Below are 57671 nucleotides of genomic sequence, written 5' to 3'. Positions count from 1 at the left end.
CTTGTGCTTGTCCGGCTCGCTGCCCTCGATGCCGCAGACAAAGGTCATCTCACGGTTGGAGTCTTCCAGGCCACACATGGGTGACGGAGAGTGCCCAAGACCGGTGGTTTCCAATGCCCGCATCAGAGGCGAGGCGCTGTTTTCAAGCAGAACGGCAGACAACAGCTGCCCCTCCAGATTCTCCTGCAGATCAAAACTGTGGCCCAGAAGCCAGCCCACCACGATGTGGGTCTTGTTGTCGGTACCCTCACCTTCGTTGACCGCGTAGCCCTGCTCGACCCGCACCGGTGCGAACATCCGCTTCTCGTCGCGAACCGGGAGATCAATGTCCAGCCGGTCGAACCGTTTCAGCGCCAGTTGTTCAAACTTTTCATGGTGCTCATGAGCCGGAATATCCCCATAGGTAGCAAATATCGCATTGCTGGGATGGTAGTGGTGGCTGTAGAACTGCTGCAGGTCGTCATAGCTCAGGTCGACAATATGATCAGGCTCACCGCCACTGTTGTAGTGATAGGTCGTGGTCGGGAAAAGATGGCTGCTCAGGTTCTGCCATAGCTGGGAAGTGGGCGAACTCATGGCGCCTTTCATTTCGTTGTAGACAACGCCCCGATAAACCAGATCGGTCGAGGGATCTTCCGGCTTGTCGAACTCCAGGCGGTGGCCTTCCTGGGCGAAATCCAGCGGATCCAGCTTGGAGAAGAACACGCAGTCCAGATACACCGACAACAGGTTGTCGAAATCTTTTCGGTTCATGCTGGCGAAGGGATAGGCCGTCCAGTCGCTGCTGGTAAAGGCGTTCATGAAAGTGTTCAGTGACCGCCGGATCATCATGAAGAACGGGTCACGGACCGGATAACGCTCACTGCCGCATAATGCAGTGTGTTCGAGAATATGGGCCACGCCGGTGGAATCCATCGGAAAGGTCCGAAGGGCAACGAAAAATACATTCTCGTCGTTATCTGCAGCCAGATGCAGGTGCCGGGCGCCGGTCTTCTTGTGGCGATACTCCTCAACCTCGAGATTGAGGGTGTCGATCCGGTGACTGCGAAGCTTCTCAAAGGCCGGATGGGTTGCGTTGTCGATCACTGCAGCCATTCAAACTATCCTGTCTTTAAACAATTGGAGAATTGTAGGGTAACACGTAGTATCGATTATCATGCATCACTCCCGTAGCCATAAGGTACTCCACCCGTCCATGACAACACCCGCACCTCAATCAAAGGCTGTTGACGCCCCGGAAGTAGCCGCCTATTGGGCAGAACGTCGCCATTATCTCGACCGGATCCGTAAAGTCCCGGAAATCAGACAGCGTTTCTGGCGGGAAGTTGCCATTTACCTGCTTCGCCGATTGCTCTGGTCCTTTGGATTCTTCCCGCTCTTTATCGCCTTCTGGGTCCCCTTTGTAATGGCCAGCTTCAACCCGGTTGTACTGGCTTCGGACTTGATTCCTCTGTTGCAGGATTTCGTCAATGCCAACCCGGAAGTGCAAGCCACCACCATGAGTACGTTAGTGATTGCCTGGGCCTCTATCGGTTTTTTCTTTCTGGTCTTCGATTTCGTGCTCACCCCTTTTAAATCGCCCTATGAATACGAAGCCGATGTGTACATGAGATCATGGGAGCAACTCAACCATGACCAGCTTCCGGATAAAGTGTGATTTGGCCTGCATTCTCGGTAACTCCCTGACACTTTCTGTTACATAGCGTTGCACTCACTGGGTAAGATGAAGCGGTAGACAGAATTCCAAGAATGCAGGATCAAGAGGTTCCGTCATGGTCGATTTCAGACCGCTTCTATTCGTCAATGCCCTGGCGCTTATGCTGCTGGTTACCGCCGGGTTCGCATCGGTCAGGGATGACCTGGAAATAACGGAAACCTTCGAAGCACCCGCCATTGAACAGGTTGTTGCCTCCGGCCCTGATGAACCCGAAACCAGCGCGGCCCCCGAACCTGCTCCCACGCCATCCGCCAAAGCCGAATCGCCCGATCCGGATTCCCGCTCGCCCGCGGTTGATACCACTCCGTTTACCGTGCCACCCATGCCTAAGAACCCAAAGGTACTGGCGGTGGCTGAACCGCCAGCCGCAATGGCAACCCGAACAGTCACTGCGCCGACAACTCAGGAAGAACCCGCAAAACAACCGAAGTCGCAGCAGCCAACTCAGGCTCTTCTGGTGCTTCGCTCAAACGTTGTCGGCGATCAGGTCACCATCAACGGCAAGGAATATGGTGCTACCCGGCTCGATCTCGAGCTGGATCCGGGCCGATACGATGTCACCATCAGCAAGCCCGGTTTCAAACCCTGGAACCGCACCGTTGCCCTGGAGGCCGGTAACGAGATGACGCTGGTGGGCAGGCTGGCCGCCATCACCACGGTGAACTTCCATGACGGCAACTGGATCGGTGGCGTGAAGACCGGTGATGGCACCTATCAGGATGCCGATGGCCTGCGCTACGAGGGTCACTTCGTGGACGGCAAATTCCATGGCCAGGGCACCGCCTGGTATCCCGATGGCAGCCGTTATGAGGGTGACTGGTCTGCCGGTAAACGCGAGGGCGAAGCTGAATGGCGCAGCGCTGACGGCTCCCGCTACTCCGGAGAATTCCGGGCCGACCAGTTCAATGGCAAGGGCACCCTGACACTGGCAAACGGAGACATACTGACCGGGCACTGGCAGGACGGACAGCTGAATGGCCACGGCTCCCTGACCACCGCGGACGGAATGCTCTATGTCGGCGGCTTCCGGAACGACGAATTCCATGGCAGCGGCACACTGACCTACCCCGACGGTCGCCACTATGAAGGCGAATTTTCCAACGGCGCGTTCCACGGCACCGGGGCCGAGGTCTTTGCCAGTGGCAAGAAATATGAAGGCCAGTACATCGAAGGGAAGTTCCATGGCAAGGGGTTGCTCAAGAACCCCAATGGCAGTTCGATCGAAGCCACTTTCCGTCACGGCGAGCCTTACGGACAGGTTCGCCTGACCACGGCGGCAGGGGAAATTTTCACTGCCCGAACCACTGAACCCGGTGTCTGTTATCGGGACAAGAGCTACCGGGCCACAGAATGCCCGAAACTGGAAGGCTGGTAATCACAACGGCCCGATAACAAACGCGTTTGCAGTAAACGATTGAGGTAGTGACATGGCGATCAAAAACGCTCTGCTGGTAGATGACTCCAAGGTGGCACGATTTGCCCTGAGCAAACTGCTGGAGAGTCGGGACATGGAAGTCAACATGGCTGGCTCGGCCGAAGAGGCCCTGGACTTCCTCAACAGCCATGGCCGCCCGGATGTCATCTTCATGGACCACCTGATGCCGGGCATGAATGGCGTCGAGGCCACCAAGGCCATCAAGGGCAATCCCGAGACGGCAGGCATCCCCATCATCATGTGCACATCCAAGAAATCGTCATCGTTCATGGAGGAGGCGAGGAACTTTGGCGTTTACAACATCCTGACCAAACCGCCGCAAACCGACGGACTCAAGGAGGTTCTGGACCAGCTGGCCAGTGATGTCACCGGCGGTACCTTGCCGGAACCGCCCGCTGAATCTGCGCCCTCCTCCACGAACGAGGAAGAACTGCTCAACGTTCCCGCAGATGCCTCGGTGGAACTGTCGCCCAAGACGGGCGATTCAGCCGCTCGTGGCAACCCACATGCGAATGTGGTTCCTTTGACCAGCGAACTCATTGAACAGATTGCTCGCTCCGCGGTCAAAACCCATATCAACAACCGCCTGCACGAACTGCTCAGCTCCCTCTTCGACGAACAGTTCGACCACCTGAAACGGGCTCTGGACGAATCCCGCAGCAAACAGGACGCGGTTATCGAGGAACGCCTGAACGCCATTACCGATATGGTCGACGAGCGCACCAGGAATCTTCGCGACGAAGTTGCCGCCGAGGTCAACCTGAACCTCGGCAGCGAGCTTGCCGTGCTCAGGAAGGAGCTTAAGAAGAATTCCGGATTCACCAGCGAACACATGGCTGAGCTCAAGGATCACATCACCAGTGTTCAGACGATTGATACGGAATTCTGGCAGACCCTGCAATCCGAGGCCATTCAGCAGGCCCACGAGATTTCCCGGGAAACGGCAGAGGACATTGCCCAACGGACAATCGACCTGTTTGTTGCCCAGCAGCGTTCAGCGGCGTCAAGGATCTACACCATTGGTCTTGCCGTAAGCCTCGGCATCTTCAGCGTCGGGATTGCCTGGCTGTCGGGCCTGTTCGGCTGAGCAACGCCCTGATTCTGTGCCAGTCTGCCGGGGTGTCGACATCGTCGTGGACCCCCGGAATATCTACCCGGGTTGCCCGCACCTCGGCCAGCAAACGCCCGGCGCCCCGGTCTCCCTCCAGCTCCAATACCAACGGCCAGAGCCATCGTGGCAGGTAGGCCGGCACACCCGGCCGACCACCGTAATCCGCCGCAATGGGTTGTTCCGGAACGCATCGAGCCGCTTTGCCAAAGGCCTCAAGCGCGTTCAGATCCAGTAAAGGCTGGTCGGCCACCAGTACAAAAACGCCTTTCACCGCTGGCCCAAGGCTTCGAAGTCCCGCAGACAACGACGCCGACATTCCCTCATGCCAGTCCCCTGCCCTCAGCCATGCCGACGGCTGACGCCGGCAGCGAAACCGGATCAAGGGGTACCAGGCCCCGCACACTACCCGGACATCCGGACTCAGAACACGACCTTGACCAATGGCAGCGTCCAGAAGCGTGTGGTTGCGGGAATCCGTCTCCGCCCGGTTGCCAGACACCACGGGCAACAGGGCTTTAGGCCGGCCAAGGCGACTGGAAGCACCGGCAGCCAGTATCAGTACCGGGAATTGCTGATCGTTGCGCTTGTCGAAGTTTAAGATGATGAGCTATATCCGAAAAGAAATGGAGCGCTGGCCAGCCGCCAGACTGCTGTATTCGATGATTTTTGCTAGAATTCGGCCATCAATCAACCATACCCGCCTGGAAATTTGATGAACCATCTGTTTGTAGACAACCTGACCGTTATCGATTTCGCCTACCTGGACCCGACCCGGGGGCTGGTGGGTGAAAGCTGGATTGCGGATGTGGTGCTCGGCGGGGAGCTGGACGAACAGGGAATGGTGTTCGACTTCAGCAACGTGAAACGCACCATCAAACGGGTGATTGATGAGCGTGTTGACCATCGACTGGTGATCCCCCGTGGCTACCAGGGACTGTCCTGGAACGAGGAACAACCAGACACCTTTACCTGGGCGCTGACGGACGGCAGCCAGATCATTCACCGCTCGCCGGACGAGGCCATCGTCTGGTTGTCCGCCGACCGGGTTGTGCCTTCGGCCGTTGCCTCGCTGCTGGAACAGGAAATCAAGGCGGTACTTCCGGCCAACGTGATTTCCGTGGAGATCAATCTCCGGGAGGAAGAAATCGACGGCGCCTACTATCACTATGTGCACGGCCTTAAGAAGCATCTGGGCAACTGCCAGCGCATTGCCCACGGCCATCGATCACCGATTCGTATTAATCGGAACGGGCACCGCGATTACGACCTGGAACGCCGCTGGGCGAATCTCTGGCGGGATATTTACGTGGGGTCCGAGGAAGATGTGGTGCGGCGCCATGTGGGCGACGATGGCGTTCGGTACGTGACCTTCGAATACGAGGCCAATCAGGGCGAATTTGCACTGACCCTGCCAGAGGAGCGCGTATACATGCTGGATACCGACACCACGGTTGAGCTGATTGCGGCCCACATGGCCGACAAGCTCAAGGTGGAGTTTGCGACAGACACTATCCGGGTGAAGGCTTATGAAGGTGTTGGCAAAGGAGCCATTGCCGAGCGCTGATTGAATGTGGGGTCAGATAAGATTTTATCTGACCCCACATTCTTCAGACACAAAAAAACCGCCCGAAGGCGGTTTTTTTGATGGCTTCCCGGTGGACTAAACCGTCAAGCCGTATTGGCGTCCCCTAGGGGGTTCGAACCCCTGTTGCCGCCGTGAAAGGGCGGAGTCCTAGGCCACTAGACGAAGGGGACTAGAAATTGGTGGAGCCAGGCGGGATCGAACCGCCGACCTCAACACTGCCAGTGTTGCGCTCTCCCAGCTGAGCTATGGCCCCTCAACGGCTGCGTATATTAAGGATCCGCCCTGTGGGCGTCAACCTCTGAAACACACTTTTTTTCAGTTTTCTGAACATCCTTGTTCAAGCCGTTTATTAATTCACCAAAGCGGTTAATGAATACCCAGAGCCGCGTATTCCTTTTCCACCTTCTTGGTTTCCTTCTTGGAGAAACCTCCCATCACTTCCAGCGCATGCCGAAGCCGTGAACGGGTCATGTCCGGGCCAAGCAGTGCCATCGAGTCCATGACAGACCAGGAATTCGGCGTGCCGGCAACCGCGACAAAGATGGAGAACATAAAGTCTCCCATCTTCAGGTCCATGGCTTTGGCCAGGGCCTTGATGTCCGCGAAAATAGTCTCCTTGCTCCAATGGCGCTGGGCTTCAAGCTTCCACAGCGTAAACTGCAGAACCCGCTTTATCTGGGCCTCATCGAGCTTGTTGTGGGCAAAGTCCTCCGGCTTCAGGTTGAGCATGCCAGAGAACATGAACTGCGCCATGGGCGCCACATCCGAGAACACCTCTGCCCTGCCCTTGATGTGAGGCACCAGAGCACGCAGGGCGTCTTCGTTGAACCACCACTGACGCATACGCTCCATGAACTGCTCTTCAGTCAGCTCTTCACGCAGCCACTGGCCGTTGAGCCAGCGAAGCTTCTCCACATCAAATACCGGGCCACCGAGAGACACACGCTGAATGTCAAAGTTCTCGATCATCTCATCCAGGGTGAACTTTTCCCGCTCGTCGGGCATGGACCAGCCCATGCGCCCGAGGTAGTTGGTAACGGCCTCCGGCAGAAAGCCCATGCGCTCATAGAAATTGATGCTGGTCGGGTTCTTGCGCTTGGACAGCTTGCTCTTGTCAGGGTTGCGCAACAGCGGAAGATGACAGAGCACCGGCATATCCCAGCCAAAGTACTGGTAAAGCAGTTTGTGCTTCGGCGCCGAGTTTATCCACTCCTCGCCCCGCAGAACGTGGGTGATTTCCATCAGGTGATCATCAACCACGTTGGCCAGATGATAGGTAGGCATGCCGTCGGACTTGAGCAGAATCTGGCAATCCACCTGGGCCCAGTCGATCTCAATGGTACCCCGGAGCAAGTCGTCGATCTCGCAAACCCCCTCGTCTGGCACTTTCATACGAATCACGTACGGCTCGCCCGCATCGAGACGACGCTTCACTTCCTCATCGGACAACTCCAGGTTGCCCTTGATGCCCGGGTTCAGGCCCTGGGCCTTGCGTTCTTCCCGAATGGCTTCCAGCTCTTCCGGAGTACGAAAGCAGTAAAAGGCGTGCCCGGCCGTCACCAGGTCCTCGGCATACTGGCGGTAGGAGTGCTTGCGCTCGGACTGGCGATAGGGACCGTGGGGGCCACCTACATCGGGCCCTTCATCCCAGTTCAGACCGAGCCAGCGTAACGCCTTGAGAATGTCCTGCTCGGATTCCGCGGTGCTGCGGGCCTGATCAGTGTCCTCAATCCGCAGAATGAACTGACCGCCATGCTGACGGGCAAAACACAGGTTAAACAGGGCCACGTAGGCGGTACCAACGTGAGGATCTCCAGTGGGTGACGGAGCAATTCGGGTACGTACAGTCATGAAACCTTCCTGAAAAATCGGTGGCCGTTTGATAAAGCGGGCATTATACCGGCCATCGCCAGGTTTCGCATGATCAGGAGATTAACGAGCACACCACAAAGCGCCCGTGGAAAGTTTCTTTTGCCGACACCCCGCCAATTTGTTATATTATAACATTACACATTGCATCGCAGGATCTCATTTATCATGCGCGTTCCCGGAAAAGCACTCTCTTTGGCTCTCGGTGCCGGCACCCTTTTGATCAGCGGCGCTTTGCAGGCCGAGACCCGTATTGTTACCTCCATCAAACCGGTTGAGCTGATTGTCAACGCGCTCACCACGGACGACATGCAGGCAACGAGCCTCGTCCCACCCGGCTCCAGCCCCCACAACTACACCATGAAGCCATCCCAGCGTCGGGCCCTTGAGAACGCCGACGTCATTTTCTGGGTAGGGCCCGACATGGAAACCTTCCTCAACCGTCTTCTGGCGGGGCAGGAATTCAGTGGCCGAACGGTCGCTCTTATGGATGCTGAGCACGAACCCGGAGAACAGCCGCACGATGAACACGCGGACGACCATCATGGGCATGCTCCTGAGGAAGAGGAGCACCACAACGAAGGAGACGGACACGGCCATGATCACGGTGACGGCGAGGACCCGCACATCTGGCTGGATCCCGAGTTGGCCATCCAGATGGCCGAGACCATCCGCGATGCCCTCTCGGAACTGGACGGCGTTGACGCTGCCGCATTGAACGATAATTTCGAACAGTTCAAAGTGAGCGTTCGAGAAACAGATGCCAACATTCGCGACCGTCTTGCGCCGGCACACGAAATTAGCCTGTTTGCCTATCACAACGCCTTTACCCGGTTTGCCGAACACTATGACCTGAAACTCGAGGGCGTTCTTACGCTGAACCCGGAACTGTCGCCGGGAGCGCGCCATATCGCAGAGGTTCAGGGGAAGTTGCGCAATGCCAACCACCCCTGCCTGCTGACCGAACCACAGTTCAACCGCCAGTGGTGGCGCTCGATCACAGAGAACCTGGACGTTACCTTCAGCACCTGGGATCCCCTAGCCACAGATATCGAAACAACGCCGGACGGTTACAACAACTTCCAGCAGAGCATTGCGGACGCGGTACTCAAGTGCCTACCAGAGGATACTGAGCATTAACGGAATGGTTAGGATGGCCAGCAAGGTCTGGCCACTGATGATGCCCGCCATCAAGGGGGCATCACCACCAAGCTGCCGGGCCAGAATATAAGCAGAGGTGGCGGTAGGAAGCGCCGCCAGCAGAACCGCCACCTGCACCATCATTCCCTCAAGGCCCAGCAACAGTGCCAGCCCAGCGGTCATCATCGGAAACCCAACCAGCTTTAGCGCGGACGAAACAATAAACGGCAGGGAAGCGCCTCTGAGGGCTTTCAGCTGAAGCCCCGCACCGACCGTCATCAGCCCCATCGGCAACGCCAGATTGCTGAGAGGCTCGAGAATACCGCCGATCAGCGGATGAAACCCGATCTCGAAGAAACTCCAGACTACCCCAATCACCGAGCCAACGATCAGGGGATTGGTCACAACCGCCTTGAACACCGGTACTAACCGCACCGGCCCTTCCGTGGCCACCAGAGAAAACATCAGTATGCAAAGCAGGTTCAGCAACGGGACCATGATGGCCACTGCAATCGCCGTCAGCGACAGGCCCTGATCCCCCAACAGCATGCCGCCAGCGGCGAGCCCCACATAAGAGTTGAAACGAATAGCTCCCTGGTAAACCGAGGAGAATACCGGACCAGGCCAATGCCAGAACCATTGTGCAAACGCCAGGACCAGCGTCATCGCGATCAGCATGGCGCCGATCAACAAGGCAATATCGCCATAGGCGGACGCTGGCAACCGAGCCTGCCCGAGCTTGAACACGAGCATGGCCGGAAACAGCACGTAGTAGGTAAACCGCTCCGCGCGGGGCCAGAAATCGCCCCCCGGAAAGTCAATACGGCGAAACACATGCCCGAGCATGATCAGGACAAATACCGGTAACAGAGCCTGTACCGCCATTAACCCCTCACAACTCGCGTCTTAAACTGAAGTAAAGCTTGGGAGAAACAGATTAGTGGCATTGCGGCACCATACCTCGATATGTTTTGACTCGCAGCATATCAAGGTTTCTAACTAACTAAAGCCTCAGGCCCAATTCCACGGTTCGATGGAGACAGACAATTGTATCGAGAAATGAGCTGCTCCAAGCAAATCAGATTCTTTGGGAGCAGCTCGATACTGCGGTCAATTTTGATTCAACCTCTTAGCTTGATCCATCAACGGAAAGCCACCCTGCTCATTAGACCGAGTTGCCAGATTTCCTCCTTCGAGTGGCCCCCAGCCCCAAGAGCCCTAGACCAAGTAGAGCAATAGAACCTGGCTCCGGCACACTGACAGGGTCGCCTGGATTGTTTTCGGATCGCCCAAATCGAAGATCATCAAACCCGAGAATATCACTGGTCGCGTTAAAGGTGACACTCGAAATCAGTTGCCCGAAATCAATAAAGCCAACAAAGGCTCCACCGCCACCGATCGCAGTCGGGAAGTTGATAGTTTGAGTTGCGGAAGACCCATCAACATACTCAATAGTTTGCTGAGGCACTAGGTCGGTCTGCAAGCCATTAACATAAAAACCAAATGCATCGACAGGATCTGCGAAGCTGAAAGTAACCGAACCACCAAAGACCTCACGATGGAAGGCTCCCCCAACTGTCGTATTAAAGCCACAAAGAGCCCCGCAGGAGGATCCGTTTCGTGTGGTTCCTCCTGTAATCGTAAGATTGGCTGGCACCGGCGATTCGAAATCGAAGACGTTCAAATTACCAGCCACAGAGAGAAAATCACTTGCCGCCGCCTGGGAATTCACCATGTCGGCAAGCGAAGCGACGCTGTCATCTGTACCAAGGTAAGTGACGGGGACCGCATTGGCGGATAGACCCACCATGGATAGTGACAAAGTTGCGATTAGCTTTAGTTTCATTTTCATGTTGTCTCTCCATTAAAATCGAGCCGTTTTAAAGGCCAAACACACTGTCACCATATTCCCTGGCGGTGCTGTGAAGACCTTAACCACTAGTGAGCAATACTCGAACCGGCTAGCGCTTTTATTTGTTCTTTTATGCGGTTAACCCTTAACTCTCAAATCGAGAACCAAGAAAGTGTTTATTTTTTCGACACCGTAAAGGCGGTGATGTAAACGTCCATGTAAACATCAACCTTCTGGAAAGATGCAAAGAAGAAACCACACCCACCCTAATAATCGAGCCGATGACTGGCAAGCTAACGCCGCGACATGCCGACACTATCGAGTGCTGGGAAGACTCGGTACAATCTTCATTCAGCCAATCCCTAAACAGAGCGCAACGTGAATCAGTCAACCGTTTCCAAACAACCGGGAGAGAATCCAAAAGCGACCGGACATGCTCGCGCGCATCCCTCTCGCCGCTTCTGCGTGGCCCCGATGATGGACTGGACTACGAGTCACTACCGTTATCTGGCGCGCCAGCTTAGCCGGCAGACCCTGCTCTACACCGAGATGATCACTACCGGCGCGCTGATTTATGGCGATACGACACGCTTTCTGCGCCACGACGAGGCCGAGTACCCGCTGGCCCTTCAGCTTGGTGGTAGTGATGCCGGCGAACTTGCCCACTGCGCCAGGCTGGCGCAGCAATACGGCTTCGATGAGGTTAACCTGAACGTCGGTTGCCCCAGCGATCGGGTTCAGAACAACATGATTGGCGCCTGCCTGATGGGCCATCCGGATAAGGTGGCGGATGGCGTGCGCGCCATGATTGAGGCAACCGACCTGCCGGTCACCGTGAAGCACCGGATCGGTATTGATGGGCGGGAGTCCTGGGATGATCTCTGCGAATTCGTGGAAAAGGTTTCCGAGGCCGGCTGCCGGACGTTTATCGTTCACGCCAGGATCGCGATTCTTGAAGGCCTGAGTCCCAAGGAAAACCGGGAAGTTCCACCGCTCAAATACGACTGGGTATACCGGCTGAAAGCGAAGTACCCGCACCTTGAAATTATCATCAACGGCGGCATCAAGACCTTCGAAGAGTGCCACGAGCATCTCCGGCATACCGACGGCGTGATGCTTGGTCGGGAGGCGTACCACAATCCCTGGCTGCTGGCGGGGGTTGATCCGGAGTTTTTCGGGCATGCGGCGCCGGTGGAAACCCGGCATCAGGCACTTCGGGCCATGCTTCCGTTTATCCGGAGCGAACTTGAGCGCGGCGTATTCCTGACCCACATGTCCAGGCACCTTCTCGGCCTGTTCCACGGCCAACCTGGCGGTCGGCAGTTCCGTCGCTATATCAGTGAGAACGCCCATAAATCCGGTGCTGGCCTGGAAGTGATCGAAACAGCTCTGGAAAAGGTGCATGAACCGGCGGCGCCGGAGATTGCCGAAGCTTAATCGCCGGCAATTGCTACCATACCTTTTGTTGTCTTGTTCCTGTCAGAGCGGCCCGTTATTGTAGGCATATAGCCAGAGCCCGGGATTCGGGCGCACCAATAACAGATCAACCGGGACGACAGGACGAATGACCAGCAAGCTCGACCAACTGAAGACCATGACCACGGTAGTGGCGGATACCGGCGATATCGAAGCCATTGCGAAGTGGCGGCCGGAAGATGCCACCACCAATCCATCCCTGCTGCTCAAAGCTGCCGCTTCCGACGCTTACCGGCCGATGCTGGACAAGGCTGTGACAGAGGCCCGGCGGCATGGCGGCTCAGACGCCGAGCAGCTGACCATGGCCACTGATATGCTGGCCGTACTTGCCGGGCGAGAAATCCTCAACCTGATTCCCGGTGTGGTTTCGACGGAGGTGGATGCCCGGTTGTCCTTTGATACCGCAGGTACGCTCGAGCGCGCCCGCCGTCTGGTTGAGCTGTATGACAAGCAGGGCGTCGACACCAGTCGCGTGCTGATCAAGATTGCTTCCACCTGGGAAGGCATCCGTGCCGCCGAGCAACTGGAGAAAGAAGGGATTCGCTGCAACCTGACGCTGCTGTTCTCCTTCATTCAGGCTGCGGCCTGCGCCCAGGCCGGGGCATTCCTGATCTCGCCCTTTGTCGGTCGGATTCTGGACTGGCACCTGGCCAGCACAGGCCGTGACAGCTACCCGGCCGCAGAAGATCCGGGGGTGCTTTCCGTCTCTCGCATCTACAATTACTACAAGGCCAACGGCTTTAACACGGTGGTGATGGGCGCCAGTTTCAGAAATACCGGCGAAATCGAAATGCTTTCAGGTTGCGACCGCCTGACCATAAGCCCTGCCCTCCTGCAGGAGTTGCAGGACGACCAGGGCGATCTGCCGCGGCGACTGGTCGCCGACACAGCCAGCTCACCGGATCAGTTTGGCACCATCGACGAGAAACTGTTCCGCTGGGAATCCAATGAAGACGCCATGGCTACCGAGAAGCTGGCCGATGGCATTCGTCGGTTCACAGCCGACCAGATAGAACTGGAAAATCGGGTCCGGCAGCTGGCCAACGCCGCCTGACACCGCGCCTCAAACCAAACACAGGAGTAGGACTGTCCGATCATGATCGAGCGCCTGAAAAAACTGTTTGCGGCACCGGAAGCTGAAAGTGAGAAGCCCGATAACCATCAACTCGCTGTGGCTGCAACAGCACTAATGGTTCAGCTTTCCCGGGTCGACCAGGATGAGGACGAGCGGGAGCTGCAGGCCATCGTTGATGGCGCGGTCAAAGCACACCAGGTTACCCGGGCGGAAGCAGAAGAGATTCTTGAAGACGCCCTGAGCCATGCAGATGACGCCACGTCGCTGTATGAGTTTACCGGCCAGATCAACGAGCATCTGGACCAGGAGGGCAAACAGGCCCTGCTTGAGAGTATTTGGCGCGTGGCGTTCGCGGACGGCCGCATCGACAAATACGAAGAACACCTTATTCGCCGCATGGCAGACCTGCTGCATCTTAATCACCGGGAATACATGCAGGCGCGGCACCGGGCGCAAGACGCCGGTTCTTGAAAAGGAGACAGCATGCTAGCCATTCTTCATCCGAATACCGCTCTGGACAGCGAAGAATACCGACAGACCATGCACTACCTCGAGAATCTTCCGAACGTCTCGGTTCGGGTTCATGAGGTTCAGGGTGCCACCCAGAGGCTGACCGAGATCTACCTTCTCGGGGACACCAAACCCCTGAACAAAGAAGAGATCGAGGCCCTGCCTGCGGTTGAACGGGCCATTCGCATCTCGGACGACTACCGTATTCTGGGCCGCCACCGGGATGACCGCCGGCAAAGCGGCTTCACCTACAACGGTGTCGAGTTTAATCAGTCCAATCTGAACATTTTTGCCGGCCTATGCGCCGTCGATGTGCCCGAGCATGTCGACATGATGATGCAGGCCCTTGAGGACAACGGCGAAGTCTGCACCCGAATGGGCGCCTACAAGCCACGCACCAACCCCTACTCATTTCAGGGCCACGGTAAGGGCTGCCTTCCCTGGGTGTTCGAGAAGGCTGGCAAGCGTGGCATCAAGGTGATCGCCATGGAGATCACCCATGAGAGCCACATTGAGGAAATCGACACCTGCCTCGAAAAACTTGGCCGTCCCACCGGCGTGATGCTGCAGGTGGGCACTCGAAACACCCAGAACTTCGAGCTTCTGAAAGCCATTGGCCGCCAGAACACCTATCCGGTGCTGCTCAAGCGTGGTTTCGGAATTACCCTGAATGAATCCCTCAACGCCGCCGAATACCTGGCCAGCGAAGGCAATGCCAACGTGATCTTCTGCCTGAGGGGCATGAAAACCGAGGCTGGCCAACCCCACCGGAACATGGTGGATTTCGCCCACGTGCCTGCGGTCAAACGCCTCACTCGTATGCCAGTGTGCGTCGACCCGTCCCACTCGGTGGGAAGTCGTGAACAGTCTCCGGACGGCATTCTTGATGTCATGCACGCCACTGCCCAGGGCGTGGTAGCAGGCGCCAACATGGTGCTGGTGGACTTCCACCCCAAACCGGAAAAAGCCCTTGTGGATGGCCCCCAGGCCCTGCTCATGAACGAGCTACCGGCGTACCTGGAGGACATTCGCCTTTGCCATGACACCTGGAAGAAGCGCCAGGCCATTTACCAACGCTTGAAGGATGATGCAGCGGAATGATTGTCTACGGACACAGAGGCGCGAAGGGAGAGGCCCCGGAAAACACCCTTCCGGGATTCATGCATGCCTACAGGCATGGTATCCGGAATTTTGAACTGGATCTGGTGCTGTCCAAAGATGGCAAGCCGGTACTGGTGCATGATCTTTCGGTAGACCGCACCACCAGCCAGAAAGGCAGCATCAGCCAATACACCGCTGCCGAACTGGCGGCTATGGACGCCCGGCGCAACACCAGCTCCTGGCCCACTCCCACCGGCATTCCGACACTTGAAGACCTGCTTGATCAGTTCGACGACATCGAGCATTTGCAGCTGGAAGTCAAAAAAGACAGTCGCCAGCGGCTCAATATCCTGTGTAACCGGCTGACCGAGGTCATTCAGCGCCGGAACCTCTATCAGACTGCGGCAATCACCTCTTCAGACATCTGGTTTCTGAAGCAGATACGGCGGCGCAACAGGAACATCCGCCTTGGCCTGGTAGCCGAACGAAAATTCCCACGGCCTCTCAGTATGGCAAGCCGTTTGGGCTGCGAGTATCTCTGCATAAACTGGAAGTTGTGTTCAAAAGCGCTGGTGGAGCAGGGGCATCGACGTGGCATGCACGTGTCCACGTGGACTGTGAACCGCATTCACGACATGCTGCAGCTGGAAGAGATGGGGGTGGACAGCATCATTACTGACTACCCCACAAGTACCCGTATCTTTTTCGACAACAGGGCGAGGTCCGCCCTGTCCTTGCCCCAGAGCCGAGAATCGACCTCTCTCAACAGTGAAGCAGTGTCTACTGGCTGAAATCGCGGGCTTGGGGTCAGATGAAAACATTCATCTGACCCCGTTTTCGTAGATGGCTCAGAAGATCCGGTTCAGACCGTTCAGTGCCGCGACCCGGTACGCCTCAGCCATGGTCGGATAGTTGAACGTGGTGTTGATGAAGTAGTTCAGAGAGTTAGCCTCCCCTTCCTGATTCATGATCGCCTGGCCGATGTGGACGATTTCTGCTGCCTGGTCACCGAAACAGTGGATGCCCAGAATCTGGCGGGTCTCCCGGTGGAACAGGATTTTCAGCATACCTACTGCCTCTCCAGTGATCTGTGCGCGTGCCAGATCCTTGAAGAAGGCCTGCCCAACCTCATAGGGCACCTTGGCTTCTGTCAGTTCGCGCTCGGTTTTGCCAACGGAACTGATTTCCGGAATGGTGTAGATACCGGTCGGCACGTCGGACACAAAGCGGAAGTATGCATCGTCCACAATGTCCGAAGATGCCGAACGGCCCTGGTCATAAGCGGCGCTTGCCAGACTCGGCCAGCCGATCACATCGCCCGCCGCATAGATGTTTTCCACCTCGGTGCGGTAGTGCTCGTCAACGGCCAGTTGCCCACGGCCATTGGGTTCCAGACCGATATTTTCGAGGCCAAGCTTTTCGGTGTTCCCACTGCGACCATTGCACCACAGGAATGCATCCGCACGGATTTTCTTGCCCGACTGTAGCGACAGCACCACACCGTGGTCATCACCCACAACCGACTCGTACTGCTCGTTGTGGCGAACCAGAACGCCGTTATTCCGTAGGTGATAGCTGAGAGCGTCGGAGATCTCGTCATCAAGGAACGACAACAGCCGGCTACCCGGGTTGATCAGGTCGACTTTTACACCCAGGCCCGCAAAGATCGAGGCATACTCTGAACCTATGACGCCAGCGCCATAAATAATCAGTGTGCGGGGCGTGTGAGACAGGTTCAGAATGGTGTCGGAGTTATAGATCCGATGATGGCGGAAATCCACATCGGGCGGCAGATAGGGTCGGGAGCCGGTGGCGATGATTGCCTGCTTGAAGTGCAGAGTCTCGGAGGACTTGCTGCCACGGACTTCAATACGGTTCTGGTCGACGAAAAAGGCTCGACCGTTGATCAGATCAACCCGATTGCGGGAGTAGAACTGAGTCCGGAGCTTGACCTGCTTGCCAATTACCTTTTGGGCATTCTGAAGCACCCGAGGGAAAGAGAACCAGCGGGGTTCACCGATATCCCGGAACATCTGGTTGGTGTTGAAGGTGATGATCTGTTTGACGGAGTGACGCAGCGCCTTGGACGGTATGGTGCCCCAGTGTGTGCAGTTCCCGCCAACGGTAGGCTTGTCTTCGATGATCGCGACACGTTTGCCGTGTTTCGTCGCATTCATCGCCGCGCCTTCGCCGGACGGACCGGCGCCGATAACGACGACGTCGTAATGATGTTCTGCCATGCGCGCAGTGACTCCTTATCTACGTCGTGAAAAGATGGTTGTAATTATCAAAAACAGATCAGTGCTTGCTGGTCTTGCTGGCGTCGTATGCCAGAGCCTCGGGCTCTTTACTTTCGTTGGCCAACCGCTCGTTTTCTTCTTCGCACTTCTGGGTATTGCCACCGCAGATATCACAGGACTGGCTGATACCAAGAGCGCCAATTCCGCCGCAGGTCCCACTGATGGGCTTGCGCCCCAGGATTACGCCGATGGACATGGCTGCAACCAGCAACACCACGATCAAAAGAACCAAAAGAAAGGTACCCATGTTGCCCTCCCCTCATTGAGTCACGTAGGACGAAAAGGCCGGCGTCTGGTGCGTTTCGAAACCTTCATCCGTCCTGACAATAAAATAGGCCGGGATATTCTCCCTCACCGCGAGCGCATTGGCCCGCTCGTAGCCCATCACGTTAAAGCCGGTCGCCAGAGCATCCGCTGTCATACAGTCATCCGTAATGACAGTGACCGATGCCAGTTTGTGAGCAATCGGCTCACCAGTCGCAGGATCTATTGTATGAGAATAGCGACGCCCTTCCGATTCGTAATAATTACGATAATCACCCGATGTTGCCATAGCGCGTGATTCCAGCGCCACCACCCGGTTTACCTCGCGCCCCTCAGACACCGGCTGTTCGATGGCCAGACGCCAGGTGCTGCCATCGGGTTTGCGACCATTAACCCGAACCTCTCCGCCGATCTCTACCAGATACGCCTCTACGCCTTCGCTTTCAAGGAAGCGTGCCACCACGTCCACCCCATAACCCTTGGCGATGGCCGACAGGTCCACATATTGCGGTGGTGTCGCACGCACGGCAGGCGGATCTGCCCGCAGTTCAAGATTATCGAAACCGGTGGCGGCTAGAGCCTTCGCAAGCGATTCTTCCGAAGGCACCTGTTCCGGCCGAGCCTTGGGCCCGAATCCCCATAGATTCACGACCGGCCCAATCGTTACATCAAAGGCGCCATCGGTCATCGTGGAGATCTCTTCGGCCTTCTGGAGAACCTCGAACAACCCGGCTGAAACAGGAGTCCACTCGGATTGATCGGACTGCTGATTGAAACGGGACAGCTCCGAATCGTCCCGCCAGGTCGACATTGACGCGTCAACGTCTTCCAGCACCTCGTCAATGCCACTCGCCAGAGTTTCAAGCCTCTGCTGATCCTCGGTCAATACGACATTAATGTGGTAACTGGTGCCGAAGACAGGGCCGGATATTTCCCAGATTTTTTCTTCTGGCTGAAACGAACAACCCGCCAGAACGGCAAAGGCCAGCGCTATAAAAGCGCTGGCCAGGGCCACCCTGGCGGGTCGTAGCATGCTGAATGTCATCAGGACTGCTTAGCCTCCAAAGTCATCCAGCATGATGTTCTCATCCTCAACGCCCAGATCCTTTAGCATCTTTATGCAGGAGGCGTTCATGATTGGGGGCCCACACATGTAGTACTCACAGTCTTCCGGAGCCGGGTGGTCCTTCAGATAGTTTTCATACAACACGTTATGGATAAACCCGGTCGGGCCTTCCCAGTTGTCCTCGGGTAGTGCGTCGGATAGCGCAACGTGCCACTCGAAGTTTTCATTCTCTTCCTGCAGCCCGTCGAAATCTTCTACGTAGAACATCTCGCGAACGCTTCGGGCACCGTACCAGAAGCTGATCTTGCGCTTGGAGTTCAGACGCTTGAGCTGATCAAAGATGTGGGAACGCATGGGCGCCATACCCGCACCGCCACCGATGAATACCATTTCAGCGTCAGTCTTCTTGGCGAAGAACTCACCGAACGGTCCCATCACGGTCACCTTGTCTCCCGGCTTCATGTTGAACACATAGCTCGACATGATGCCCGGGTTGTGGTCCGTGCCAGGAGGCGGCGTAGCGATACGAATGTTGAACTTGAGAACACCCTTTTCTTCCGGGTAGTTCGCCATGGAATAGGCCCGGATGGTCTCTTCCTTGTTGACCGCCTTGTAGCGCCAGATGTTGTGCTTGTCCCAGTCCTCGTGGAACTCTTCCTCGATATCGAAATCCTTGAAGTCGATTTCGTAGGGAGGGCACTCAAGCTGAACATAGCCGCCGGCCCGGAAGTCCACTTCCTCACCTTCAGGCAGCTTGAGTACGAGTTCTTTGATGAAGGTGGCCACGTTGTGGTTAGAGATAACCTCGCATTCCCACTTCTTGACGCCGAAGAATTCCTCCGGCACTTCCACCTTCATATCCTGTTTGACAGGAACCTGACAGGACAGGCGCCAGCCTTCTTTCTCTTCACGGTTGGTGAAGTGGGTCTTCTCTGTTGGCAGCATGGCACCGCCGCCTTCCAGAACCTTGCACTTGCACTGGGCGCAGGTACCGCCGCCACCGCAGGCAGAGGACAGGAAAATACCACTGTTTGCCAGAGTACCGAGCAGCTTGCCGCCGGCTTCGGTCTTCAGCGTGTGTTCTGGATCATCGTTGATCTCAATGGTCACATCACCGGTGCTTACCAGCCTGGACCGGGCCGCAAGAATCACTGCGACCAGGGCCAGAACGATAACGGTGAACATGACCACACCGAGAATAATTTCTGTATTCATGGTCTCGCCTTTTCGTTAAACCGAATCACCGGGTGAATTACAGTGAGATACCGGAGAAGGACATAAAGCCCAGGGACATCAGACCAACGGTAATGAAGGTGATACCCAGACCACGCAGGCCTTCCGGAACGTCACTGTACTTCAGCTTCTCGCGAATACCCGCCAGGGCAATAATTGCCAGCGCCCAGCCAAGGCCGGCGCCGAAGCCATACACCACACTCTCGCCAAAGGTGTAGTCACGCTCCACCATGAACAGCGAGGCACCCAGAATGGCGCAGTTCACCGTGATCAGTGGCAGGAACACACCCAGGGCGGCATAGAGCGCCGGGATATACTTGTCCAGTACCATTTCCATGATCTGAACAATGGCCGCGATTACCCCGATATACGTCAACAATCCGAGAAAGCTCAGGTCTACGTTAGGCAGGCCTGCCCAGTCCAGGGCGCCTTCGCGCAGGATGCTGTTGTACAGGAGGTTATTCACCGGAACGGTTACGGTCAGCACCACAACAACGGCAATGCCAAGCCCCGTCGCAGCCTCGATCTTCTTGGAGATGGCCAGGAAGGTACACATCCCCAAGAAGAACGCCAGAGCCATGTTTTCAACGAAAACGGCCTTAAGAATCAGACTGATATAGTGTTCCATCAGAAGGCCTCCTTGGCGACATGACGTGACATTTTGTAGTCAGGCTCTTCAACCTGCTCCGGCTTCCAGGTCCGCAGACCCCAGATGGCCAGGCCGATAATAAAGAACGCGCTCGGCGGCAGCAGCAACAACCCGTTCGGGATGTACCAGCCGCCTTCGTTGACCACCGGCATCAGGGACACGCCGAACAGGGAGCCGGCACCCAGCAGTTCACGGAAGAAAGCAACAAAGACCAGGAGCACGGAGTAACCCAGACCGTTACCAACGCCGTCCAGGAAGCTCAGCCAGGGGCCGTTCTTCATGGCGAAGCCTTCCGCGCGGCCCATGACGATACAGTTGGTGATAATCAGGCCAACAAACACCGACAGCTGCTTGGAAATCTCGTAGGCATAAGCCTTGAGTAACTGATCAACCACGATTACCAGTGAGGCGATAATGGTCATTTGCACGATGATCCGGATACTGCCCGGAATCTGGGTACGTACCAGCGACACCGCAAGGTTGGAAAATGCGGTAACGGCAATAACCGCTGCACACATAACAAGAGTAACGTTCATGCTGGTGGTTACCGCCAGCGCTGAACAGATGCCCAGGATCTGCAGGGCAATCGGGTTATTGCTGAAGATCGGTTCGAAGAGAACCTGTTTGGCTGATGCATCTGCCATGATCAGACCTCCCCTTCACGAAGTTTTTGCAGGAACGGCGCGTACCCGCGGTCGCCCATCCAGTAGTTAACCAGTTGCTCAACGCCGCGGCTTGTCAGCGTAGCACCAGACAGAGCATCAACCTTGTGCTCCTTGTCCTGTGCATCGGCGCCAACACCGCCCTTGACCAGTCGCACCTGGGGCTCGGAACGGTCTTCGTTGTAGACCTCCTTGCCCACCCACTGGCGCTTCCAGCGCGGGTTGTCCACTTCACCACCAAGCCCCGGGGTTTCTGCATGTGCATAGAAACCCAGACCTTCGATGGTGTTCAGATCGCCCTCGAGAGAAATGAACCCGTAGAGCGTGGACCAGAGACCGTAACCGTGGATCGGAAGAACCACGCGGTTGATCTGGCCGTTCTCGCTCATGGTGTAGACCTTGGCAACATTCGGACGGCGCTTGATACCGGCCTTGTCTTCAGAAGACGGAATGTTGGTGGACATCTCGGGGTCCGAAGCAGCCTTGTACATGTCGTACTTCATCGGGTCCTGGACACCCACGTCGGAAGGCTCGACGAATTCACCCGTGTCCAGGTCAACCAGCCGGACATCAAAGCGTGCGAACGCCTCTTCGATCTCCTCTGCGCTGGAGCCAGACTCCAGCATGCCGGCCGAAGACAGAATATTGGTCTTGATATCCAGGTTCTGGTTCTGGATCTGGGCCGGTCGAAGCAGTACCGCTGCAGTGGACACCACCACAGAGAAGGCAATACTCAGAACCAGCGCAACAACCAGAGTGCGGGAGACGGTTTCTTTAGCTTTAGCCACGAGCGAGCCTCCGTTTGATGTTGGCCTGGACCACGTAATGGTCCATCAGCGGCGCAAACAGGTTGGCGAACAGAATCGCCAGCATGATGCCCTCGGGGAAGGCCGGGTTGATGACACGGATCAGGATTGTCATGACACCCACCAGAATGCCGAAACACCAGCGACCGGTGTTGGTCATCGCCGCGGACACCGGGTCGGTTGCCATGAACATCATACCGAAGGCAAAACCGCCCATAACCAGATGCCAATGCGCAGGAATTGCGAACATCGGGTTGGTCTCGGATCCGACGATATTAAGCAGCAGGGACATGCCGATCATACCGATCAATACGCCGCCGACAATCCGGTAGCTGGCAATCTTCATGACCAGCAGTATCAAGCCGCCTATCAGCACCGCCAGGGTTGACGTTTCACCCATGGAGCCCTGAATGGTTCCCACGAAAGCACTCATCCAGCCAATCTGGGCTTCCAGTGCTTCCAGACCGCCACTTGCGGCCCAGCTCAGCGCAGTAGCGCCACTGAAACCATCAACCGCGGTCCACACTGTGTCACCAGAAATCTGTGCCGGATAGGCAAAGTACAGGAACGCGCGACCAGTGAGGGCCGGGTTCAGGAAGTTCTTGCCGGTACCACCAAACACTTCCTTACCGATCACGACACCAAAGGTGATGCCCAGAGCCACTTGCCAGAGCGGGATAGTGGGCGGGCAGATCAGCGCAAAAAGAACCGATGTGACAAAGAAGCCTTCGTTCACTTCGTGACGACGCACGGTGGCAAACAGCACTTCCCAGAAACCACCGACCACGAAGGTCACAAAGTAGATGGGAACGAAGTACGCCATGCCGTAAACGAAGTTATCCCATACGCCCGCACCGGCCCCGGTGATGGCGAGTGCCTGAATGAAGGCAGTCCGCAGGCCGCCGTCAGCAACCATGGCGTCCGGATTGGACGCAAGGAAGCTGTTGGCCTGGAAGCCGATGTTCCACATACCGAAGAACATCGCCGGGAAAGTACACAACCACACGGTAATCATGATGCGTTTGAGGTCGACGCCGTCGCGCACGTGAGCGGTGGTGGAAGTTACTTTACCGGGCGTGTAGAAAATGGTGTCTACGGCTTCGTACAACGCATACCAGCGCTCGTACTTGCCACCCTTTTCAAAGTGATGCTCGATTCCATCGAGAAACTGTCTGATAGCCATCGTATTAGCCCTCGATCTCGATTCGGGTCAGGTTCTCGCGGAGAATCGGACCATATTCATATTTGCCCGGGCACACGAACGTGCACAGCGCCAGATCTTCTTCATCCAGCTCCAGCGCGCCAAGCTTCTGTGCCATCTCTGTATCGCCGACAATCAGCGAACGCAGCAGCTGCGTCGGAAGAATATCCAGAGGCATGATCTGCTCGTAAGCGCCAACCGGAACCATCGCCCGCTCACTGCCGTTAGTAGTGGTGGTGAAGTTGAAAAGCTTGCCACTGGTCAGCTTGGACAGATAAATGTTCAGCACCGAGAACCGGTTCGGGCCCGGAGACAGCCATCCCATGAACTCACGCTTGTTGCCCTCTTCAAGTACCGATACCTGATTGGCAAAGCGGCCAATGTAGGCGCATGGGCCATCGCCGCGGCGACCACCGAACACAGACCCCGAAATCGGCCGGATCTCGCAATCTGTGGCAACTTCGCCCTCCAGAAGTTCCTCGAGGCTGGCACCCAGACGGGTACGAACAAGGCGCGGCTTCAGCGCCTTGGGGCCACCAATCGCGACAATACGCTCCACCGGGACTTCTCCGGATTCAAACAGTTTGGCGATGTCGATGACGTCCTGATAATTGATGGTCCAGACCGTTTTGCTGCCGGATACCGGATCCAGGTGATGGATATGGGTACCAACATTGCCCGCCGGATGCTTGCCATCAAACTGGTGAACCTCAACAGCGTCGGATTTGGGAACCGCCACGTTGGATCCGGGCTTGCCGGTAACAAAGACTTTGCCCGTGGTCAGCTTGGTGAGGAGCGTCAGGCCTTTCTCAAACGCCTGGCTGTTCTCGCCAATGATCACCGTCGGGTCCGCTGCCAGCGGGTTGGTGTCCATAACCGACACGAAAATGGAGTGAGGGGCGGAGTCGATCTCCGGAACCTTGCTGTAGGGGCGCGTCTTGAACGCCGTCCACAAACCGGATTCCACAAGATTATCAACTACCTGCTGGCGTTCCAGGCCGGCAAGATCCGATTCGCTGTAGCGGGCAAATGTCTCAGCCTCGTCGCCATCGATTTCGATAACGATCGACTGGAATACCCGACGCTCACCACGGTTAATCTCTTTCACCACGCCGGCGGCGGGTGACGTATAACGAACGCCTTCGGTCTTCTTGTCCGTGAACAGCAGCGTACCGCGCTTGACACGGTCCCCCTCTTTCACAGCCATCGTCGGCTTCATGCCGATATAGTCAAAACCGATCAACGCCACGTGGCGAACGGGTTTGCCGTCTGTAATGGTCTGTTCGGGAGCGCCGCTGATGGGAAGATCCAGGCCTTTTTTGATCTTGATCATTAGCCTCATCCAATCATCAGAAACTTATCAATGGATTCGTAACGCCCGGCATCTGCGGCCCAGAAAAACAATGAGAAACGAAGTGCCAGACGTACCCAAAATCGCGCCAATTATAGAGATTAAGGAATCCTATTTCCACCAGAAACCGGAACCGGTTAAGCGCCGGCAACCGAAAAGAGCCGAACAGCTGACCATAAAAACAAAAACCCCGACAGCAATTGCTCTCGGGGTCTTTGAACCTTCACTTCACCAGATCGGCGCGATTCGCTCAGTCTCTCGCACGTTTGGGGAAGATCGGGTAATTTACACCTGCCATTTGGTTGACCACGCGGATCACCTGAGCGCTGTAGCCGAATTCGTTGTCGTACCACACGTACAGGATCAGACGCTTGCCGCTGGCAATGGTTGCCTGAGCATCAACGATGCCGGCGTGACGGGAACCGACGAAGTCCGTGGAAACCACTTCCGGGGAATTCACGAAGTCGATCTGCTTCTGCAGCTCTGAGTGCAGCGCCATATCCCGGAGATAGTCGTTCACACCTTCCACCTCAACGTCTTTCTTGAGGTTGAGATTCAAAATCGCCATGGAGACGTTCGGCGTAGGGACCCGAATCGCATTGCCGGTAAGCTTGCCTTTCAGAACCGGCAGTGCCTTGGCAACGGCCTTAGCTGCACCTGTCTCGGTAATTACCATGTTCAAGGCGGCGCTGCGTCCGCGACGGCTACCCTTGTGGTAGTTATCGATCAGGTTCTGGTCGTTAGTGTAGGAATGCACGGTCTCAACGTGACCGTCTTCAATGCCGTACTCATCCTCGATCGCCTTCAGCACCGGCGTGATGGCATTGGTGGTACAGGAGGCTGCTGACAAAATCTTGTCTTCATCAGTGATCCAGTCGTTATTGATACCATAAACGATGTTCTTGATATCACCCTTGCCCGGAGCGGTCAGGATAACGCGGCTGACGCCCTTCGATTTCAGGTGCAGGCCAAGACCAGCTTCATCACGCCACTTACCGGTGTTGTCGATCACGATGGCGTTGTTGATGCCGTAGTCGGTGTAATCGACTTTGTCCGGACCATCGGAATAGATCACCTTGATGTAGTTGCCGTTGGCAATCAGGGCTGATTCCTTCTCGTCCACGGTTATAGTGCCATCGAACGGGCCGTGCACCGAGTCACGGCGCAGCAAACTGGCACGCTTCTCAAGATCGTTTTCCGCGCCACCCTGGCGGACGACAATCGCGCGCAGGCGCAGGTTATTACCGCCACCGGCCTTCTCGATCAGGATACGCGCCAGCAGACGACCGATACGGCCAAAACCGTAAAGCACCACGTCTTTGGTGTCATTATTGGCATCTTCCTCGGACTGGGCAGCGTACTGCCCCACAACCGGGCCAATTTCACGCTTCAGGAATTCGGTCAGGTCACCGCCTTCGTCTTTGAACTTGACTGCCAGCTTGCCGATATCCACGTGGGCGCGACCAAGATCAAGCTTATCCATGGCCTGCAGAATCGGCAGGGTGTCATGAACAGAAAGCTCGCTGTCTTCAACCTGGCGCACAAAACGGTGGGCGCGGATGATGTCAATAACCGACTGGTTGATGATGGCGCGGCCGTAGACAGAAGTAACCACATTGTTCTTGCGGTAGAGGCGGCCGATCAGCGGAATCATGGCTTCCGCGGTGGATTCTCTTTCTGTCCAGTTGGACAGGTGCTGATTGATCTGTTCGTGACTCACGCTTTGACCTCTGCAGTTGGCACTTGGAAATTTGGGCGCACATTATCCAACTTAATCCGGCGGACCGCAAATACGACAACCCATGACCTTCGTATAGGAGCCGCCTGTCTATAAAGCAAGCGCTGCACCATGAATTGGCGCCATGACAGTGCCGACCGCGAGCGTTAGAATACGCGCCACATCGCCTCTCGGACATCCACAGCAGGAGAACCAGACCGCCCATGAGCCAAGGTGCCAGCACCCGCCCGTCACCCCGCCCCATGATTGCCCCGGCATTCCCGACACGACCGGCCGATCACAGGACATGGGGTCAATTGCACGGCAGCAGTGACGCGCTGGCCATCTGTGAAAGTGCCCGGGCCCACAGGGGCCTGACTCTGGTCATAACCCGCAGCACCGCCGATGCTATTCGGCTTGAGCAGGCCATGCGTTTCTTCCTCGGACTACCTCCGGAAGAGGATGGCCCTGCGATCAGCGAAGACGGACTGGAACTGCTTTCTTTGCCAGACTGGGAAACTCTGCCCTACGATCTGTTTTCGCCCCATCAGGACATCATCTCCCGGCGAATCCGGACGTTGCACCGCTTGCCCTCAACCAGCCATGGAGTATTGGTGGTTCCGGCGCGAACCCTGATGCACAGGCTGCCGCCGGTTAATTACCTTCAGGGCAACACTCTGCTTCTTGAAGTGGGACAGTCCCTGGACATCGAGAACTGGCGAATGCAGCTGGAAGCGGCGGGGTACCGGCATGCCGAGAACGTTTACGAGCACGGCGAATACGCTGTCCGCGGCGCAATACTGGATATCTTCCCAATGGGCGCCAGCCAGCCCTATCGAATTGACCTTTTCGATGACGAGATCGAGACGCTTCGCACCTTCGATCCCGAAACCCAGCGTTCGATCGACCGGATTGACCGCATTGAGCTTCTGCCCGCGTTCGAATTTCCCTGGCATAAGGAGGCACGGTCAGGGTTCCGAAGCCGCTGGTTCGAACAGTTCCCGAATGCCGACAAGGACATACCCATATACCAGGATGTAACGCACGGCATCACTCCGCCGGGCATCGAGTACTACCTCCCCCTATTCTTCGACCAGACAGCAACGCTGTTTGACTACCTGCCCGGGGCAACCCATGTCTTCACCGCTGACGGACTGAATGATGCGGTCGGCCATTTTGACAGCGAAACCCGCAACCGATATGAAGACCGGCGCCACGATCGACTACGACCGATTCTGCCCCCCACCCGTCTGTTTTTGCAGCAGGAAGAGCTGTTCAGGCACCTGAAAGCCTTCCCCAGGGTGACCATTTCATCAGAGACCACAGAGACTTCCGGATCGGTCAACTGCCCGACAGAATCCCTGCCGGATATTGCCATGGACGGTCGGGCCGCAGATCCAGCCGGTCGACTAAAACGATTTCTCGGCGAGTTCGACGGCCACGTGCTGATCTGCGCCGAATCTTCCGGTCGGCGAGAAGCCCTGATGGAGAATCTTGGCGAGCAGGGCCTTGAGCTGAAAACCCTTCCCGGCTGGCAGGCCTTTCTTGAAGACAAAGGGAGCCCACTGACTATTACCATTGCTCCGATGGAGCAAGGCCTGGTGCTCCCCGAGCATTCCGTTGCCCTGATTACCGAAACAGCCCTGTTCGGAGAGCGGGTACTGCAGCGACGTCGCCGTGAAAAGCCCACAGAGACCGATGATGCCGGTTTCCGGGATCTGTCGGAATTGCGGATTGGCGCCCCGGTGGTTCATATTGACCACGGCGTCGGCCGCTACCAGGGCCTGGAGACGATTACTGTTGAAGGCGAAGCCAGCGAATTTCTGATGCTTGAGTACGCCGGTGGCTCCAAGCTCTATGTGCCAGTCTCCAGCCTGCATCTGATTTCACGTTATGCCGGCAATGACACCGAGCACGCGCCACTGCACAAACTCGGAACGGACCGCTGGAGCACGGCCAAGCAGAAAGCCCTGGAGAAAATCCGTGATACCGCCGCCGAGCTGCTAGACGTCTACGCCCGCCGGGAAGCGCGCAAGGGATTCAGCTTCGAGGATCCGAAGGAGGCCTATCGCGCCTTTGCCGCCGGCTTCCCGTTCGAGGAAACGCCGGACCAGCAGGTCGCCATCCAGTCGGTATTCGAAGACATGACCAGTGAACGACCGATGGACCGCCTGGTGTGTGGCGATGTGGGTTTTGGAAAAACCGAGGTTGCCATGCGCGCAGCGTTCCTCGCCACATGGTCTGGCAAACAGGTGTCGGTTCTCGTTCCCACTACCCTGCTTGCCCAGCAACATTACGAATCCTTCCGGGACCGTTTCTCGGACACCCCGGTACAGGTCGAGCTTCTCAGCAGGTTCCGAACCGCCGGCCAGACCAGCAAGGCGTTGGAGGCCGTGGAGAACGGCAGAGCCGACATCGTCATCGGCACCCACAAACTGCTGCAGGGCGACATCAAGTTCAAGAATCTTGGCCTGGTCATCATCGATGAAGAGCACCGCTTTGGCGTACAGCAAAAGGAAAGACTGAAAGCACTGCGAGCAGAGGTCGACATGCTCAACCTGACCGCGACTCCGATTCCGCGGACGCTGAACATGGCCATGGGGCATCTGAGAGACCTCTCAATCATCGCAACACCGCCGGCGCGACGACTTTCGGTGAAAACCTTCGTGCGCCAGAAAGACAACGCCATGGTCAAGGAAGCCATTTTGCGGGAAATTCTCCGTGGCGGTCAGGTCTATTTTCTCCATAACGATGTGGCGACCATCGAGAAAACCGCCGAGGATCTCCGCTCGTTGATTCCCGAAGCCCGGGTGGGTGTAGCCCACGGCCAGATGCGGGAACGGGATCTAGAAAAGATCATGTCGGACTTCTATCACAAGCGTTTCAACGTGCTGGTGTGCTCGACCATCATTGAAACCGGCATCGACGTTCCCAGCGCCAACACCATCATCATCGAGCGGGCCGACAAGTTCGGCCTGGCTCAGCTGCATCAACTCCGGGGGCGCGTGGGCCGGTCTCACCACCAGGCCTACGCCTACCTGCTCACACCACCGCCGAAATCCATTACGGCGGATGCCAAAAAGCGTTTGGATGCTATTTCGGAGGCGCAGGACCTGGGCGCCGGCTTTATGCTGGCTACCCACGACCTGGAAATCCGGGGCGCGGGAGAGTTGCTGGGCGAAGAACAGAGTGGGCAAATCGAAAGCATCGGATTTACCCTTTATATGCAGCTGTTGGATGAAGCCGTCAAAGCCATTCGGGAAGGCCGAACACCCAATGCTGACCTGCCACTGAGCCACGGCACGGAAATGAATCTAAGGATCCCGGCACTGATTCCCGAGGATTACCTGCCCGATGTCCATAACCGCCTGATGCTTTACAAGCGGATCGCCAGCGTGGACAGCCCGGGCGCATTAAAAGAACTTCAGGTTGAGATGATTGATCGGTTCGGATTATTGCCGGATCCGGCCAAGAATCTGATCCGCCAGACGGAGCTTCGACTCCGTGCGGAAGCCCTGGGCATCGTTAAAGTGGATGCCGGCAAGGAATGGGCGAGGCTTGAGTTTGGCAGCTCGACACCGGTGGACCCTCTCGTCTTGGTTAAGAAAGTGCAATCCTCACCGGACCAGTACCGGCTCGAAGGTGCCAACAGCTTCCGTTTTCGGCTGAAGGATGCCACAACCGGTGGTAAACTCGACGGCATTTCCCGGATGCTTGGCGAGCTTGAGCCTGCAAAAAGTGACGCGTCCGGCTCATGAACGGCCGACCAACATGTGGAGTACGACCCTTGCAAATTGATGGAATTCGCTGGTGCCGATACCCGACCCGGGCCATCCTGGCAGCCCTCCTGCTGAGCTTTGCAGTCACAGGCGCTGCCCAGCAGCCTGACCGGGCAACGCTGCCCCTTGAGCCTGGCACGCCCGTTCCCGATGACTACTACCGTGCCGAGTTCGTGATTCTTGAGCGGATAATCGAGCCCGAGGCCGTGAATGAGCGGATGTCTGGCCGCACGGTAGAAGAGCCAACGCAAACGGAGGAAATTCTCTGGTCAGCGCTTGAGGATGGCACCAAGCAAACCACGCTGGAACTGGCGCCACAGAAAGACCTTCATCTAGCCAATGCGGCGGCTCGACTTGAACGCAGCGGCCGGTACCGGGTGCTCGTGGCAGAGGGTTGGTACGAGGCGTTTCCGCCGGATTACAAAGGCTCGGCCTTACGGGTAGAAACGGGCGACTGGATTGAAGACGCCCGCACCAGAGAGATTGAGGGCCACATCACCATTGACCGGCAACGCTATCTGCACGTCAATGTTCACCTCAACCACTGGCAGTTAGCAGAAGAGACTGCAGAGCTGTCTGCGGGTACTGTGACTGGCCCGCCCCAGGAAACGCCCTCGCCGGCAGATGGGTCTGGCACTGAGGATACAATCGCCGGGTCAGCGACAACCGGCGAATCTGCAACTCAGCAAATTCCTGCTCTGGCTGAGCCAGCTCGGCTTGAACTGGTGACGTGGATTCGGGAAACCCGCCGGATGCGCAGCGAGGAAATCCACTTTCTGGACTCCCCTACCATCGGCGTGCTGGTTTTCTTCAAGAAGATTGAGGCAGCGGAGTAAGCACTCCAAGGCCGGCCATAGAGACTTCGAGAATCCGTTTGACCCCGGACATTCCCTGCTCTATGGCCGCTTCAATCTCTTCCATCGTGATGATGTGGTCGGATTTACCGGCCGCCCAGTTCACCACCAATCCGAGACAGACGTAGCGCATCCCCAGTTCCGCCGCCAGCGCGGCTTCCGGCATACCGGTCATGCCCACCAGGTCGCATCCGTCCCGCTCCATACGGACGATCTCCGCCGCCGTTTCCAGCCTCGGTCCCTGGGTGGCGCCATACACACCAAAACCGGAAAACGGCACGCCTTCTGCACCGGCGGCATCAATCAGGATCTGGCGTGCACTCTCATCATAGGGCCAGGTGAAATCAATATGGGTCACCGAGTCCAGATCGCCTTCAAAGAAGGTGCTGGCACGCCCCCAGGTATAGTCAATAATCTGATCGGGTACGACCACGTGCGCCGGCCCCATATCCGGATGGATCCCGCCCACGGCGTTAACACCGATAACCGTCCTCACTCCGGCGTCATACAAGGCTCGCAGATTGGCCCGATAGTTTACCTGATGGGGCGGAATGCGGTGCGGGTTACCATGGCGTGACAGGAAGATAACCGGCTGATCACCCAAGCGCCCCTCAACAAGGGGCGCCGATGGAATTCCCCACGGCGTTCTGACCTTGTTCTCACCGGTGATTTCCAGTCCTGACAGCGTGGTCAGGCCGGTACCGCCAATAATGCCTACAGGGTGCATTCTCTCCGGTGATGTCATTCTGAATCTCCTGAGTCTTCCACATCTCCGGTTGTCTGGCGATTCTGAGACTTCTCTGCACTTTTTCCGGAGGAGGCTTCCCCACTCTGATCTGCCGAGCCATCGGATTGCGATCCGGACAATCGAACCCCCTCGGGCAGGTGCAGAGTCCGGGTCGGGAAGGCCACCTCGGCTCCGTAACCTTCAATGATATCGCTGATTTTCAGCAGCACATCCTGTTTGATCTCATGGAACGGGACCCACTGGGTTGTCTTGGTAAAGGTATAAACCATGATATCCAGTGACGACGCATTGAACGCCAGGAAATTCACAATAAGGGTTTGATCGCTGTCGATGTCCTCATGATGCTGCAGCATGGCCTTGATGTCGTCGACAATAGCTGCCATCTGACCGACATCGGCATACCGGATGCCTATCGTTTCGTAGATACGACGATTGCTCATGCGAGAGGGGTTCTCCACCGCGATGGTAGTGAACGTAGCATTCGGGACGTAAAGCGGACGCTTGTCAAAGGTACGGATAGTGGTCAGACGCCAGCCGATATGCTCAACCGTGCCCTCAATATTGCGATCCGGTGAACGCACCCAGTCCCCTACTTTAAACGGACGGTCGAGGTGAATAATGAATCCGCCGAAGAAATTGGCCAACAGGTCCTTGGCGGCGAAGCCGACTGCAATACCACCCACGCCACCGAATGCCAGCACCCCGGAAATGCTGTACCCGAGCGACTGCATGGCAATCAGCACCGCCGTAATGATAACCACCGCCCGGGACAACTTACTCACCGCGTTAACGGTGGTGTAGTCCATGGGCTCTTTCATTTTCAGGGGCGATACCAGAATCCCCTCGGCCTCCTTGATCAGGCGCAGAACCGACCACACCAGAACAAATATGAAACCGATCTGCAGCACAGACTCATTGGCCTTGAAGATCTCTGCTTCCGAGTATTTGTGAGCCACTTCCGCAGCCCAATAGACACCCTGAAGCCAGACAAAAGCCACAACCGGTTTGCGTGCTGCATGCAATAACGCGTCATCAAACAGGTTTTTGGTCTGGCTGAATTTTCGCTCGAGCGCACCGATGATGTGACTGACGATATAGGCCACCGTCGCGGTTCCGAAAACCAGCGCAAACACGACAATTCCAACGCGCCAGGCTTCAGACAACAGCCCGAAATTCTCGATCCAGCCATTCACCATGGCCATAACATCCCCGATCATCGGATCCCTCTGGTCTCGAAAGGTTTATCGAATGGAAACAGCCGTTCCCGGCGCGACGCGATCAAACAGATCAACTATGTCTTTATTGCGCATCCGCACACAGCCGTGGGACAGCGGCACTCCCATAGGCTCGCTGTCCGGTGTGCCGTGAATGTATATGAAGCGGCGGAAAGTATCGACACCCGGGCCCCTGTTTTTGCCCCACTCGCGGCCGCATAACCAGAGAATTCGACTCAGTATCCAGTCACGACCAGAGTGTTGCCGGGCAAGTTCGGAGCTATAGGTTTCGCCTGTCGGGCGCCGGGCACGAAACACAGTTCCCACCGGAAGCCCGGCGCCAATACTCGCGCGAATATAGTGCTCGCCTCGTGGGGTGCAGCCACTGCCATCTTGCTCACCCGGCCCGTTGAGCCCACTGGAAACCGGATAGCAGGCAACAAGCTCCCCGCCTTCGGTTTCAAGTCGCAGGCGCTGGAGGGTCAGATCAATGTCAATGCGGAGTGATGCAGGGTGCGTCAAAACCGGCCAGGCTCCCTTGGAGGTAAAGGGGAAGCCTAACCGAGAGAGAGGAACTCAGGCAACCGAGACCTTGCTTCCTGCCGGTGGAATCAGCATGGCGTCTTCGGCTTGCATGCCGGCGGCGAGGAAGGGCACCAGACGAGCAGCGATTTCCTGGACCGTGGTTTCCACACCCAGTTTGTTCTGAAGAATATCCCTCAGCGCATCGCTGCTGGACATGGTAAAGGCCGTTGCCCCAAGCATGAACTGGATGCGCCAGTAGCGATCCACCGACGACAGCTGTGGGGTCGCTTCCTTGAGCAGACGCATAAAACGACTGAAAGGCTCGCTGTATTCCTGCTCCAGGAACTTGCGCAAATGGCCCTGGGACTGGGTGTATGCAAGCCCGAGCAGGCGCATGAAGATGGAGATACCCTTTTCGTTGCGCTGGGGCATGCGCACCGCGCTTTCCGTAAGCGCCCAGAGTGTTTGATTCAAAGTGGGCGGTTTACCGTTACAACGTTCCTCAAGCTCATCAAAGGCGCTCTCCAGCGTTGCAGAAAACGGCGTCAGAAAGCGCGCGAATACAGCATGAATCAGGGCGTTCTTTGAACCAAAGTGGTAATTGACAGCGGCCAGATTTACTTTAGCCTTACTGGTAATCATTCGGAGCGAGGTTTCCGAAAAACCCCGGTCGGCGAACAGCTCTTCGGCTGCATCGAGAATCCGGTCAACGGTATCAGACTGCGCCATTTTATTATCAGTGCCTCTAGCAAACGTCTGTTTGAAACATACGTTTGAAGCACATCCTTGTCAAGTTCTGGGTTCAGGCTCTGCAGCGACTTCCTCCCAGCCCTGGTCAATCGCTTCCTGGTTACCCTCGAAAAACGCCTTCTGGACGCGGCTATACGCCTTCTCTGCCTCCAGCAGATAGATCAGGTAAAGACGCACATGCTCCCGGCGAGTTAACTGCCGGGACAGCATGCGGTTCTCAGACAATCTTATAAGGTGACTGAACCGGGTGTTTTTCAGCGCCGGGTTAAAATCAGCCATTCGCGCACACTGCCAGATAAGACCATCCGAGCCTTCCAGATGGGCGACGTGTTGTCGTGCCTCACGAAGCATCCGCTGCCGGGTCATGATCAGATCAAGGTAGGAGGGTTTGCTGGTGTAGATTCTTCGTACCGCCGGCACCCCGAGCAACAGAATGATCACAAAGGCGCCAAACCCCCCGCCTGCAATCCAGGCCGGGACAAACCCGGTCAGACCGCTCAGAAAAATGGCTGCCGCAATCAAGGCACTGAACAACCAGAGATCCCGACTCCGACGCGCCTCGGCCATAGTATAGTTGTCCGGCCAACCGTTCATCGCAAGCAAGTCAAAATCCATCAGCAGCACCCGGTCGCACTGTCGCAGCATCAACCGGAGCTTGCGTTGCCGGGATTCCGCTAACACCTTCCCAGGGCTGCCGCTGCCTGTATCCCGGGACACCTCGCCGCCGGATGATTGATCGGGCTCAGTGCCGGTTTCCACCCTCTGATCGGATGGCTCCCCTTCCGTGGCCTGACTGGCCGTTACCGGTGCCGACGCCTGGCCACCCGCAGCAATGTGCGCCGGCACAGGGTCTGCCGCCCGGCCTGGCCGCAACACCGGTGCCTGCGTCGGCTCATTCGCCTGGGTAGCAGCCTTACTCTGATTTTCAGCCATGGCAGATTGTCCGGATTGCAGGGTTTTACAGAGTATCGACCATTGCATCGGATACTTGAATTCCCTTTTCTCAACCTTGGCATCGGCCAGTCCCCTCGCTATCCTTGGCGCACCTGCCAGAAAGGCATCCGCACAACACATCTAACGAGGTCAGGATTATGTTCACAGGCATTGTCCAGGGCATTGCAACCATCGAAGACGTCACTGCTGAGCCCGGACTGAGCACTTTTGCCATCCGGCTCCCGACAGACAAAGCAGACGGAGTGTCAATTGGCGCATCGGTTGCAATCAACGGCACCTGCCTGACCGTTACACGCCAGGAAGGCAGCGTGCTTTATTTTGATGCCATGCAGGAAACCCTGAGACTGACCACACTTGGGGACTTGAAATCCGGAGATCACGTCAATTTCGAGCGTGCCGCCCGGATCGGAGATGAAATTGGCGGCCATCTGCTGTCAGGGCACGTTCATACAGCCGCCAGGATTGTCGAAATTCTGCGGCCGGAGAACAATGTCACCCTGTGGTTTGAAGTGCCCGACGAATGGACACGCTACGTCTTTCCCAAAGGCTACATCGCCATCAATGGCGCCAGCCTGACCATTGGCGAAGTTCGGGGCAACCGGTTCAACATCCATCTGATTCCGGAGACTCTCAGGGCCACGACGTTTGGCACGTGTACAGAAGGTCAACGGGTAAACATTGAAATAGACAGCCAGACCCAGACCATCGTGGACACGCTGGCCCGCCTGGGATACGACCGCCCGACTCCAACGTTGTAACCTACACGACTCTTCAGCGATTGCCGGCCCGGAACACCACGAACTTGGGGCTGGCATCCAGCTGTTCCACCGTAGAAAAATACCGGCGCAGGCTTCGGTGATAGCCCAGGTGGCGGTTTCCTACCATGAGCACGCAACCTTCGGGCTTCAAGTGTCGCGAGGCCTGCTCAAACAACCGCAGGGCAATATGATCACCGACTACACCACCCTCGTGAAACGGCGGATTCAGAAGGATCAGATCGAAGGCCCCCATATCGGAATCAACCCCGTCGCAGTGAGAGAAAACCGCGTTGGCGTTCGGGAACGCTTGTTCGACATTAAGCCGGGCACTGAGCACAGCCTGACTTGAAACATCGCTGAAACCCAGCTGGAGCCCCCCTCGCTCCGCCAGCGCCGTCAGACCCAGCACGCCGTTGCCACAGGCCAGGTCCAGCACGGAGTAGCCGGCCTCGGCAGAGGATACCGCGTTGGTCACATGGGGTAAGAGCAGGCGACTACCCATATCCAGCTTTTCCCTGGCGAACACTGCGGGCAATGCCTCGACTTCCACAGCGCCGTTCCGGCCGGTCACTGCATAACCCTTCCAGGTATTGGACCATCCCGCCAGATTCGCAGCACCTTTGCGGCAACGAATCACACGCGCCTTTTTTCGCGCCGGCAGAACCTGCTCCGTCTGCACCGCTTCCGCAAACACTTCGACGCTTTTCGCCGGCAGATGCTTTAGCATTCCGCCCGCAAGCAACACACCGGAATCAGCCATCACGCCATTCAGCCAGCGCAGCAACCAGGCCAGATAGTCAGCCTGGCGAGGTATTCTCAATACCACCAGGTCGAACGGGCCCGGCGGCGGATCGATCCAGCTATGGACCGGTCCCGATAGAGCAAAAGCCGGATTCAACAAGGCATTGTTAGCCAGCGCGCCAGGCAACGCAGCGCTGTCGGCAACGATGGTTGGCGACAGCCCCGAAAGCCCTAACGCCAGGGCTCCGAACTGGTCATCCACCACCAGGATCCGGGGCTCATCAATGCCAGCTGCGGCACCAAGAGCCTCTTCCAGCAGAAGTTCGTCTGCTGCATCCCACGCCCTCAGTGTCGGATCACCGGTACCCGGGCGGCTCAGTGTCAGCGTGCCTTGGGAAAAAACGAGTTCGGCAGTTGTCATTTCGGGCATCCTGGAGGCTTTTTGTCACAAAAGCGCCATTCTAGGCTGTTTATTCTAGAAATTAACCCTAACGTGGATGGTGTTCACACTGAACATCCCTTTTCCGGTTGGCTCCGTTGTTCTGGACGCGAACCTCTTGCCCCTCACCCCAGGGGCTTTTTTTTGCGTTCAGGAATGGCGAAACGCGCGATAGACGGTAAATCGTCGATCCTCGCGCAGGCGCTCGACCGGGCCGATGCAGCGCTTCATCAATGGCTCATATGGCAGGAAGCTGTTCGCCACCAGACGCACCTCACCACCCGGCGCCAGATGACGCACCACCTCTCGAAGAAAGCGTTCGGTCATCGACAGATCGGTTCTGACACCACTGTGAAAGGGAGGATTGCTTAAAATAACCGGCCAGGTGCCCTCGACCTCCGACAGGCCATCCGAGGCCAGAATGCGCCCGGAAACACCGTTGCGCTCATAAGTGGCCCGGGCACAGATAACCGCCTGGGACTGAACGTCGATCCCGTCGACCGTTCTACGGGGCTGGTTCTGCTGCTCGTGCCAGCGGTGCAGCCAGGTTCCAAGGACGCCGGCGCCGCAAGCGAAATCGAGGACAGAGCCGGATCGCAATGGATTCTCGTCCAGTGTTTCCAGCAGCAGGCGGGTGCCCTCGTCCAGTTCGCCGAGACTGAAAATACCCGGCAGCCCGGCGACATCCAGGTGCACCGACTTGCAGTCAATGCCTGTCCAGGTGATCCACTGCTGAAGCGAGAATTCGGGCAGCGGTTCGATATGCTCGGCACACCAGACCTGGCAGTGCCTTGCACTGTCGGTCTTGGTCGCCTGCGGCGCCACGGCTTTAAGCTGTTTGACGGCTCCGGCAATACCTTCTTTCTTCTCGCCAACAAGCACCACCTGAGCACCCGGCACCGCCAACCATCGCGCCAACGCAAGACGCAGATCTAGCTCCGCCCGGGCCTTGGGCAGAAACACAACCAGGGTGTCAAAGGTGCCGGGCTCCAGTGCCGGATCATCGTAGCCGAAACAAATCTGCCAACTGTCCTGCCCCGCAAGGGCGGCACACACACCGGCATGCTCGCTCATTGCCATACCGCCAGCGGGCAAATCCGCCAGCAGCCCGTTGGCGGTTACGCCCAACAGAGCCATCCGTCCCTTCAAGAGGTGGCGGTTTCGCAACAGGACTTCATGGGAATTGGGCAATGACATTGTTTGGCTGATCCCGCGTGGATAATTCGAAAACGGGATACTCTAACCGGAATGAGCCCTCGCGTCTCCCCTGCCAGGCAGAGACCGGAGGGCTTTCAGAGAGTAAATACCATGGAAAACTCAGTCACTTGTAACGGGCAACCGTACCAACCCGGAGAGCATCTTCAGGGGACATGCCCCAGTCTTCAGGCTGGCTGGCGTCAGAAGCTTTCCGCCCCCGACCCCGTTGCTCCGAGCCGGCAGTAACGTCTTTACGCTGGTTCAGGGCTGTCAGGGCTTTTTGCATCAGTTCTTTCATGGCCTACCTCCTCGCTTACTGCAGGATCTACAATAGCAAAGCGCGAAGTAACCAACTGTGATGACGCCGAGGGTCAGGAAGTGACGCTCATCACGAATTTTTGACGCAATTTCACATTCTTCACTGCACGCTTTTCTGACGCCCTGAGCGCACCGGCCTCTGCACCAGCTCATCGATACTGTTCTGCCGGACCCGTTCGCGATCTTCCTCGCTGGAAACCGACAGCCCCATATCCCGGAGAATCCCATCAGCCACATCGTAGACAAAACCATGGACCGTTAAAGGCTGTCCCCGCTTCCAGGCTTCCTGAACAATGTTGTTCTGGCAGACGTGTCCCACCTGTTCAACGACATTGAGCTCGCACAGCCGATCCACCCGGTCCTGGACGTTTGGCAGATCATCCAGCACCGACTGGTGCCGGTCACGGACATCCTGAACATGACGAAGCCAGTTGCTGATCAGCCCAAACCCTTCATTGAGCAATGCCGCTCTCACACCGCCACAGCCGTAGTGGCCGACCACCAGGATGTGCTTCACCTTCAACACTTCGATGGCGAACTGCAACACCGACAGACAGTTAAAATCCGTGTGGACAACCACGTTGGCCACGTTCCGATGAACAAACAGCTCCCCCGGCAGAAGATCGACGATCTGGTTGGCCGGCACGCGGCTGTCAGCACAACCTATCCACAGGTATTCCGGCGCCTGCTGATTCGACAGGCGGTGAAAAAACTGCGGATCCTGGGCCTTGATGCCATCTGCCCAGGCCCGGTTTTTTTCAAGAAGATGGTCAAGCTGACCCATTATCCCACTCCGTTTAATGATTCCCGATCGCCGATTGAACGGGAATGCGGATTTCAAAGCAATACTCAGTTAGTCAAAACTTCTAACTCAGCATGTGGCTGATGCATAGTGCTCTGGGCCAGATCCAGCAATTCACGCAGCGCCACCGAGAACATGGCGTATTCCGGCTCCCGCACACCCTTGAGCTCCGACAGCATCGATTTCCAGCGATCGATCATCTGATGATGGCGCGACAGCCAGTTCTCCACGCAGACCGGTACATCCTCGGGTTTTTCCGCCAGCTTCAGCACACCGGTGGTCAGAGCCCGCTGCTGCCAGTCCAGGTCCTCACGGAAACTCTCCCTGGCAAGTGCCTGCCAGTGGGACGCGGGTTTGAGCGCCGCGATGGCGCTGGCAAACCAGTTGAGATCCAGGCGGTCTCCCAGTTCATAATAGAGGTTGGCAACGGTTTTCAATGGCATGCCTGAGGCTTCGTGGGCCTCAATGATGCCCAAAGATGAATACAGGTGCCCGGTACCTGAAACGACAGACGCCAGCTCTGACGGCAGACCGGCATCCACCAGGGCCTGATGGCGCTTTTCCCAGGTAGTCCTGGCCTGATCGCCAAGATACTCAGGCAGCCCGGCGGTAATCGCCCAGACGCTGTCGGCGAAGCGCTCCATATGGTTCTGAATGCTGAGTTCGGCCCGACGGTTACGCAACAACCAGCGGACTGAACGGCGCATCAGGCGCATCAGATCCTGCATCAGCTCCATCTGTAGCTGGGCCGGCACATGAAAATCCAGATCCTCAATTCTGTCCCACCAGTTATCAATGCGGAACACATCCCGGGCAATGATCCAGGCCAGTGCAATGGAAGCCGCATCGGCTCCAGTAGACTGGTTCAGACGCTCCACAAAGGTAATCCCCATGTGGTTGACCATGTCGTTGGCAATCTGGGTCGCGATAATTTCACGACGCAGTTGATGCTCGCCCAACTCCTTCGAGAATTTCTGGGTCAGATCCCGTGGAAAGACCTTGTACATCTCACCGGCCAGCAGGGGATCGTCAGGGAGCGTGCTGTCGATCAGGGTCTGTTTCAGATCGCCTTTCACATAGGAAATCAAAACCGACAGTTCCGGGCGGGTCAGTCCTTTCTTGTCCAGCTTGCGCTCTGACAGGGTTTCGTCATCTGGCAAGAATTCCAGAGCACGGTTCAGCTTGCCCTCGCTTTCAAAGGTATTCATCAAACGGCGATACTCTTCCAGCCGGGTCGCCGCGTCCTCACTGGCAATACTGAGCGCCTGCGTTTGCCGGTAGTTGTTCTTGAGTACCAGCTCCGCCACATCGTCGGTCATCTCTTCAAGCATGACGTTGCGTTGCTTGTTGGTGAGATCGCCCATGACCACGGCCCGGTTGAGCAGGATCTTCATGTTGACCTCATGGTCAGAACAATCCACGCCACCGGAATTATCAATGAAGTCGGTGTTCAGGCGCCCGCCCTTAAGAGCAAACTCAATGCGCCCGAGTTGGGTAAGGCCAAGGTTACCGCCCTCACCGACCACCTTGCAGCGAAGATCCGAACCGTTGATCCGCAGACCGTCGTTGGCCTTGTCGCCCACATCGCCGTGGGATTCACTGGCAGCTTTCACATAGGTGCCGATACCACCGACCCAGAGCAGGTCGACCTGAGCCTTTAGGATGTGAGAGATCAGCATGTTTGGCGGCACCCGATCCGATTTGATACCCAACAGCTTCTTCATTTCCGGACTGACCGGGATGGACTTGGCATTCCGGCTGAACACCCCGCCCCCCTTGGAAATGAGTTTGGTGTCGTAATCAGTCCAGGCGGAACGGGCAAGCCCGAACAGACGCATGCGCTCCTTATAGCTTTTCTCAGGGTCCGGCGAGGGATCGATGAAAATATGCACGTGGTTGAAGGCAGCCACCAGTTTGGTTTTCTCCGAGCACAGCATGCCGTTGCCGAAGACATCGCCACCCATGTCACCAATACCGATCGCGGTGAACTCATCCAGCGCCGGGTTGATGCCCGTCTCCCGGAAATGGCGCTCTACAGAGACCCAGGCACCCCGGGCAGTGATACCCATCTTCTTGTGGTCATAGCCATTGCTACCGCCGGAGGCAAAGGCATCGCCCATCCAGAAGCCGTATTCCGCTGCCAGGCCATTGGCAATGTCAGAGAAGGTTGCCGTGCCCTTGTCTGCCGCCACGACCAGGTAATGGTCATCGTCGTCGTGACGAATCACCCGTTCCGGAGGCGCAATTCCGGCATCCACAAGATTGTCGGTAATATCAAGCAAGCCCCGAATGAAGGTCTTGTAGGCCTCTATGCCCTCAGCCTGAAAGGCTTCCCGGTCCGTTGGATCAGGTAGGCGCTTGGCAACAAAACCACCCTTCGCGCCCACTGGCACAATAACCGCATTCTTGACCTGCTGGGCCTTGACCAGACCCAGAATCTCCGTGCGGTAATCTTCGAACCGGTCAGACCAGCGCAAGCCACCACGAGCGACCTTGCCACCCCGAAGATGCACACCCTCAACGCGAGGTGAATAGACGAAAATCTCGAACATCGGCATGGGCAGAGGCATGTCCGGAATCCGGGATGGATCGAACTTCACGCTGATGTAAGGCTTGGGACCGCCAGCCTCGTCCAGCTGGTAGTAGTTGGTTCGCAGAGTAGCCTGGATCAATTCCAGATAGAGCCGAAGAACCCGGTCCTCACTGAGATTCTCTACGTTCTCAAGACCGGCATTGAATTCGATTTCCAGCTTCTGCTGGGCTGCCTGGCTCTTGCCGGGACTCTGGTAGCGCTCCGGATTAAAGCGAATCTCGAAAAATTCGAGCAAAAGACGGGTCAGCTCAACATGATTTACCAGAGTGTTGGAAATAAAGGTCTGGCTGTTGGAGAACCGGATCTGACGCATGTAGCGGGCATAGGTCCGCAGCAGCGCAATTTCCCGCCAGCTCATGTAGGAAGACAGCAGCATCCGGTTGAAGGCGTCGTTCTCCGCCTCTCCATACCAGACCCGGCGGAACAGTTCCTCAAAGATCGGCCGGATGCGGTGAATGTCCACGACATTTCCGGTGTGGGCCTTGAGGGTGAAATCATGGATCCAGACTGTCTTGTTATGCCGGTCGATCACCTCGAAGGGGTGTTCACCGATTACCCGGAAGCCCAGGTTATCGAATATCGGCATTACATCCGACAGGGGCAGCGGCTCGTCGGGATAGAAGAGCTTGAAATGCAGGGTGCTCTCATCCTCTTCCAGAGCCCGATAAAAGCTCATGGCCAGATCGTGATTGTTAGCCGACGACGCAATATGCTCCAGGTCGATGGCGGCTCGCCGGGGCGAGAACATATCGGTATAGCTGGCCGGGAAACCGCCCGCCCACAACCGATAGAGCTCATTGCCCTGCTCTTCGCCCCAGGCCTCGCTCAGGGCTTCAGAAAGCCCGTCACGCCACGACTGGGCTAGCTCAATGACCTTTTCACGGATCTCGGCCGTCGGCAGCTGCCGGTTCTCAACCTGGGGTACCCGAATGGTGAACTGGACCCGAGCAAGTACCGACTCGGAGAAATGTGTCACGAACTCGACATCCTCGGCTTCCAGCCGGTCTACCAGAACCTGCTCCACCTTCAGCCGCAGTTCGGTGTTGTAGATGTCTCTGGGGAAGAACGCCAGGCAGGTTACAAACTGGCCGTAGACATCTTCCCGCATGAACAACTCGATACGGCGGCGCTCCTGGATATACAGGATACTTTTCGCCACCTTGAGCAACTCATCCGGCTCAATCTGGAACAGCTCGTCCCGGGGATACACCGTCAGGATCTGCTCAAGCTCCTTGCCGGCGTAATCGTCGCGAAGAAACCCGGACCGCTTCATCACGCTCTGGAACTTGCGACGCAGCAGGGGAATCTCATCCGGCCTCTCGTTGTAAACCCGGGCGGTGTAAAGGCCCAGGAAACGGCGTTCACCGACCACCTCGCCTTTGCTGTTGAATTTCTTGACGGCAATGTAGTCCGGGTATGCAGGACGATGCACACGCGAACGCTGGGCCGACTTGGCGAAGATGAAAATATCGTCGCACCGTGTCATTTCGTGGCGGGTACGCTGGGGCAATTCATTGAGGCGAACGCGGTCCGGGCGCTCGTTATTGACCCGGAGGATACCCAGTTCCGAGTTCTCTACCCGCCGCACCACCATGCCGTTTTTATCCTTGGCAAAGTCATACTCGTCGTAACCGAGGAACGTGAAATGATCCCGGGCCAGCCACTCGAGGAATTCCCGGGCCTCTTCCTTCTGCTCGTCATTGATGCCCGCGGTGGTGCTGTCCAGCTCACCGAGAATCTCGTTCACCTTCTCGGTGACTATCGGGAAATCGCTGACCGCAATCCGCACCTCATGAAGCACATTCTGGAGCGTGTCCTCCAGGTCCCGGAGGTCCTCTGGATTACTGTGTCGATCAATCTCCAGGACAATGAAGGCCTCGTAGGCAGAACCAGAGGCTTTCTTCTTAGTGGTGTGCAGTTTCTTGAGCTTGCCATCCGGGTCCCTCTCCACCTGCAGGATCGAGTGCTGGATGGAATGGGTACCAATCTCGCGCTGGTTAATGGCTATGCGCAGGGAATCAATCAGAAAGGGAATGTTCGGGTGCAGTATAAAAACCACGGTATGGGTCGACTGCCAGCCGTCGCTCTCCAGGTCGGGATTGAATACGGCAACGGGTGTTTCTTCGGCTGACCGCTTCTGCAAAAACTGCCATGCGGCAAGAACGGCGCCATAGGTATCCGCAAATCGTCGACTGACCAGCTCTTCGAGGGGAATATGAGCATAATGCTGCTTGGCAAATTCGCTGATTTTCTTGGCTTCGGTTTTAGAAATCTTCTTTGCGAAAGCGTCAGCCAACTGTTCAAAGAATTGATCCTTGCTGGCCACTGTCAGCGCATTCATGGTCGACCTCAGTTAGTGTGAAATAAACGTAATAGGCGTATCGTCACATAAGCATAGTCAAACCCTTGATTTTTGCCGGCCAGACGCCAAAACTTCGGCAACTACCTACGCACGATACGGGTTTCTCCGGGGAATCCCCAGATACAGAGAGCAGTCATTTCCAATGTCGTTACAGCATACGTTCGGAGAGTTACGGGAACAGTTAGCCAAACGGATAATCGGTCAGGAAAAACTGGTGGATCGATTGCTGATCGCGCTGCTTGCAGACGGCCACCTACTTGTAGAAGGCGCGCCGGGACTGGCCAAAACCACCGCCATCAAGGCACTGGCCGACCATCTTGAAGGCGATTTCCACAGAATCCAGTTTACCCCGGACCTGCTGCCTTCAGACGTCACCGGCAGTGAAATCTACCGGCCGGAAACCGGGCAGTTCGAATTTCAGCGCGGCCCAATTTTCCATAACCTGGTGCTGGCGGACGAAATCAACCGGGCACCTGCCAAGGTGCAGTCTGCGCTTCTGGAAGCGATGGGTGAACGACAGATCAGCGTGGGTATGCGCACCTTCCCATTGGACCGGTTGTTCCTGGTGATGGCCACCCAGAACCCCATCGAGCAGGAAGGTACCTACCCGCTGCCCGAAGCCCAGCTGGACCGCTTCCTGATGCATGTGGTTATCCACTACCCGTCGGCGGAAGCGGAGAAGGCCATTCTGCAACTGGCCCGGAACGATTATCGTCACGGCCTTCCGAAAACGGACCTTCGCCTGACGCCAGACCAGGTGTTTGATGCCCGCGCGGAAGTCGCGAACATCTACATGGCGGAACCCGTCGAGCAATATTTGTTGGCCCTGGTGCTGGCAACCCGCGACCCGGCGGCACTGGATCCGGAACTGGCCCGCTGGACAGCCTTCGGCGCCAGCCCCCGTGGCACCATCGCCCTGGACCGCTGTGCCCGGGCGCTGGCCTGGCTAGATGGCAGGGATTACGTAACGCCTGACGATGTCCGAGCCATGGCCTTCGACGTGCTGCGACACCGCATCCTCCTCACGTTCGAAGCAGAGGCCGAAGGCATGACCGCTGACACGGTTATCGAACGGCTGATCGAACGTGTTCCGGTGAGCGCCTGAAGCCATCGACGGAAGCAATACACGGGAGCCGTCAGGCATGGGCAACACCGAAGCAATAACGCACATCGGCCTACCGGATCTGATCCGCCTGCAGGCAGACGCCCGGGCACTGAAACTGCCCTCTGCCCGCCCCGTGCGAACGCGCCAGGCCGGCTTGCAGCGCTCGCCGCAACGAGGCCGGGGCATGGCGTTTGCCGAAGTACGGCTGTACCAGCCCGGGGACGACATCCGCAGCATCGACTGGCGGGTAACGGCGCGGCGTCAGGAGCCCCACACCAAGCTCTATGAGGAGGAGCGGGAACGGCCCGTGCTTCTTCTTTGCGACCTCGGCCCCAGCCTGTTTTTTGCCAGTACCGGCGCCTTTAAACAGGTTCGTTGCGCACAGATTGCCTCCATTCTTGCCTGGCTGGCACTCTGGTCAGGTGATCAGGTGGGCGGCATTGTCTTCAACGGCGAGACCCTGAGTGTTCTTCGCCCGGCGCGGCGGAAGAAATCGGTGCTGCGGTTGCTGGACACTCTCGATGAACAGCAAAGAAGGGATAATCGCGGGCCAGGACAAAACGAGCCCTCCAGTCAGAGCCGGCTGGACATGGCACTCACCGAGGCTCGCCGGGTGGCCCATACCGGCAGCCGGATTTTCGTGATCAGCGATTTCCTGGATATCTCGCCGGAGACAGGCACCCTGCTCGGCGCGCTCGCCCGCCATAACGGCGTCAGCGCCCTGAGGATCGTGGACCCATTGGAAAAAGAGCTGCCCAAAAGCGGACGCTTTGCGGTGGCCGGCCCGGACGGACCGGTGTGGTTCGATGCCGGAAACCCCCGGTTCCAGAGGGCCTGGCACGAGAAAGTCACCAACCATGAACACCGGCTCGCGGAGTGTTTCCGTACCTCCGGCGTTACCATGGCAGAAGTGTCCACGGCGAACGACCCCGCAGCGACCCTCAAATTGCTGCTGGGGCCTGGAGGCCGGATCGGATGAACCCGCAGGATCCACTCAGCAAGCTACGGGACATTCACCTGCCTGAAACGGGGGGCCTCTGGCCTCCGGCACCGGGCTGGTGGGTTCTGGCCATCCTGCTCATTGCTGTGCTTGCCGTTCTGGTCTGGCTGTTTCTCCGGCGGAGACAAAGAAACCGGTGGTTCCGCTCCGCGCGGGCCGAACTCGCCAGACTGGAACGATCAGCATCCACTACCCCCGCGTGGTTCGCACAACTGAACACCCTGCTGAAGCAGGCCGCCCGGGAGCGATACCCGGACCAGCACCCGGAAGCACTTACCGGCGATGCCTGGGTGGAATTCCTGTTAAAGACTGTCCCGAAGGACCGGGTTGCCTCCAGACCGGTTGCCGAAGCGCTGGTTCACAGTGCCTGGCGACCTCAGGTTTCAACCGAGCCGGCCGACGCCCTGGCGTTCGCCCGACTATGGCTGGGAGGTCAGAAATGCTGAATCTTGCCTGGCCCTGGGTACTGGTTCTGGTGCTGTTACCGCTGATCCTGAAGTGGCGCAAGCCCAGAGCGCAATCGGTCGACGCGCCGGTGCTACCGGTCGGCCACTGGCTGTCGGATCTGCCCGGCGTCAGTCGTCGCGGCAATGCCGTACCGCTCTGGCAGCAACTGTTGCTGTTTCTGATGTGGGCGCTTCTGGTGACTGCACTGGCACGGCCGCAACATGTCGGAGAACAGGTTCAGATGCCGGTTTCCGGCCGCGATCTGATGCTGGTTGTCGACATTTCCCCCAGCATGGATGAACAGGATATGGTCCTTCAGGGGCGGAGCATTAACCGCCTTCAGGCGGTCAAGCGGGTACTTGACGACTTCATCTCCCGCCGCCAGGGTGACCGGCTCGGTCTGATCCTGTTCGGCACTGAGCCTTACGTCCAGGCTCCCCTCACCTTCGACCTTCAAACCGTCAAAACCCTGATGCGCGAAGCTGGTCTGGGAATGGCCGGGCGCGCCACGGCCATCGGCGACGCGGTTGGTCTGGCCACCAAACGGCTGAGAAACAGGCCGCAGGACCAGCGCGTTGTGATCCTGCTCACCGATGGTGCCAATACCGCCGGCGAAATCACCCCCGACAAGGCCACCGAAATCGCCGCGGCTGCGAGCATTCGGCTTTACACCATCGGCATTGGCGCCGAGTCCATGGTGCAGCGCGGCCTGCTGGGTTCGCGTCGGGTCAACCCCTCCAGGGATCTGGACGAAAACCTGCTGACCCGGATGGCCCAGCAAACCGGCGGGGAGTATTTCCGTGCGCGCAGCCTGCCGGAGCTGGAACTCATTTACGAGAGCATCGATCAACTCGAACCCATCGAGCTGGAGGGCAAGTTCTATCGGCCAGTGACCGAACTCTACGTCTGGCCCGCTGGCCTGGCAGTCCTCCTGTGGCTGGTACTGTTCCTGATTCATCACGGCCGGGCGCTTGTTGCTGACTCCCACCGGAGCAGGAAGGAGGAGGAAGCGAATGTGGGCTGACTTTCATTTCCTGCGCCCGTTCTGGCTCTTGCTGATATTGCTTTTACCAATCCTGTATCTGGCATTCCGGCAGATGCACTTGGGCGACAGCGGCTGGTCCCGACTTATTCCGGCGCGCTTGCTATCGCCGCTGATTCGTCATGACGGCAGCTCGGGTAAAGCGACAAAGTCGCCTCTGGCCCCGGCCGCTGCGGCCCTCATCATTCTGTCACTGGCTCTGGCCGGGCCCGCCTGGCGGGAGGCACCCACACCACTGAAACAACCGGGCGACAGCCTTGTGATTGCACTGGACCTCTCCCTGTCCATGTTGGCCACGGACGTGGAGCCCGATCGCCTGACCCGGGCCAAACGGAAGATCCGGGATATTCTTGAACTCCGCGAAGGCAGCCTGACCGGCCTGCTCGTGTTTTCCGGAGACGCCCACGTGGTGACACCGCTGACCGATGATGGCCGCACCATTGAGGGGATGCTCAATGTGCTGGACCCGGTCATCATGCCGGCCACAGGCAACCGCGCGGATCTCGCGGTTGCCCGGGCAAAGGAGTTGCTTTTGCAGGGCGCCCCGGGGGAGGGCCGCATCCTGTTGATCACTGACGACATCAACGACGGCTACAGCGGCACCATAGGAGACACGCTTTCCGACACCGGGTACGCACTCAACACCCTTGTTGTCGGCACCGAGGAAGGTGGCCCCATTCCCCTGGCCCGTCGTGGGTTTATCCGGGAAAACGGTGACATTGTTATCAGTCGTGCCGATCCGGAAGCCCTGGCGAAACTCGCTCGCAACAACGGCGGCCTAAACCATGAGCTGACCCTGGACGATACCGACATTCAATCCCTGAACCTGAGCCCCAGGGACAGTGACGACTGGCAGGAATCAGAAGACGGCTTGACGGTCAGCCGCTGGCAGGATGACGGCTACTGGCTGCTCTGGCTCGCCCTTCCCCTGGTTTTGATGGGCTGGCGCCGCGGCGCCTTCAGTGCCCTTGCCCTGATCCTGTTACCGGTCTGGCCGCAGCCGGCCGCCGCCATAAGCTGGGATGAGCTCTGGCAACGGGAGGACCAGAGAGCCCCTGAACTGATTGAGAAAAACCCGGAAACAGCCGCCCGCCAGCTGGACGACCCTGAATGGCGTGGTTCCGCATTGTATCGTTCTGGCAAGTTCGATAGCGCCGCCCAGTCGTTTGCCCGCACAAAGGGCCCACGTGCCAGCTATAACCGGGGTAACGCGCTGGCCCGTGCCGGTAAACTGGAGGAGGCTCTGGCCGCCTACGACACAGCCCTGGAAAAGGCGCCCGACATGGACGATGCCCGACACAACCGGAAGATTGTCGAGGAACTTCTGAGCCAGCAGAACCAGGGCCAGGATGGTAGCCAGAACAACAGCCAACAGGGTAGCCAGGATTCCCAGAACAACGAGGGCAATCAGCAACAGAACCGTCAGAATCAGGACGGGAACAGTGAGAATGAGAATTCCGGCAGCTCGGGTAATAATCAGCAGCAAAACCCCGGAAACAGCCAGTCCTCGCCCGGCAACCAGGATCAGCCAAACAATCCGGCCGATGAGCAGAACCGGCAGGAGCCCGGCGAGGAAGGCAATCCCGAGCAGGCATCCGGCGAGAGGGACTCACAGTCAGGCCAGGCGCAGGCGCCCGCCCCTATTGCTGAGACGCCGCTGACCCAGAGCCAGGAACAATGGCTCAGACGAGTCCCGGACAACCCGGGCGGCTTACTGCAGCGCAAATTCCTGCAGCAGTATCAACAACGCCAGACTCCATCCGATGAGGGCGATACACCATGGTAAAACGGCTGATTACACCCGCCGTCTGTCTGTTTCTCCTGACTGCGCTCTGGCTGCCGGTCCAGGCCCAGACACAGTCACAGCAACTGACGGTCGAACCGGACCGGACCCGCCTCTACGAGGGTGAGGTCCTGACACTGACCGTGAAGGGCAGCATGGAGATCGATATCAACCTCGGCAATCTGTTTGACTTCGACATGTCCAGCCTGCCCAAGCCGGATATCGAGAAGGTGGAACCGGAATTCGAAATCCTGGCCCAGAACCAGCAATACAGTATTCGTACCGTGAACAGTCAGATGGTGGGAGAGATTACCTGGACCTACCAGCTTGCACCGAAAACCGCCGGCGAGCTGACAATCCCCGCGCTCACCTTCAAGGAGGCAGTCTCGGAGCCGGTAACGGTGGAAGTAGTGGACGGATCACCACCGGATCAGGCCGCTCCCGGGCGGGACAGCTTTATCGAGCTGTCTGCCGACAAAGACGAAGTGTACGTGCAGGAGCAGCTGATTCTGACGGTTCGGCTCTTCTTTCGGGGCAACCTTATTCGTGGAGAGCTGTCTGAGCCGACCCATCCCCATGTCATTATCGAATCGCTGGGCAGGCAGCAGGAGTTCTCGCGCTATCGCGACGGTGTCCGATACCGTGTTGTGGAACGCCGGTATGCGCTATTCCCCCAACAGCCCGGGCCCCTCAAGCTTCCTCCGGTCCAGTTCGAGGGCCAGGCCAGAGATGCGTCCGGTAGTCTCCGTTTTCTGAGGGACAGCGAGGAGCTTTTTGTCGTGCCGGTCAAGGATGTACCTGCGCAGTTCAATGGTGAAACGTGGCTACCGGCAACCGGTGTAGCGCTTGAGGAATCCGGGTTTCCACCGTCGCTGGAAGTCGTCACCGGTGAAGACATTACCCGCGAAATCCAGATGACGGCAGCGGGCCTGCCCGCGGAGGCCCTGCCGCCCTTGCCCGATGCTGTACCCGACGGGTTAAGAGGTTATCCCGAAGAGGCGGAGCGCCAGACCGAGACTACTCCGGCCGGCCTCACATCCTCACTGACGCAGTCAGTGGCTCTGGTGCCTGTTGAGGCCGGCCAGATGACGTTACCAGCCATACGCGTTCACTGGTGGGACACCGAAGCAGACCGGGAACGCGTGGCCGTGATCCCGGAGAAAACCCTGACCGTGAAAGATCCGAATGCCGTTGCCACCGCTGCGCCCCCGCAAAACGACCAAGGCGATTCAGGTCGGGAACCGGACGCCGCCAACACTGAACCATCGGCTGACCCGGTCTCCGACGAAGCCGGAGTCTGGCAATGGCTCAGCCTGGCCCTGGGGATTCTCTGGGCCGGGACGTTACTGGCATGGTGGTGGTCTGGCAAAGGCCGAAAAGTCACGGCGACTCCGGCTGACAACCGGGATGAAGCTGCCGCCTTCGACCGTCTGGTCAAGGCCGCGAGGGACGGCGCAGCAGGGACTCCAGAGCTTTTGGTGGAATGGGCAAATCTGCACTCGCCCGGCCACAGTTTCCGTTCGGCGGCCGACGTTGTTGATTATTTTTGCGACCAAACACTGGCCGCGGAACTCCGAAAGCTCCAGGCCCGGCTTTTCGCGCCCGGGCAAGAGAACGACGCCTGGGATGGTCGCCCATTGGCTCGCGCTCTTGAACAGATCCGGAAGTATCGGCAGGCCAGAACCGGCGCCGATCTGCCTCCGCTCTATCCAAGAGGCCTGTCCTGAGGGTTAATCAATCAGCTGCTGATCAATCACAACCGCTATCGGCGCATCCTGGCTTTCATTCACAGCGATGGGAGCATCGGTGCTGCCCTGCCAGTCACCCGCCTGGGCGTTTACGGTGCCGGAGCGACTGAGACGGGCCGTTACGACAACCTCGCCAACACTGGAAATGGTGGCCTGGGGTGACATCGCATACCGGTCGTCCAGCCGGATTTCGACCGGCAGTTGCTCTGCGGTCAGCCGTGCAACCGCCAGAGGCGGACCCTGCCGAACATTAGCCTGACGTGCAAAGAGGAACAGTGTGGTATCTGCCGGCACCTGATCCTGAAGGTCCTCAGCAAGCGTCACCCGAACCGTAACCCCGGCACCGGATGCTTCAGGTTCGGCCACCTGCGCCGGTGGCTCCTCACCCAAACGGGTATAGGCTTCACGAATTCCTTCCCGGATCGAGGCGATCTGGGGGTGGTCTGGTGCAACGGTTTCTATCCGCTCCCAGTACTGGATCGCTTCCCGATAGTTCTGCTGGCTGAAGGCATTGATGCCCAGCAAGCCCAGGGCATTGACTTCATCGGGGTTCAACTCACGAGCCCGTTCAATGGCTGCAGTGACCTCTTCCGTCATGGCGCCCTGGCTACCGAAGAACAGCGCCTGGGCAGAAAGGCCATAAGCGACAGCTTCGGCACGGTCATCGTCACTGACGTTATTGGCCAGCTGCCTGAACGCCCAGGCCGCATCGTCATAGCGCTCCAGCCGCATGTAGGTGCGTCCCAGCATCGCCCAGCCATCCGGGTTATCAGGGCTGGCTTCCAGCCGCTCCCGGAGTTGACCCGAAAGCTCAATCATCTGGGCCTGTCTCGATCCCTCAGTGGCGCCCATTTCCTGCATAGTAATGAACTGTTCAACACGGTCCATCGCCCCCCAACGCTCATACAAGTACACGGTGGCCGCCGGAATCAGAAGAATCGACACCAGCGCCACTGCCATGGCACTCCTGCGGCCACTGATCAGAGGCCTCACCTGTTCCTGCTCCGGTACGTCGTCGAGCATGCTTCCGGCGAGTTCTTCCTTGAGTTGGCGGTAATTCTCATCGTCCAGAATCCCGGCCTCATATTCCCCATCAAGCTCCTTCATCCGGGAGCGATAGGCCATCAGATTCTGGTTTTTCAGGTCTGTCTGCTTTCTCGCACCAAGCCGATGAAAAAAGACCGGGTACAGCACAAACAAAAGGGCAAGAATGATCAGTACCGTTGCGGCAATCCAGAAAGTGTCAGTCATGGAGTTTCAGTCACAGGTTCAGAATTAAGAATGAGGTTGCGAACAGGACATTCCGGGCAAAGCCAGCTTCAGGACGACCTGTCCTGGTCTGTCAGCATTTTGTCCACCCGGGCTTTTTCCTCGGCACTCAACGCCGGGCTTTCCGGCCCCGCCCGACGGGAGCGGATAACCACACCGGCAACCACCAGAAACCCGCCGAAGACCGCAATGGCCGGCGTCGCCCAGAGCAGAAAAGTCCGGCTGTCCAACTCGGGCTTGTAGCGAACAAACTCCCCGAACCTTCCAACCAGGGACTCAATGATCTCCTCGTTACTGGCGCCGTCTTTCATCATCCGGTAAACCACGTCTCGCATATCCTTGGAGATAGGGGCGTTGGAATCGGCAATGTTCTGATTTTGGCATTTCGGGCAACGCAGTTCCGCGATCAGATCCTGGTAGCGCTGCTCCTGGGCCCGATCCGAAAAGTCGTATACGTCAGCGACATCGGCCGCAGCGACCCCGTATAGCAAAAGAGCCAACACCAAATAAACGATCCGGACCATCAGCCATTCCCCTGAACGTCATTGATCACAGGCAGCAACGTCTGTTCCCAGACTGTCTCATTGACCACACCCACATGGCGATAGCGGACCACCCCTCCGGCATCGATCACGAAGGTTTCTGGCGCGCCGTAAACCCCCAGATCAAATCCGAGTGTGCCCCTGGGATCATAGATGGTTGTCCGGTAGGGATCACCCAAACGGTCAAGCCAAACCAGTGCATCCTCGCGGTTGTCCTTGTAGTTGAGACCAATAATGTTGACACCCTTCTCCTCGGCCAGCCACATCAGGTCGTCGTGCTCATCCTTGCAGGCAGGACACCAGGTTCCCCAGACATTAAGCAGGGTAACCTGGCCAAGAAACAGGCTCTGATCCAGCATGGCATCCGGGTTGTGCAGATCTCTCAGGCTGAACTCAGGAACCGGTTTGCCGACCAGGGCCGATTCAAGTTTGGTCGGATCCTTGCCAATGCCCGCGAACAGAACAATGCCGACAACAAGGGCAATCAGCAGCGGCAGAAAGAGCAGAAACCGCTTCATGACGCCGCTCCGGCGGATTTCGCAGAGCCGGGTTCAGGTACGGCAGTACCAGCTTCTACTTTCTTGTCAGCCCCCTCCCGGATTCGATAACGGCGATCAGAGATAGCCAGGAAGCCGCCGGCCGCCATAAACAGGGAACCCAGCCAGAGCCAGCGAACCAGCGGTTTGTATTGCAGCCGGATGGCCCAGGCCTCGTCGGTTATGCGCTCACCAATGGCCACGAAGATATCCCGGAACAGGCCGGCGTCGATATCGGCCTCGGTCATAACACTCATACCGACCGAGTACTGGCGTTTCTCTGGGTGGAGCACGGAAACCCGCTCGCCTTCCAGCATGACATCGAAGGTGCCATATTGAGCCGTAAAGTTAGCGCCCTGGCGCGCCCCGATATCCCTGAACACAAACTGATAATCGCCGACGGTCGCGACATCGCCGGGTACCATGCGGACATCACGCTCGATGCCATAATTGGAAACCACCGTAGCCCCCGCCATGGTAATAGCCAGGCCCAGATGCCCGAGCACCATGCCGTAATAGCTGCGGGATTGCCTCTTGAGACCGTGCAGGCGGCCTTTTCGTGAAGAGGACTTGTCCCAGAGATCCCAGAAAGTCGCAACCGTTACCCACATGGCGGAGAAAATACCGAGGAACGCCCAGGGCTTGAAGCCCCCGTAACCGATCAGAACCGCCGTGGAAGCCACAATGCTGATTGCCAGGGGCCACAGAAGCTTTCGCGCCAGCCAGCCACCATCGGTTTTCTTCCATCGGGAGAAGATGCCAGCCCCCATCAACAGGCCGGTCGCCACCGCCAGGGGGCTGAACGTCAGGTTGAAGAACGGTTCACCGATCGACAGCTTGCCCAGTTCCAGATAATCGAGAACCAGCGGATAGAGCGTGCCGACTGCCACCAGAAGCGTAGCGGATACCAGCAGCACGTTGTTGAGCAACAGGAACACTTCCCGAGACAAAGAGCCATAACGGGAGCGGACATGCACCACCGGTGCCCGGAACGCATACAGCGCCAGACTTGCTATTACGGTCACTGCCAGCAGGGCGAGCAGGAAGGTACCCCGCTCCGGATCCGAAGCGAAGGCGTGAACCGATGTCAGCACGCCAGACCGGACCAGGAAGGTGCCGAGCAGGCTGAGTGCAAAGGTGACAATGGCCAGCAGCACCGTCCAGCTCTTGAACACGCCTCGTTTCTCGGTAACCGCCAGCGAGTGCATCAGGGCGGTACCGGAAAGCCAGGGCAACAGGGAAGCATTCTCCACCGGGTCCCAGAACCACCAGCCACCCCAGCCAAGTTCGTAGTAGGCCCACCAACTGCCAAGAGCGATACCCAGGGAGAGAAATGCCCAGGCAACCGTCGTCCAGGGCCGGGACCAACGGGCCCAGGCAGCATCCAGACGGCCATTGATCAGGGCGGCAATGGCAAAGGCAAAGGCCACGGCAAAACCAACATAGCCCATGTAGAGCATCGGCGGATGCACGATCAGTCCGAAATCCTGGAGCAAGGGGTTCAGATCCGCGCCATCAGCGGGCACATTGGGCAGCAGACGATCGAAAGGATTGGAGGTAATAACAATAAACAGCAGGAAGCCGACGCAGACCATGCCCAGCACCGACAGCACCTGGGAGATCATCACCGCCGGCAGGCGACGGCTGAAGATAGCGACCGCCAATGTCCAGCCCGCCAGCATCAGTATCCAGAGTAGCAACGAGCCCTCATGACCGCCCCATACAGCGCTGAACTTGTAATACCAGGGCAACAGGCTGTTACTGTTATTGGCCACATAGGCCACCGAAAAGTCGTCAGTCACAAAGGCATGGGTCAGAACGGCAAAGGCAAGCCCTACGAACACAAACATGCCGGACGCAAGTGGCCTGGCGAACGCTTGAAGATTGTCCCTACCGGTCAAAGAACCGGCCAGGGGGACTACGGAAAGTAGCACTGCCAACAACAGCGCGAGAATCAGTGCAAGCTGTCCAAGTTCGGGATACATCAAAGGCCTCCAGAAACCAGGTGTTAGATAAAACGGTTAGTAGGACACGGTTTCCGCACTGCCACTGGCTTTCTGCTGGCCCTTCGAGGCCTTCTCCAGTGCATCCGCGACTTCCGGCGGCATATAGTTTTCATCGTGCTTGGCGAGAACCTGGTCGGCCACAAAGCGGCCGTTTCCATCCAGTCGGCCCATGGCAACCACACCCTGCCCCTCGGCAAACAGATCCGGAAGGATACCGGTGTACTGAACCGGCACAGACGCGTTGAAGTCGGTCACCTTGAACTCAACCATCAGGCTGTCCGGATCACGCACAACCGAGCCCTCCTCGACCATGCCACCGGCCCGGATTCTAACATCCACCGGTGCTTCACCGGCGGAAATCTGGGTGGGGTCGTAGAACAGGTTGATGTTCTGCCGCAGCGCATAAGTGGTCAGACCCACAGCAATGCCCAGTCCCACCAACAGGAACAGGACAATTGTCAGCCGTTTTTTTCGGATTGGATGCATCAGATATCTGCCTTTCAGTCTTGGGAAACCTTGACGCGGGTGAAGGATGCTGCCGAAGCTGATGCAGCCTGCGGGCCCTGCCGATCTGCCTGGACTTCATAACCGCGACGGCAGGCCTCAATGGCGGCTTTGCGACGGCGCAGGGACCAGACCATGAGGCCGATCATCAGCAGGAAAAATGCAGCGTAACAAGACCAGACATACGGTCCGTGACCTTCCATCACAATAAATGCCGAAAAGGAATCGAATGCCATACTTCAGCCCCTCCCGGCCAACACATAATCTTTAACCCAGCGCGTTCGCTGCTCGCGCAAAAGAATCTCGGTCTGCATTCGCAAACAGGCCAGCCAGCCAAACAGCAGATACATCCCAAGCACAGAAAGGAGCAACGGCACCCACATTTCCGCCGGCATGGACGGCTTTTCAGTCAGTTTGAACGTCGACGGCTGGTGTAACGTATTCCACCATTCAACGGAGTACTGGATAATCGGTATATTCACCACCCCGACCAGAACAAGTACGGATACGGCCCGTGCAGCAGATTTTTCATCATTGATGGCCCTGTCCAGGGCAATCACGCCGCCGTACAGGAACAGCAGGATCAGCATCGAGGTCAGCCGGGCGTCCCATACCCACCAGGTTCCCCAGGTGGGCTTACCCCAGACAGCGCCGGTAAACAGTGACAGAAAGGTCAGAACCAGACCCACAGGCGCGACCGACTTTACAAACACATCAGCCAGCTTCATGCGCCAGACCAGGGTCACAACGGCTGCCACAGCCATCATTACGTAAACAGACTGGGCTAGAAAGGCCGTGGGCACGTGAATAAAAATAATCCGGTAGCTATTGCCCTGCAGATAATCCTTGGGCGCAAAGGCCAGCCCCCAGACAATGCCCGCCATCAACAGCAGGATGCCACCTGCCAATAGCCAGGGCATCAGCCGGGCTGCAATCCCGAAGAACCATTTGGGAGAACCCAGCTTGTGAAAAAATTGCCACATCAGATGGTTACCGTCCTACCGTTACCTTGTTTTACCCGTTAGACAGGCTGATACGCAACGCCGCTGCCGATGCAAAGGGTGCCAGGGTCAGTGCCAGCACCAGAAACGCGCCCATCAGGGCCAGATAGGCCCCTACGGGGGCGCCCTCCGCGGCCGAAGCCACCGTACCTGTTCCGAAAATCAGGACGGGAATGTACAGCGGAATGATCAACAGGGACAAGAGTACCCCCGCCGACCGTAATCCAAGCGTCAGTGCCGCGCCGATTGACCCGATCAGACTCAGCACCGGTGTACCGATCAGCAGCGTTAGACACAAAACTCCGATGGAGTTCCCGTCGAGATGAACCATAACGCCCAAAACCGGCGTTAGTACCACAAGCGGTAAGCCTGTTAACACCCAGTGCGCCGCGGTTTTTGCCAATACCAGCAGAAACAGGGGCTGGGGCTGAAGCACAAGTTGCTCGAGCGTGCCGTCATCAAAATCGTGGCGAAACAAATGGTCCAGCGACAACAACACCGAAAGCAGCGCCGCTACCCACAGGATACCGGCTC

52 protein-coding genes and 2 tRNA genes (2 of these 54 cut by a window edge) are annotated in these 57671 nt (G+C 57.5%); 19 read left to right on the top strand and 35 right to left on the bottom strand.

What is annotated here, in order from left to right:
* Nucleotides 1–1095, bottom strand: the start of a protein-coding gene (locus FMN52_RS16825) for an insulinase family protein (RefSeq protein WP_148609700.1). It extends 1830 nt beyond the left edge of the window; 1095 of the gene's 2925 nt are visible here — the first part of the coding sequence; its start codon is at nt 1093–1095; its stop codon lies off the left edge, out of view.
* 100 nt (nt 1096–1195) lie between these two features.
* Between FMN52_RS16825 and FMN52_RS16820 the strand changes: the two genes are divergently transcribed.
* From FMN52_RS16820 to FMN52_RS16810, 3 genes are all read left to right on the top strand, one after another.
* Nucleotides 1196–1657, top strand: a complete 462-nt coding sequence (locus tag FMN52_RS16820) for a hypothetical protein (RefSeq protein ID WP_148609699.1) — start codon at nt 1196–1198, stop codon at nt 1655–1657.
* Between the two features lie 115 nt (nt 1658–1772).
* Complete coding sequence (locus FMN52_RS16815) at nt 1773–3092, top strand: PEGA domain-containing protein (RefSeq protein ID WP_148609698.1); 1320 nt, start codon at nt 1773–1775, stop codon at nt 3090–3092.
* 52 nt (nt 3093–3144) lie between these two features.
* Entirely contained in the window at nt 3145–4239 is a 1095-nt protein-coding gene (locus tag FMN52_RS16810) for a response regulator (RefSeq protein WP_148609697.1), read from the top strand.
* On the opposite strand, the gene FMN52_RS16805 is transcribed toward FMN52_RS16810, so the two are convergent.
* Nucleotides 4199–4816, bottom strand: a complete 618-nt coding sequence (locus FMN52_RS16805) for a nucleotidyltransferase family protein (protein ID WP_148609696.1) — start codon at nt 4814–4816, stop codon at nt 4199–4201. The two genes, FMN52_RS16810 and FMN52_RS16805, sit on opposite strands and share 41 nt — an antisense overlap.
* 159 nt (nt 4817–4975) lie before the next feature.
* On the opposite strand from FMN52_RS16805, the gene FMN52_RS16800 reads away from it, so the two are divergent.
* Entirely contained in the window at nt 4976–5827 is an 852-nt protein-coding gene (locus FMN52_RS16800) for a 6-carboxytetrahydropterin synthase (protein ID WP_148609695.1), read from the top strand.
* Between the two features lie 115 nt (nt 5828–5942).
* On the opposite strand, the gene FMN52_RS16795 is transcribed toward FMN52_RS16800, so the two are convergent.
* The 3 genes from FMN52_RS16795 to gltX form a co-directional block, all read right to left on the bottom strand.
* Nucleotides 5943–6018: transfer RNA gene (locus FMN52_RS16795), tRNA-Glu, on the bottom strand.
* Between the two features lie 7 nt (nt 6019–6025).
* Nucleotides 6026–6101: transfer RNA gene (locus FMN52_RS16790), tRNA-Ala, on the bottom strand.
* A gap of 113 nt (nt 6102–6214) precedes the next feature.
* A complete protein-coding gene (gltX, locus tag FMN52_RS16785) occupies nt 6215–7699 on the bottom strand; it encodes a glutamate--tRNA ligase (protein ID WP_148609694.1) in 1485 nt (494 codons plus the stop codon).
* A 186-nt stretch (nt 7700–7885) separates the two neighbouring features.
* Here gltX and FMN52_RS16780 point away from each other — a divergent pair, with 186 nt between their 5' ends.
* Nucleotides 7886–8857, top strand: coding sequence for a zinc ABC transporter substrate-binding protein (locus tag FMN52_RS16780; RefSeq protein ID WP_148609693.1), 972 nt, complete (start codon nt 7886–7888; stop codon nt 8855–8857).
* Here FMN52_RS16780 and FMN52_RS16775 read toward each other — a convergent pair.
* A complete protein-coding gene (locus FMN52_RS16775; RefSeq protein WP_148609692.1) occupies nt 8834–9742 on the bottom strand; it encodes an AEC family transporter in 909 nt (302 codons plus the stop codon). The two genes, FMN52_RS16780 and FMN52_RS16775, sit on opposite strands and share 24 nt — an antisense overlap.
* A gap of 280 nt (nt 9743–10022) precedes the next feature.
* A complete protein-coding gene (locus FMN52_RS16770) occupies nt 10023–10709 on the bottom strand; it encodes a PEP-CTERM sorting domain-containing protein (protein ID WP_148609691.1) in 687 nt (228 codons plus the stop codon).
* Nucleotides 10710–11087: 378 nt separating this feature from the next.
* Between FMN52_RS16770 and dusA the strand changes: the two genes are divergently transcribed.
* The 5 genes from dusA to FMN52_RS16745 all read left to right on the top strand — a co-directional run bounded on the left by dusA (nt 11088) and on the right by FMN52_RS16745 (nt 15662).
* Nucleotides 11088–12146 carry a tRNA dihydrouridine(20/20a) synthase DusA gene (gene dusA / locus FMN52_RS16765; protein ID WP_148609690.1) on the top strand — a complete coding sequence of 353 codons (1059 nt, stop codon included), beginning with the start codon at nt 11088–11090 and terminating at the stop codon, nt 12144–12146.
* Nucleotides 12147–12273: 127 nt separating this feature from the next.
* Complete coding sequence (gene tal / locus FMN52_RS16760; RefSeq protein ID WP_148609689.1) at nt 12274–13239, top strand: transaldolase; 966 nt, start codon at nt 12274–12276, stop codon at nt 13237–13239.
* 42 nt (nt 13240–13281) lie between these two features.
* Nucleotides 13282–13731, top strand: coding sequence for a TerB family tellurite resistance protein (locus FMN52_RS16755; RefSeq protein WP_148609688.1), 450 nt, complete (start codon nt 13282–13284; stop codon nt 13729–13731).
* A gap of 12 nt (nt 13732–13743) precedes the next feature.
* Nucleotides 13744–14871, top strand: a complete 1128-nt coding sequence (locus FMN52_RS16750; RefSeq protein ID WP_148609687.1) for a 3-deoxy-7-phosphoheptulonate synthase — start codon at nt 13744–13746, stop codon at nt 14869–14871.
* Entirely contained in the window at nt 14868–15662 is a 795-nt protein-coding gene (locus FMN52_RS16745) for a glycerophosphodiester phosphodiesterase (protein ID WP_148609686.1), read from the top strand. The genes FMN52_RS16750 and FMN52_RS16745 overlap by 4 nt, the downstream gene beginning before the upstream one ends.
* Before the next feature lie 57 nt (nt 15663–15719).
* Here FMN52_RS16745 and sthA read toward each other — a convergent pair whose 3' ends face one another.
* The 10 genes from sthA to FMN52_RS16695 form a co-directional block, all read right to left on the bottom strand.
* On the bottom strand, nt 15720–17111 hold the full coding sequence (gene sthA, locus FMN52_RS16740; RefSeq protein ID WP_148609685.1) for a Si-specific NAD(P)(+) transhydrogenase: 1392 nt from the start codon (nt 17109–17111) through the stop codon (nt 15720–15722).
* 58 nt (nt 17112–17169) lie between these two features.
* Nucleotides 17170–17418: a (Na+)-NQR maturation NqrM gene (gene nqrM / locus FMN52_RS16735; protein WP_148609684.1), complete on the bottom strand. Its 249-nt coding sequence runs from the start codon at nt 17416–17418 to the stop codon at nt 17170–17172.
* Between the two features lie 12 nt (nt 17419–17430).
* Complete coding sequence (locus FMN52_RS16730) at nt 17431–18480, bottom strand: FAD:protein FMN transferase (RefSeq protein ID WP_148609683.1); 1050 nt, start codon at nt 18478–18480, stop codon at nt 17431–17433.
* Nucleotides 18481–18489: 9 nt separating this feature from the next.
* Nucleotides 18490–19716 (bottom strand): NADH:ubiquinone reductase (Na(+)-transporting) subunit F, encoded by a 1227-nt coding sequence (gene nqrF, locus FMN52_RS16725; RefSeq protein WP_148609682.1) that lies wholly within the window; start codon nt 19714–19716, stop codon nt 18490–18492.
* Between the two features lie 37 nt (nt 19717–19753).
* Nucleotides 19754–20362, bottom strand: a complete 609-nt coding sequence (gene nqrE / locus FMN52_RS16720; protein WP_064228854.1) for an NADH:ubiquinone reductase (Na(+)-transporting) subunit E — start codon at nt 20360–20362, stop codon at nt 19754–19756.
* Nucleotides 20362–21027, bottom strand: coding sequence for an NADH:ubiquinone reductase (Na(+)-transporting) subunit D (locus FMN52_RS16715; protein ID WP_148609681.1), 666 nt, complete (start codon nt 21025–21027; stop codon nt 20362–20364). Before FMN52_RS16715 ends, nqrE begins: the two co-directional genes overlap by 1 nt.
* 2 nt (nt 21028–21029) lie before the next feature.
* Nucleotides 21030–21833 carry a Na(+)-translocating NADH-quinone reductase subunit C gene (locus tag FMN52_RS16710; RefSeq protein WP_148609680.1) on the bottom strand — a complete coding sequence of 268 codons (804 nt, stop codon included), beginning with the start codon at nt 21831–21833 and terminating at the stop codon, nt 21030–21032.
* Nucleotides 21826–23034, bottom strand: coding sequence for an NADH:ubiquinone reductase (Na(+)-transporting) subunit B (locus FMN52_RS16705; protein WP_014577570.1), 1209 nt, complete (start codon nt 23032–23034; stop codon nt 21826–21828). The genes FMN52_RS16710 and FMN52_RS16705 overlap by 8 nt, the downstream gene beginning before the upstream one ends.
* 4 nt (nt 23035–23038) lie before the next feature.
* Nucleotides 23039–24385, bottom strand: a complete 1347-nt coding sequence (locus tag FMN52_RS16700) for a Na(+)-translocating NADH-quinone reductase subunit A (RefSeq protein ID WP_148609679.1) — start codon at nt 24383–24385, stop codon at nt 23039–23041.
* Nucleotides 24386–24653: 268 nt separating this feature from the next.
* Nucleotides 24654–26123: a glyceraldehyde-3-phosphate dehydrogenase gene (locus FMN52_RS16695; RefSeq protein WP_148609678.1), complete on the bottom strand. Its 1470-nt coding sequence runs from the start codon at nt 26121–26123 to the stop codon at nt 24654–24656.
* Between the two features lie 221 nt (nt 26124–26344).
* Here FMN52_RS16695 and mfd point away from each other — a divergent pair, with 221 nt between their 5' ends.
* Together mfd and FMN52_RS16685 are read left to right on the top strand one after the other, a co-directional pair.
* Nucleotides 26345–29878, top strand: coding sequence for a transcription-repair coupling factor (gene mfd / locus FMN52_RS16690; RefSeq protein ID WP_148609677.1), 3534 nt, complete (start codon nt 26345–26347; stop codon nt 29876–29878).
* A 29-nt stretch (nt 29879–29907) separates the two neighbouring features.
* Nucleotides 29908–30735, top strand: coding sequence for a CsiV family protein (locus FMN52_RS16685; RefSeq protein WP_148609676.1), 828 nt, complete (start codon nt 29908–29910; stop codon nt 30733–30735).
* Here FMN52_RS16685 and FMN52_RS16680 read toward each other — a convergent pair.
* From FMN52_RS16680 to FMN52_RS16660, 5 genes are read right to left on the bottom strand one after another with little or no spacing between them, the layout of a single operon-like run.
* On the bottom strand, nt 30710–31498 hold the full coding sequence (locus tag FMN52_RS16680; RefSeq protein WP_148609675.1) for an S-methyl-5'-thioinosine phosphorylase: 789 nt from the start codon (nt 31496–31498) through the stop codon (nt 30710–30712). The genes FMN52_RS16685 and FMN52_RS16680 overlap by 26 nt on opposite strands.
* On the bottom strand, nt 31495–32718 hold the full coding sequence (locus FMN52_RS16675) for a mechanosensitive ion channel family protein (protein ID WP_148609674.1): 1224 nt from the start codon (nt 32716–32718) through the stop codon (nt 31495–31497). Before FMN52_RS16675 ends, FMN52_RS16680 begins: the two co-directional genes overlap by 4 nt.
* 24 nt (nt 32719–32742) lie before the next feature.
* Complete coding sequence (locus FMN52_RS16670; protein ID WP_148609673.1) at nt 32743–33237, bottom strand: L,D-transpeptidase; 495 nt, start codon at nt 33235–33237, stop codon at nt 32743–32745.
* 54 nt (nt 33238–33291) lie between these two features.
* Nucleotides 33292–33969: a TetR/AcrR family transcriptional regulator gene (locus FMN52_RS16665; RefSeq protein ID WP_148609672.1), complete on the bottom strand. Its 678-nt coding sequence runs from the start codon at nt 33967–33969 to the stop codon at nt 33292–33294.
* Between the two features lie 60 nt (nt 33970–34029).
* Nucleotides 34030–34923, bottom strand: a complete 894-nt coding sequence (locus FMN52_RS16660; protein WP_148609671.1) for a hypothetical protein — start codon at nt 34921–34923, stop codon at nt 34030–34032.
* A 158-nt stretch (nt 34924–35081) separates the two neighbouring features.
* Here FMN52_RS16660 and FMN52_RS16655 point away from each other — a divergent pair, with 158 nt between their 5' ends.
* Nucleotides 35082–35702 carry a riboflavin synthase subunit alpha gene (locus FMN52_RS16655; RefSeq protein ID WP_148609670.1) on the top strand — a complete coding sequence of 207 codons (621 nt, stop codon included), beginning with the start codon at nt 35082–35084 and terminating at the stop codon, nt 35700–35702.
* Nucleotides 35703–35715: 13 nt separating this feature from the next.
* Here FMN52_RS16655 and FMN52_RS16650 read toward each other — a convergent pair whose 3' ends face one another.
* From FMN52_RS16650 to FMN52_RS16635, 5 genes are all read right to left on the bottom strand, one after another.
* On the bottom strand, nt 35716–36864 hold the full coding sequence (locus FMN52_RS16650) for a methyltransferase (RefSeq protein WP_148609669.1): 1149 nt from the start codon (nt 36862–36864) through the stop codon (nt 35716–35718).
* Nucleotides 36865–37032: 168 nt separating this feature from the next.
* Nucleotides 37033–38079, bottom strand: coding sequence for a class I SAM-dependent methyltransferase (locus FMN52_RS16645; RefSeq protein ID WP_148609668.1), 1047 nt, complete (start codon nt 38077–38079; stop codon nt 37033–37035).
* 124 nt (nt 38080–38203) lie between these two features.
* On the bottom strand, nt 38204–38377 hold the full coding sequence (locus tag FMN52_RS19875; RefSeq protein ID WP_162851876.1) for a hypothetical protein: 174 nt from the start codon (nt 38375–38377) through the stop codon (nt 38204–38206).
* Nucleotides 38378–38497: 120 nt separating this feature from the next.
* Nucleotides 38498–39181 carry a carbonate dehydratase gene (can, locus tag FMN52_RS16640; RefSeq protein WP_148609667.1) on the bottom strand — a complete coding sequence of 228 codons (684 nt, stop codon included), beginning with the start codon at nt 39179–39181 and terminating at the stop codon, nt 38498–38500.
* A gap of 65 nt (nt 39182–39246) precedes the next feature.
* Nucleotides 39247–44133, bottom strand: coding sequence for an NAD-glutamate dehydrogenase (locus FMN52_RS16635; RefSeq protein WP_148609666.1), 4887 nt, complete (start codon nt 44131–44133; stop codon nt 39247–39249).
* Between the two features lie 163 nt (nt 44134–44296).
* On the opposite strand from FMN52_RS16635, the gene FMN52_RS16630 reads away from it, so the two are divergent.
* The 6 genes from FMN52_RS16630 to FMN52_RS16605 are packed head-to-tail and all read left to right on the top strand — an operon-like array spanning nt 44297 to nt 51258.
* Nucleotides 44297–45259 (top strand): MoxR family ATPase, encoded by a 963-nt coding sequence (locus tag FMN52_RS16630; RefSeq protein ID WP_014577587.1) that lies wholly within the window; start codon nt 44297–44299, stop codon nt 45257–45259.
* 37 nt (nt 45260–45296) lie between these two features.
* Nucleotides 45297–46238, top strand: coding sequence for a DUF58 domain-containing protein (locus FMN52_RS16625; protein ID WP_148609665.1), 942 nt, complete (start codon nt 45297–45299; stop codon nt 46236–46238).
* Complete coding sequence (locus FMN52_RS16620; protein ID WP_148609664.1) at nt 46235–46705, top strand: DUF4381 domain-containing protein; 471 nt, start codon at nt 46235–46237, stop codon at nt 46703–46705. Before FMN52_RS16625 ends, FMN52_RS16620 begins: the two co-directional genes overlap by 4 nt.
* Nucleotides 46699–47730: a VWA domain-containing protein gene (locus FMN52_RS16615; RefSeq protein WP_148609663.1), complete on the top strand. Its 1032-nt coding sequence runs from the start codon at nt 46699–46701 to the stop codon at nt 47728–47730. The genes FMN52_RS16620 and FMN52_RS16615 overlap by 7 nt, the downstream gene beginning before the upstream one ends.
* Nucleotides 47720–49534 carry a VWA domain-containing protein gene (locus tag FMN52_RS16610; RefSeq protein ID WP_148609662.1) on the top strand — a complete coding sequence of 605 codons (1815 nt, stop codon included), beginning with the start codon at nt 47720–47722 and terminating at the stop codon, nt 49532–49534. The genes FMN52_RS16615 and FMN52_RS16610 overlap by 11 nt, the downstream gene beginning before the upstream one ends.
* The gene (locus tag FMN52_RS16605) at nt 49528–51258 is read left to right on the top strand and encodes a BatD family protein (protein WP_148609661.1); all 1731 of its coding nucleotides are present in this window, start codon (nt 49528–49530) and stop codon (nt 51256–51258) included. Before FMN52_RS16610 ends, FMN52_RS16605 begins: the two co-directional genes overlap by 7 nt.
* Before the next feature lie 3 nt (nt 51259–51261).
* Here FMN52_RS16605 and ccmI read toward each other — a convergent pair whose 3' ends face one another.
* From ccmI to ccmB, 8 genes are all read right to left on the bottom strand, one after another.
* The gene (gene ccmI, locus FMN52_RS16600) at nt 51262–52530 is read right to left on the bottom strand and encodes a c-type cytochrome biogenesis protein CcmI (protein WP_148609660.1); all 1269 of its coding nucleotides are present in this window, start codon (nt 52528–52530) and stop codon (nt 51262–51264) included.
* 68 nt (nt 52531–52598) lie between these two features.
* Nucleotides 52599–53072, bottom strand: coding sequence for a cytochrome c-type biogenesis protein (locus tag FMN52_RS16595; protein WP_148609659.1), 474 nt, complete (start codon nt 53070–53072; stop codon nt 52599–52601).
* The gene (locus tag FMN52_RS16590; RefSeq protein WP_148609658.1) at nt 53072–53608 is read right to left on the bottom strand and encodes a DsbE family thiol:disulfide interchange protein; all 537 of its coding nucleotides are present in this window, start codon (nt 53606–53608) and stop codon (nt 53072–53074) included. Before FMN52_RS16590 ends, FMN52_RS16595 begins: the two co-directional genes overlap by 1 nt.
* Complete coding sequence (locus FMN52_RS16585) at nt 53605–55611, bottom strand: heme lyase CcmF/NrfE family subunit (protein WP_148609657.1); 2007 nt, start codon at nt 55609–55611, stop codon at nt 53605–53607. Before FMN52_RS16585 ends, FMN52_RS16590 begins: the two co-directional genes overlap by 4 nt.
* A gap of 36 nt (nt 55612–55647) precedes the next feature.
* Nucleotides 55648–56118, bottom strand: coding sequence for a cytochrome c maturation protein CcmE (gene ccmE / locus FMN52_RS16580; protein WP_148609656.1), 471 nt, complete (start codon nt 56116–56118; stop codon nt 55648–55650).
* A 14-nt stretch (nt 56119–56132) separates the two neighbouring features.
* Nucleotides 56133–56372 carry a heme exporter protein CcmD gene (gene ccmD, locus FMN52_RS16575; protein ID WP_148609655.1) on the bottom strand — a complete coding sequence of 80 codons (240 nt, stop codon included), beginning with the start codon at nt 56370–56372 and terminating at the stop codon, nt 56133–56135.
* Nucleotides 56373–56375: 3 nt separating this feature from the next.
* Entirely contained in the window at nt 56376–57119 is a 744-nt protein-coding gene (locus FMN52_RS16570; RefSeq protein ID WP_148609654.1) for a heme ABC transporter permease, read from the bottom strand.
* Between the two features lie 31 nt (nt 57120–57150).
* Nucleotides 57151–57671, bottom strand: the 3' portion of a protein-coding gene (gene ccmB / locus FMN52_RS16565) for a heme exporter protein CcmB (protein ID WP_148609653.1). It continues 205 nt past the right edge of the window; the window shows 521 of its 726 coding nt (coding positions 206–726); the start codon falls outside the window, past its right edge — the gene reads right to left on this strand; it ends in the stop codon at nt 57151–57153.

Origin of the sequence: Marinobacter sp. BW6, from assembly GCF_008107725.1 — a bacterium.
In the GTDB taxonomy this organism is placed as follows: Bacteria; Pseudomonadota; Gammaproteobacteria; order Pseudomonadales; family Oleiphilaceae; genus Marinobacter.
This window is presented reverse-complemented; position numbering and strand designations above follow the sequence as displayed.

Excerpts from the sequence above, each read along its gene's own strand:
- FMN52_RS16820 (WP_148609699.1), top strand. The coding sequence starts at position 1,196 with ATGACAACACCCGCACCTCAATCAAAGGCTGTTGACGCCCCGGAAGTA.
- FMN52_RS16815 (WP_148609698.1), top strand. The coding sequence starts at position 1,773 with ATGGTCGATTTCAGACCGCTTCTATTCGTCAATGCCCTGGCGCTTATG.
- FMN52_RS16810 (WP_148609697.1), top strand. The coding sequence starts at position 3,145 with ATGGCGATCAAAAACGCTCTGCTGGTAGATGACTCCAAGGTGGCACGA.
- FMN52_RS16800 (WP_148609695.1), top strand. The coding sequence starts at position 4,976 with ATGAACCATCTGTTTGTAGACAACCTGACCGTTATCGATTTCGCCTAC.
- gltX (WP_148609694.1), bottom strand. The coding sequence starts at position 7,699 with ATGACTGTACGTACCCGAATTGCTCCGTCACCCACTGGAGATCCTCAC.
- FMN52_RS16780 (WP_148609693.1), top strand. The coding sequence starts at position 7,886 with ATGCGCGTTCCCGGAAAAGCACTCTCTTTGGCTCTCGGTGCCGGCACC.
- FMN52_RS16775 (WP_148609692.1), bottom strand. The coding sequence starts at position 9,742 with ATGGCGGTACAGGCTCTGTTACCGGTATTTGTCCTGATCATGCTCGGG.
- FMN52_RS16770 (WP_148609691.1), bottom strand. The coding sequence starts at position 10,709 with ATGAAAATGAAACTAAAGCTAATCGCAACTTTGTCACTATCCATGGTG.
- tal (WP_148609689.1), top strand. The coding sequence starts at position 12,274 with ATGACCAGCAAGCTCGACCAACTGAAGACCATGACCACGGTAGTGGCG.
- FMN52_RS16755 (WP_148609688.1), top strand. The coding sequence starts at position 13,282 with ATGATCGAGCGCCTGAAAAAACTGTTTGCGGCACCGGAAGCTGAAAGT.
- FMN52_RS16750 (WP_148609687.1), top strand. The coding sequence starts at position 13,744 with ATGCTAGCCATTCTTCATCCGAATACCGCTCTGGACAGCGAAGAATAC.
- FMN52_RS16745 (WP_148609686.1), top strand. The coding sequence starts at position 14,868 with ATGATTGTCTACGGACACAGAGGCGCGAAGGGAGAGGCCCCGGAAAAC.
- sthA (WP_148609685.1), bottom strand. The coding sequence starts at position 17,111 with ATGGCAGAACATCATTACGACGTCGTCGTTATCGGCGCCGGTCCGTCC.
- nqrM (WP_148609684.1), bottom strand. The coding sequence starts at position 17,418 with ATGGGTACCTTTCTTTTGGTTCTTTTGATCGTGGTGTTGCTGGTTGCA.
- FMN52_RS16730 (WP_148609683.1), bottom strand. The coding sequence starts at position 18,480 with ATGACATTCAGCATGCTACGACCCGCCAGGGTGGCCCTGGCCAGCGCT.
- nqrF (WP_148609682.1), bottom strand. The coding sequence starts at position 19,716 with ATGAATACAGAAATTATTCTCGGTGTGGTCATGTTCACCGTTATCGTT.
- nqrE (WP_064228854.1), bottom strand. The coding sequence starts at position 20,362 with ATGGAACACTATATCAGTCTGATTCTTAAGGCCGTTTTCGTTGAAAAC.
- FMN52_RS16715 (WP_148609681.1), bottom strand. The coding sequence starts at position 21,027 with ATGGCAGATGCATCAGCCAAACAGGTTCTCTTCGAACCGATCTTCAGC.
- FMN52_RS16705 (WP_014577570.1), bottom strand. The coding sequence starts at position 23,034 with ATGGCTATCAGACAGTTTCTCGATGGAATCGAGCATCACTTTGAAAAG.
- FMN52_RS16700 (WP_148609679.1), bottom strand. The coding sequence starts at position 24,385 with ATGATCAAGATCAAAAAAGGCCTGGATCTTCCCATCAGCGGCGCTCCC.
- mfd (WP_148609677.1), top strand. The coding sequence starts at position 26,345 with ATGAGCCAAGGTGCCAGCACCCGCCCGTCACCCCGCCCCATGATTGCC.
- FMN52_RS16680 (WP_148609675.1), bottom strand. The coding sequence starts at position 31,498 with ATGACATCACCGGAGAGAATGCACCCTGTAGGCATTATTGGCGGTACC.
- FMN52_RS16675 (WP_148609674.1), bottom strand. The coding sequence starts at position 32,718 with ATGATCGGGGATGTTATGGCCATGGTGAATGGCTGGATCGAGAATTTC.
- FMN52_RS16665 (WP_148609672.1), bottom strand. The coding sequence starts at position 33,969 with ATGGCGCAGTCTGATACCGTTGACCGGATTCTCGATGCAGCCGAAGAG.
- FMN52_RS16660 (WP_148609671.1), bottom strand. The coding sequence starts at position 34,923 with ATGGCTGAAAATCAGAGTAAGGCTGCTACCCAGGCGAATGAGCCGACG.
- FMN52_RS16655 (WP_148609670.1), top strand. The coding sequence starts at position 35,082 with ATGTTCACAGGCATTGTCCAGGGCATTGCAACCATCGAAGACGTCACT.
- FMN52_RS16650 (WP_148609669.1), bottom strand. The coding sequence starts at position 36,864 with ATGACAACTGCCGAACTCGTTTTTTCCCAAGGCACGCTGACACTGAGC.
- FMN52_RS16645 (WP_148609668.1), bottom strand. The coding sequence starts at position 38,079 with ATGTCATTGCCCAATTCCCATGAAGTCCTGTTGCGAAACCGCCACCTC.
- FMN52_RS19875 (WP_162851876.1), bottom strand. The coding sequence starts at position 38,377 with ATGAAAGAACTGATGCAAAAAGCCCTGACAGCCCTGAACCAGCGTAAA.
- can (WP_148609667.1), bottom strand. The coding sequence starts at position 39,181 with ATGGGTCAGCTTGACCATCTTCTTGAAAAAAACCGGGCCTGGGCAGAT.
- FMN52_RS16635 (WP_148609666.1), bottom strand. The coding sequence starts at position 44,133 with ATGAATGCGCTGACAGTGGCCAGCAAGGATCAATTCTTTGAACAGTTG.
- FMN52_RS16630 (WP_014577587.1), top strand. The coding sequence starts at position 44,297 with ATGTCGTTACAGCATACGTTCGGAGAGTTACGGGAACAGTTAGCCAAA.
- FMN52_RS16625 (WP_148609665.1), top strand. The coding sequence starts at position 45,297 with ATGGGCAACACCGAAGCAATAACGCACATCGGCCTACCGGATCTGATC.
- FMN52_RS16620 (WP_148609664.1), top strand. The coding sequence starts at position 46,235 with ATGAACCCGCAGGATCCACTCAGCAAGCTACGGGACATTCACCTGCCT.
- FMN52_RS16615 (WP_148609663.1), top strand. The coding sequence starts at position 46,699 with ATGCTGAATCTTGCCTGGCCCTGGGTACTGGTTCTGGTGCTGTTACCG.
- FMN52_RS16610 (WP_148609662.1), top strand. The coding sequence starts at position 47,720 with ATGTGGGCTGACTTTCATTTCCTGCGCCCGTTCTGGCTCTTGCTGATA.
- FMN52_RS16605 (WP_148609661.1), top strand. The coding sequence starts at position 49,528 with ATGGTAAAACGGCTGATTACACCCGCCGTCTGTCTGTTTCTCCTGACT.
- ccmI (WP_148609660.1), bottom strand. The coding sequence starts at position 52,530 with ATGACTGACACTTTCTGGATTGCCGCAACGGTACTGATCATTCTTGCC.
- FMN52_RS16595 (WP_148609659.1), bottom strand. The coding sequence starts at position 53,072 with ATGGTCCGGATCGTTTATTTGGTGTTGGCTCTTTTGCTATACGGGGTC.
- FMN52_RS16590 (WP_148609658.1), bottom strand. The coding sequence starts at position 53,608 with ATGAAGCGGTTTCTGCTCTTTCTGCCGCTGCTGATTGCCCTTGTTGTC.
- FMN52_RS16585 (WP_148609657.1), bottom strand. The coding sequence starts at position 55,611 with ATGTATCCCGAACTTGGACAGCTTGCACTGATTCTCGCGCTGTTGTTG.
- ccmE (WP_148609656.1), bottom strand. The coding sequence starts at position 56,118 with ATGCATCCAATCCGAAAAAAACGGCTGACAATTGTCCTGTTCCTGTTG.
- ccmD (WP_148609655.1), bottom strand. The coding sequence starts at position 56,372 with ATGGCATTCGATTCCTTTTCGGCATTTATTGTGATGGAAGGTCACGGA.
- FMN52_RS16570 (WP_148609654.1), bottom strand. The coding sequence starts at position 57,119 with ATGTGGCAATTTTTTCACAAGCTGGGTTCTCCCAAATGGTTCTTCGGG.